Below are 42068 nucleotides of genomic sequence, written 5' to 3' on the forward strand. Positions count from 1 at the left end.
TCGAGGGGCGCGGCTTCCGCAACGCGCTCGATGTCGGCTGCGGGGAGGGGCGCTTCTGCCGCATCATGCAGCATGCCGGCATCCGCACGACCGGCATTGATCCGACCGAAGCGTTGCTCGGGCGTGCCAGGGAGCTCGACCCGCATGGCGACTACCGGCTTGGCCGTGCCGAGACGATGGAGGTCGAAGCGGAGTTCGACCTGGTCGTCAGCTATCTCAGTCTGATCGACATACCCGATCTCGCCGCGGCGATCGCGAAGATGGTGGCTGCGCTGCGGCCGGGCGGTACGCTTCTGATCGCCAACCTGACCAGCTTCAACACCGCCGGTCCGCCCGAAGGCTGGACACGTGACGGCGAGGGCGCCTTGCGCTTCATTATCGACCACTACATGGACGAGCGGTCGACCTGGGTGACCCGGCGCGGCATCCGAATCCAGAACTGGCATCGCCCGCTCAGCACCTACATGACGCTGCTGCTCGACCACGGCCTCCAATTGCGCCTGTTCGTCGAGCCGGAGCCCAAAGGCGGCGATCCCGACAGGAATGCCTTTCATCGCCGGGTGCCCTTCTTTCATATTATGGAGTGGCAGAAGCCGGCTTGAGCAGGTGCGGTCAGGCGGCGAGCTTCGCCTTGAAGAATTGTGTGACGCGATCGATCGCATCTGATGTCATCGGGTCGGTATCCGAGAAATCAAAGCCGTGGGCTTTGCCCGGATAGGGCACGAATTCGGTCTATACTGCGCTTGCGACGGAATCTTGGCGCGAGTCCTATCCGATGATCTCCCATCGTCCCTCCGTGCTTGCCCATGAGCGGTTCGTTGCCGACCGCGAGAATTTTGCCGGCCTCGATCTCGCCACGCGGTTCGAGCGGATTCAGCGGACCAACCTCTGGGGGGCTCCGACCTCGGTCTCGGGCCTCGGCTCGGAGGATCGCACCACCGCGGGAATGCGCGAGACGCTGCCCGGCCTGTTGCAGCGGCTTGGCGCGCGTTCGCTGCTCGATGCGCCCTGTGGCGATGCGGGCTGGATTGGCAGCACCAATCTCGAGGTCGATTATACCGGCATCGACATCGTGCCGTCGCTGATCGCGACCAACATGGCGCGGGTGGCGCGAGGGGATGTGCGCGGCCGCTTTCTCGTCGCCGACATCACGCGCGATCCGCTGCCAGGTTGCGACGTCATCCTGTGCCGCGACTGTCTTGTGCATCTGAGCTTCCTGAATATCGCGCGCGCCATCGCTCGCTTTCGCGCAAGCGGCGCGCAATTCCTGCTGGTTACGACGTTTCCGGAGTGGGAAAACAATGGCGATTGCGAGGACGGCGACTGGCGCGCGCTCAACATGATCAAGGCGCCGTTCCACTGGCCGCCCCCGCGCGAACTGATCGACGAGCGCTGCGAGGAAGGCAATGGCGGCTGGCGCGACAAGAGCCTTGGGCTCTGGCGGCTCGATGAGTTGCCCGAAGGCGGCGCAGAGCCCGTCTGACAGGCCGCTTGGCCGTCATCGTCGCGACGCGCGATGCTGCAGGACCAGCACGCCCGTCACGCGTTGTCCGACAAAGGGCATGCCAAATCCGCCGTTTCATGAGGCCATGCGAACTTCGCCGGACTCAAACCTCCGGACATCGAAGCAATAAATGCAGGGAGTGTGGTCGATGATCGATGCGAGATGCAGTTGTGGCGCAGTTGTAGTTTCGCTCCCGGGGCCGACCAGTCGGGTCGCGGCCTGTCACTGTATCGAATGCCAGCGGCGGACCGGCGCGCCATTTGGCGTCGGCGCGTTTTATCCGGCCGATGCCGTCACGGTCTCAGGGGCGCCGAAGGAATATGCTCGTCCCGGCGAGAGCGGCGGCACAGTCCGTTCCTATTTTTGTCCTGACTGCGGCTCGACCGTTTACTGGAAGGCCGAAAGTCTGCCGGCGATGATCGGCGTCGCCGTCGGCGTGATTGCGGATCCGAATTTCCCGGCGCCGATCAAATCGGTGTTCGAGCGGTCGAAGCATGTGTGGGTGGAGATCACCGGCGCAGGCGTCGAGCATCTCCAACAAGGCAGTCTGCGGAAGACGTCGGGCTGACGGGTGCGCATCGAGGGTGGTGCCGGCTGAGGGGATTGAACCCCCGACCTTCGGTTTACAAAACCGCTGCTCTACCGCTGAGCTAAGCCGGCCACTCGCAAGGAACCCATGCGGGTTGCCGGCTGGCGCCAGCGCGTCCGCTTGTGCGCGGTCGCAATACCAGACTTGTCCGGGAAGTGCCAGAACCTGCAGTGGCGTCCGCCGGCATGAAACAGGCGGCCCCTTTTTGGTGCCGCCTGAGCCATTTCGATTGAGTTTTTGGGCCTACTGGCAGAGGTGCTGCCGACCGTCTTCACCCTTGAACCACGTGCCGGGCCTGCACACGATGCCGTTGCGGGCCGCATAGGCATCCCAATTGCCATACCAGCCGGGTCCGCTGCGGTCGTAGCTCGCGTAGGAATTGCTCCAGCCCTGGAACGGCGCGGTGGCGACCGTTGCTGCGGTGCCGACGGCGGCGCCCGCCACCGCTCCCGCCGCGTCGACCGGCCAGAAGCCCGATTGTCCCTGATTGTTCGGGTTCACTTGCCGCTGGGCCGTGTGCCGGCGGCGATAGGCGCGATCGGTGGCGGGATTGGCGGGGCCGAGATTTTGGCAAGCGGGATCCTGGAACAACCCCGTGCAGCGGGCCGAATTGTCGGCCGCGGTCTGCGCGAAGGCTGGTGTGGCCAGCGTGGACGCAACGATTGCGGCCAAGCCAAGAAGCTTCAGGCTTGTCATGGCATTTTCTCCATGTTGTTGAGACCTGTGCTAAGTGCGATCTGACGCTGTCGTTCCGCGTTTTCTGGCCTGCGGGGTCACATCGACGTGAACCCGCTCAGGATGTGAGATCTGTGCCAGGCAACCTTGTCTACGTGAGCGATGCAACGGCTGTCTCTCCCGTTAACGCTTCACTAGCGTGCTTCGCAGCATTTGAGCGCCGCGCGATCCTTACGCGTTAGGCTTACCGGAATTTGGTCAGCCGTCCTTAACCCTCTCTATGCTGCAATCCGTTAGGTTGTGCTCCGCATAACCGGGATCCTTCCATGCGCGCATTCGCGCTCGCAGCCTTTCTGATCGGACTGCCCGCAACGGCTCTTGCCGGCGGCGGCTTCGATATCGTCGTGCCCGGCCGTCCCGGCGTGCCCATCATCATCAACAATATCGATGCGTCCTACAGCGTCGTCGAAGGTGTCTGGGGCCTGGGCAAGAGCCTCCAGGTGCAGCCCACGATCTATGGCGGGCGCTACGTGGCCGAGCGGCAGCCCTCCGATGTCGGCCATTATTATCCGAGCATGGGCTTGCAGCCCGGCTATGGCCGCCTCGAGATCGAGCCGCCCGCGAACCGCAGATTGCCGCAGCCGGCAGAGAGCTATCACCAGAGCTGGGGCGCGTCATCCGCGCCGCTGCCGCCGCAAATGGATGTGCCGGTCAACCCGCCGCCGGTGATCCTCGCGCCTGAGATCAACGACCATCCGCGGCGCCCTCGACCGCGACCGCATGCAGAGATGCCCGGCAAGCCGCCGGGTTAAGAAGCGTCAAAATCCAAAAAAACGGAAATCAACAGGAGAGAGTAATGCGTCAGATGATTTCAGGACTGGTCGCGGCGGCTGCCGTGATGTTCGTGGGCAGCGCGCCGGCGATGGCCTGCGGCTTCAATCCGTGCCAGCCGGTTGCGCCGGTCTATTCCGGCTGCAACACCGGCTGCGGCGGTTACGGCTACGGCGCCGGCTACGGTTATGAGCGCCTCGCCGAGCCGAGCTCGCAATACTACTACGTCAACCAAGGCCCGACCTACACTGGCCCGGGTGCCTTCGCGCCGACTCCGACCTACCAGGAAGACGCGGTCGTCGCGCCCGCCAATTATGGCTACGGCTATGGCTATCGCGCGGCTGCTGTCGCGCCGCCGGTCGCCTATCCCTATCGCCGCCCGTACTACCGTCCGTATCACTATGGCTACGGCCCGCGCTACGGCTACTTGCCGCGCACGCATTACGGCTATGGTCCGCGCTATGGCTACGCCCATCGTTACGCGCCTGCGCCGTATTACGGCGGCCACCGCGTCCTGCGCCGCTATTACTGATCTCTGATCGGTTGAGCCCAATGAAGCGCCCGTCCGCGTGATGCGGACGGGCGTTTTGCTTTTGTCTCCAAAACAACCCCATGCACAGTAGCCGCGGATAGCGAAATCAAGGACTTGAAGCGCAACGGGATCGAGATGAGGGATCATCGCGCATTGGCTCGTTGTTCGAGCCTGTCATTTCCGAAAAATAGAAATTCGCTTGACCCGTCGGGCAAAACAGGCGCACGATGGCATCGTCGGGATGTGCGCGGCGACGCCTAGCGCTTCATCAGTCCGAGCCGGCTCGCGCCGACATAGAGCGAGAGCGCGGCGGCATTCGAGACGTTGAGGCTCTTGATCTCGCCGGGCATGTCGAGCCGCGCCACGACGCTGCAGGTCTCGCGAGTCAATTGCCGCAAGCCTTTGCCTTCGGCACCCAGCACCAGAGCGAGCGGCTCGCGTAGCGTGACGTCCGAGAGGTCCTCGCTGCCTTCGCTGTCCAGACCGACAGTCAGGAAGCCGCTGTCGTTCAACTCGTTCAGCGCGCGGGCGAGGTTCTGCACGGTGATGACAGGCACCAGCTCCAGCGCGCCGGAGGCGGCCTTGGCGAGCACGCCGGTCGCTTCCGGGCTGTGGCGCGCGGTGGTGACGATCGCTTTCACCGCGAACGCGGCGGCGGAACGCAGGATGGCGCCGACATTGTGCGGATCGGTGATCTGGTCGAGCACCAGCACCATGCCCTCCAGCGCCAAATCCTCGATGTCGGGCGAGGGCAGGGGATCGGCCTCCGCGAGCAGGCCCTGATGCACGGCGTCGGGCGACAGCAGCCGGTCGATCTCCTGGGGCCGAACGATCTCGGGCGCGATCCGGGTCTCGATGTTCTCGTCCGCCAGGCGCCGGGCGGCGTTCTCGGTCAGCGTCAGCTTGCGGATCCGTCGCTGCGGGTTCGCGAGCGCCATCGTGACGGTGTGCCAGCCATAGAGGATGACGGGTCCGTCGGCATGCGAATCGCGGTCGCGCCAGGCCGGCCGGCCGGCCGATTTTCCCGGTTTGTTGAAGGGCTTAGCCCCGCCGCGGGGGCCCCTTGGGGTGAATTTTCGATCCTTCATGCGCTCGCTTGTGTCACGGGTCCCGGAATATGGCAATTTGGGTGGCTTCGAGGGCGATTTTAGCTGTTCGCCTCGGTTGACTTTGCCCCACCGCATCGCCCATAAACGCGCCCGGTCGCGCCCCCATCCGGGCTGTCGCGGCCTTCACGTTCCATGGCCGTCTTCGGTCGCCGGCAAGGTCCGGCCCGATTGTGCTGCCGTCGAGCGGGGGAGTGTCCCGAGTGGCAAAGGGAGCTGACTGTAAATCAGCCGCCTTATGGCTTCGCAGGTTCGAGTCCTGCCTCCCCCACCAGCCTCGCTCACTTCGCGAGCTTCGGCTGGGCAGGCCAGCCAAGATGACTATTGCGCGAAGCTAGCGAAGGCTGCCACGCCGTAGCCCGATGGGCGCAGGCGGGCTGTCTCCAAATGCTACCCCAGCATCTCCTTCACCATCGGCACCACCTTGCGCCCGTAGAGCTCGATGCTCTTCATCAGCTTCTCGTGCGGCAACGGCCCTGCCGAATATTTCAGCTGAAACCGCGCAATGCCAAGCGCCTTGGCCGTCCTGGCGATCTTGCGCGCGACCGTTTCCGGCGAGCCGACATAGAGCGAGCCGTGCTCGGCTTCGCTGACGAATTCGTCGCGGCCCATCGCCGGCCAGCCGCGCTCACGGCCGATGCGGTCGCGCATGGCCCTGTAGTCCGGCCAGAGCTCTTCGCGGGCCTGCTCGTCGGTCTCGGCGACGTAGCCGGGTGAGTGCACGCCGATCGGCTGCGCGGGGCGGCCGAACTCCTTGAACGCGCGGTGATAGAGATCGACGTAAGGCGCGAAGCGTTCGGGATCGCCGCCGATGATGGCGAGCATCAGGGGCAGGTCGTAATGCGCGGCGCGCACCACCGATTGCGGGCTGCCGCCGACCCCGATCCAGGTTTTGAGCGTTCTGTTCTCGACCGGCGGATAGACCAGCTGATCCCTCAGCGGCGGACGCAGCTTGCCTTCCCAGCTCACCGGCTTCTGCGACAGCAATGCGGCGAACAGATCGAGCTTCTCCTCGAACAGGTCCTCGTATTTGCGCAGGTCGAAGCCGAACAGCGGAAAGGATTCCGTGAACGAGCCGCGGCCGAGGATCACTTCGGCGCGTCCATTGGAGAGCGCATCCAGCGTGGCAAAGCGCTGGAATACGCGGATCGGATCGTCCGAGCTCAGCACCGTCACGGCCGAGCCGAGACGAATGCGCTTGGTGCGCGATGCGATCGCGGCGAGCACGGTTTCGGGCGAGGAGATTGCGAAATCGGCACGGTGATGCTCGCCGAGCCCGATGAAGTCGAGTCCGAGCTCGTCGGCCAGCACCGCCTCGTCGAGGACGTTGCGGATCACCTGCGCATGCGGAAGCATGCTGCCGGTTGCGTCCCTGGTGACGTCGCCAAAGGTATCAAGTCCGAATTCGAGCGGTGCGGTCATCGATCAGGTCTCTGTGGGGAGGATCGTCGAGACTTAATGGATGGCCACCGAGCCACAAGGGCATTCGCGGAAATGCTCGGTTTCCGTTTTACCGCCACATCCCTCGCATCCGCGCGCCGATGTCGATCTTCGGGCCTTGCGATGCAGCGCGCTCGAACAGATCGACGAGCGATTCCGAGATGAACAAATGCGCGCGGCTAGACGTGGACGGTCGCCCTTGGCATTTAGGCTGCGGGGAGTGACAAATCGTCTTATCTACGGTAGGTTGCGTTTCGGCATGTTAACCGACGCACTATTTTGGTGTGGATTGGAGTGATTTTTAACTCGCATTTCTAATCGATCGCGAAGGCACGGGAGTATTTGCAATGTCTTCGAAATTTGCAGCGCTAGTGTTGTTGGTGGTCGTCAGCATCGTTGGCATCGAACCCGCGCAGGCGGAGACCATCCGCGTTCCGTGGCCCATTTGGATACTGATTGAAGGATGGTATTTGCTAGCTTGGGGCGTCGGCGAACTGTGGGCCTTAATTCTCGCAAGTTTCAACGCCTTCTGGGCCTTTCTATTATTCGTCGTCTTCGTCCCTCTGCCAAGACTTACGCTTGGCATAGTAGTCACCCTCGGCGGAGCCTTTCTTCCAGACAACATTTTTTCAAAAGCAAGAGCTGCCGGCAAAGAGGGAGGAAAAAAAGCAGGAGGTAAGGTGTCTCAAGCTGGCACCGGAGCGATTGAAGTGAGCGCCCACAAGGTCTCCATGAAAGGTGCGCCGCGATATGCAGTCTGCTTAATAGGAATAATGATCGTTGCCTCTTCGCTTTGGCAATTCTCAGCGAAATAGGCGCGACAGGTGTCGCCAAGTCTACCGCCACATCCCCCGCATCCGCGCGCCGATGTCGATCTTCGGGCCTTGCGATGCGGCGCGCGCGCCCGCCGCGGCGGCCATCGGCCAGGCGGCGCGCTCGAACAGATAGACCAGCTGCTCCGGGATGAAGCGTGTGCGTGAGGCGTAGACGTGGCGGTCGCCCTTGGCTTGCTGGCCGTGGACGAAGAAGCGTTGCGGCACCAGGAGATGCAGATCGTCCTTGGCGCGCGTCATCGCGACGTAAAGCAGGCGGCGCTCCTCCTCGAGCTCGGCGCTGGTGCCGGCGCCGAGGTCGGACGGCATGCAGCCGTCGACGACGTTGAGCACGAACACCGACTTCCATTCCTGGCCCTTGGCGGAATGGATGGTGGAGAGGATCAGATAGTCCTCGTCGCGCAAAGGAGGCCCGGATTTGTCGCTGGTCGCGTTCGGCGGATCGAGCGTGAGTTCGGTCAGGAATTTTTCGCGCGATGAATAGCCGCTCGCGATCTGCTCGAGCTGCATCAGATCGGCGCGGCGCGTCTCGGAATCCTCGTGGATGCGGTCGAGGTGCGGCTCGTACCAGAGACGCACGCGCTCGAGATCGGCCGGCCATTCCGAGTAGCGCAAGTTTTCGACCGTGCGGACGAAGCCCGTCCAGTCAGCGCCAGTGCGCGGCGGCACCGGAACCTGGCCGAGCGCATGCAGCGGGTCCATGCTCTCGGCCATCTGGTCCAGCACGCGCTGCGCGGTCGCGGGCCCAATGCCCGGTAGCAGATGCAGGATGCGAAAACCGGCGACGCGATCGCGCGGGTTCTCGGCAAAGCGCAGCAGCGCCAGCACGTCCTTGACATGCGCAGCGTCGAGGAATTTCAGTCCGCCGAATTTCACGAAGGGGACGTTGCGGCGGGTCAGCTCGATTTCGAGCGGGCCGGAATGCGATGAGGTGCGGAACAGTACCGCCTGGTGCTTGAGAAGCGCGCCTTGCTCGCGATTGGCCAGCACCTGCTCGACGATGTAGCGGGCCTGGTCGGCCTCGTCATGCACGGTGACGAGCTGCGGCTTGTGCGCGGAGATGCGGTCGGTCCAGAGATTCTTGGTGAAGCGCTCGCGCGCGAGGCCAATGACGCCGTTGGCCGCCGCCAGCACCGGCTGCGTCGAGCGGTAATTGCGGTCGAGCGTGATCATTTCCGCGCGCGGCGAGAAGCTTTGCGGAAAATCCAGGATGTTGCGAACCGTCGCGGCGCGGAACGAATAGATCGACTGCGCATCGTCGCCGACCACGGTGAGCCCGCGTCCATCAGGCTTCAGCGCCAGCAGGATCGAGGATTGCAGGCGGTTGGTGTCCTGATATTCGTCGACCAGCACGTGATCGAAGCGGCCGCCGATCTCGTCGGCGATCAGCGTGTCGCTCATCATCTGCGACCAGTAGAGCAGGAGATCGTCGTAATCGAGCACGTGCTGGGCCTGCTTGGCCTCCACGTAAGCGGCAAACAGCCCCTTCAGTTCGGCGGCCCAGCCCGCGCACCAGGGATAATGCTGGCCGAGCACCTTCTCGATCTCCATCTCGGCATTGACGCAGCGCGAGTAGATGGACAGGCACGTGCCCTTGGCCGGAAAGCGGCTCTCCGTCTTCGACAACCCGCGTTCGTGCCGGACCAGATTCATCAGGTCGGCGGAATCCTCGCGATCGTGGATGGTGAAGGCGGGATCGACGCCGATGCGCTCGGCATATTCGCGCAGGAGCCGCGCGCCGATGCCGTGGAAAGTGCCAGCCCAGGTGAGCGCATCGCGCATGATCGCGGCGTTGTTCTCGCCCAGCACTTTTCGGGCGATGCGCTCGACGCGGCCGGACATCTCGGCGGCCGCGCGGCGGGAAAACGTCATCAGCAGGATGCGGCGCGGATCGGCACCGGCGACGATCAGATGCGCGACGCGGTGGGCGAGCGTATTGGTCTTGCCGGAGCCGGCGCCGGCAATGACGAGCAGGGGGGCGCCCACGGTCGCGCCATCGGCCACGCCATGCTCTACGGCGCGGCGCTGCTCCGCATTGAGCGTGTCCAGATAGGTTGTCACGAATCGCCCCGATGAAGTCTGCAGAATCAACGATCCTCAGGCGAATCGCAATGTGGCTGGACGCAAGTCACCCAAGGATTTAGGGGAGAGGGCGTTTGCCCCGCAATATGCGTCCTACTTCTGGTTCCTGGCCTTTGGCGGACGTCTGATCCGCCGCCGCATGGATGCGGCGACGGACGGCAAGACCTGATGGCGCCGCTGCCCGTCATCCCTTGGTCGCTGTCGCGCCGAACCCATCGGCCGGCACGTAAAGCTTGACCGGTCGGATTTCGTAGACCGCACTGGGATTGACCTGGCGCAGCAACCGCGCCGCCGCGATCGCCTCGTCATCCGTGTCGTATTCGACGAGGTGGAAGCCCAGAAGCTGCTCCTTGGTCTCGGCGAACGGGCCGTCCAGCACCATGCCCGCGCCGGGGCCGCGCAAGGTGCGGGCCTTTTGGGTGTCATCCAGACGGGCGGCCGGCCCAAGGTGCCCGCTTGCCCTCAAGGGCGCCTGAACCTCGATGACTTTGGCGACGACCGCGGCGTCCTCCGCCGGCGACCACGACAAAATCTCGTCTTCCACATGGTAAGCCAGGATCGCGTAAAGCATCTTCACCTCGTTTGTTTTTGGGCGCGCATCCCGAAGGACGTATGGCCGGCGCCGATACCGACAACGGCCGACCTCAAGATATCGCGTCGCGGCGTGTGCGACGAAACGTTTCTGAAACCCGATTGCCGCCCGGCGTGCTGATTGCTTCCGTCGCCCTAGGCGAGCGACTTCGCACGCTCTGAGCCGGCGTTGTCAGGGGGCGCTTAGAACCTGCTTGACGAGGGCCTCGCGCAGCGCCGCCAGCTCGCCGCTCGTCTCCATCTGCTCGATCACCTGTCCAACTTTCGGCACCAGGTCGCGGTGGCGTTCGTGCAGGTAATGGTAGATGCGGATGCGCTCGAGCGGCGGCGAGAGCGGGTAGATCCTGGCCTGTAGATTGAGCTTGCGAACAGCGACCAGCCCGCTGAAGAGGTCGGTGACCATCACGTCGAAACGATCGGCATCGAGCATCCTGATCATGTTCTCGAGGCTCATGGTCGCCGTGACGTGGTCCATGCCGCGCGTGCCGGCTTCCGACGAGCCGACGCCGCGGACGATGCCGATGCTGTAGTCCCGGATGGAATTCCAGCCATTCACGTCGAAATGGAGTTTGGTCGCGAACACCGCGGGTTCGATGTAGTTGATCGCCGGCGTGACCTTCAGCAGCGTCGGGTAATCGCGCGACAGCGTTCCGATCCGCTGGATTTCACCATCGACCTCGCCGGCGCTCGACAGGGCCAGCGCCCGCTTGCCGGGGACGTCCTCGAATTCGAGCTTGATGTTCAGCTTGGCGTAGACAGCCCGCAGCATCTCGCCGCCGACATACTGATCGGGAATGTCGGCGATCCGCGCCAGCCGGATCACTGACTGCGCGGAGGACGAGCCGGCTGCGAACAGCGACAGGCAGACGACAACTATCCGCCACATTGGGCGCCTCTTTGACCGTTGCTTGCTACCACCGGGTTCGGAGGCCCGCGTGATCTACCGGAGATGGGGGCTCGCGCAGGGCCACAACACTCATCGTTCGCCCGGCGACACCTGATTTTCACCGATGTCATTCTAGCATGCGAAGTGGTACCTTGCGCGAGGATCCTGCTGCTGGGCGCAAGGATATGACCCCACCGACCTCAGATCGCCCAAGGGCCGACAGGATTGCTGCGCGCATCGCGTGCTGAGGAAGAATCAAAACCGTTGAATTGCGCGAGGCTGCGACCGGCAGGCCGGAGAGGTGTCGCCATTTTCGGGGACGGGGTGCATGGGCAACGCAGGTGACAAGAATCCCGATCGCAGCCGCGCTGTTTCGCCGGCGGCCGCGAAGCAGGATTTGAGCGGCATCGGAATCGCGTTCACGTCCCCGATGCTCGCGGCGCTGCTATCGCGGATCTTCAACTGGTCGCGAAGCGGCATCGGGCCCCGCCTGCTTGCTGCCGTGCTGCTGTTCTCCTCGATCGTGACGCTGACACTGACCGCGCTCCAGCTCTATCTGGACTATGATCGCGAAGTCGGCGTGATCGAGACGCGGCTCGAGGAGGTCGGCCGCAGCACCACGGGCAGCCTCGGCGAGAGCCTGTGGAATCTCGACCAGAACCAGCTCAAGCTCCAGCTCGACGGTATCCTGCGGCTGCCCAGCATGCGCGCCGCCGAGGTCCGTGAGATTGCCGATCGCCCTAATCCCATCCGTGTCGCCGTCGGTGAGCCGAGCAGCCGCTCGGTCGTGACGCGCGACTATCCCCTGACCTATGCTGTGCAGGGGACCGCGCGCGCCATCGGCGTGCTCCATGTCGAGGCGACGCTGAGTGATGTCTATCAGCAATTGCTGAACCGGGCTCTCGTCATCCTGGCAAGCCAGGCGGCAAAGACGTTCCTCGTCTCGCTGTTCATCATCTACATGGTCCACATTCTGGTGACGCGGCATCTGGTTGCGATCGCCGAGTTTGTCAGCAAGTACAGCCTGGCGCGGCCGCCGCCGCCGTTGCATCTGGAGCGACGGCCTCCTCACGATCCCGACGAGCTGGACAAGGTGATCGACGCATTCAACGCCATGTGCGCCAACCTCGGTCGTGCCTATGGCGAGTTGCGCGAGGCCAATGCGAATCTCGAACGTGATCTGAAGATCCGCCGGCGCGCCGAAGAGGATGCGCGCGCGAGCGAGCAGCGCTTTCGCGACTATGCCGAGACCGCATCCGACTGGTTCTGGGAAACCGGGCCGGATCATGTGTTCACCTATATATCGGACCGGGCCGGCGCCTTCGGCATGGATCGTGAGGCCCTGATCGGCAAGCGACGTCCGGATGCCGCCTTCGACCACGATGCCGAGGCGCAGAAATGGCATGACCACATGGCGACGCTGGATCGTCACGAGCCGTTCCGGATGTTCGAGTATCGCGGCCGCGATCGGGCCGGGCGTTTGCACTACTTCAGTGTCAACGGTCAGCCGGTGTTCGCCGAGGACGGCCGTTTCATGGGCTATCGCGGCTCCGCCACCGATCTCACGTCGCAGCACGAGACCGAGGAGCGGCTTCGCCAGTCCCAGAAGATGGATGCGATCGGCCAGCTCACCGGCGGCGTCGCGCACGACTTCAACAACGTTCTCACCGTCATCACCGGCACCATCGAGATCATTCAGGAGGGGCTTGCCGAGAAGCCAGAACTCGCCGCGATCGCCCAGCTCATCGACGATGCGGCCTCGCGCGGTGCCGAGATCACGTCTCAGCTCCTGACGTTTGCGCGGCGCCAGCCGCTGGAGCCGCGCGAGATCGACGTCAATGGTCTCGTGCTCGAGACGGCGAAGCTGTTGCGGCCGATCCTCGGCGAGCATGTCGAGATCGTGACACGGCTCGCGGACGATGCGTGGCTGGCGATGGCAGATCCGTCGCAGCTTTCGTCGGCGATCGTCAATCTCGCCGTCAATGCGCGCGATGCCATGCCGGATGGCGGTAGGCTCACGCTCGAGACGGCAAACCGGGAGCTCGACAGCACCGGCAATGGCGACGGCGATGCCGGCTCCTACGTCATGGTCGCCGTGGCCGACACCGGTCACGGCATCCCCGCCGACATCCGCGACCGCGTGTTCGAGCCGTTCTTCACCACCAAGGGGGTCGGCCGCGGCACCGGACTTGGTCTGAGCATGGTCTACGGCTTCGCCAAGCAGACCGGCGGCACCGTCGCGATCGAGAGCGAGGAGGGCCGCGGCACGGTGATGCGGCTGTTCCTGCCACGATCGGCGGGCGAGGCCGCGGCGAGGACCGAGCCGGTGGCGGCGCCCGCGCCGGCGCGCGGGCGCGAGACCATCCTCGTGGTCGAGGACGATCCGCTCGTGCAGGGTTATGTCATCGCCCAGCTCGGCAGCCTCGGCTATCGCACGCTGACTGCCAGCGATGGCGCAAGTGCGCTTGCGCTGGTCGACCAGGGGGTGAGCTTCGATCTCCTGTTCACGGACATCATCATGCCCGGCGGCATGAACGGGCGGGAATTGGCCGAAGCGGTCCGGCTCCGCCGGCCGCGCGTGCGGGTGCTCTACACCTCCGGCTATACCGACAACACCATCGTCCACGAGGGACATCTCGATCCCGGCGTGGCGCTGCTCCAGAAGCCGTATCGGAAGACTGACCTGTCTCAGAAGATTCGAGAGGTGCTCGCGGGCGAGGGACCGCTCTGAGCGCACGCGCGAGGCCAGCGAAAACGGCCCCGACCAAAGAACCGGCCTGACCAAAGAAAAGGCGCGGCGGAGAGACCCCGTCGCGCCCGATTTCTTGCTCGCTGGTCCAGGGCTGAGAGCGCCCCGATGCCAAGCCCTTATTGAGAACTTAGCGGGCGATCCCAGCGAGGTGACAGCGCTTGGTAAAAGACACTGGATCACCTCCTTTCGTTGATTGCGGGAGACCTCAATATAGGCCGGCAGGCCGCCGCTGTTAAGGGGCCGCGGGCCGGGGCGGAACCAAGCTTGTGCGCAAGGGCCGGAAAGCCGGCGAAAGCCGTCGTAGGGGCAGTTGAGACCGCCGCCCGGCCGTGTTAGGGAGCCGGTGTCGCGGGTGTAGCTCAATGGTAGAGCAGCAGCCTTCCAAGCTGAATACGAGGGTTCGATTCCCTTCACCCGCTCCAGAGCTTTCAATCGCTTATGTTTAGCGCGAGGGACGGCTCTTTTTTGATGATCTCATTCTGACAAAGGCTGCTTTACAGTTTCTGTTGCTCGCTTTTGACCGACTGTTTCTCGTATCTCGCATATTCCCACGTTCACGCCGTCACGGCCTTCTGGGCCGCCGTGAAGACGTCGCGTGCGGACGTCGTACCCGCTACGTGCTCCGTACCCTCGACTCCGAGGTCCATCCATCCTGCATTAACGGCATCAAACATTTCTTCGGCAGGTCCGGTGTAGCCCTTCGGGATGCCGAATTGCTCGAACGCTTCCGCCCACCCTTCACGCGGGACTGCAAAGGCTTTCACGTCGAGTTTCAGGACTTCACCCAATTGCTCGGCGACTTCATCCGGGCTGACCATCGAACCAAGCTCGACGACGCGCTGCCCTGACCACGCTGGCCCGGTCAAAAGGGTTGCTGCCGCCGCGCCGATGTCGTTCGTCGCGACCATGGTCGATTTCCGGTTTGTCGGATTGTAGTAGACCGGTAGCGTTCCGCCCTGGGCGACCTGCAAGCCGTAAAGGAAATTTTCGAAGAATCCACCTGCGCGCACAAATGCGATCGGCGATATCAGGTCGCGAAAACCTTGCTCCAGAAGCGACAAGGCCGTGACCATCCCAAGCCCGCTGGTCCTGTTCGCACCCATCGACGAAAGCGCTACCACTCGCGGCGGCGCTGCCTTGGTGAGCGCCTCGACATAGTTCGCAATCACGCCCTTGGCTTCTTTGTAATCGGGCGAGGGGGCCCAAACAGCCGGCAACATGACAAACGCGCCTTCGACGCCTTTGAGCGCCTGCTCGATGGCTGCCGAATCATTCCAATCACCGTCAACCAGCTCCACGCCCCGGTTCGCCCAGCTTGACGCCTTCTCGCGATTGCGGACCAGCGCGCGTACTTCCATGCCATGCGCCAACAGATGTTCTGCCGTTGCGCCGCCCACTTTTCCCGTGATTCCCATGACTAAGAACATGCGTTTTCTCCCGATCTTGAGGGACAGAGCACTGCCCCGGTTGGTTCAACGGATGAGCGGCAGAACGGCCCGGATACGGGGATCGCGCGCGTAGAGGCCGCCCCATGTCATCGCGCCCAGAAGCAGCGAAATGATTTCCGGCGGCGACCCCAACTCACCAATGCGGACATGGGCACAGATGGCACCTCCCAAAAAGCCGGTCACCAGGATCGCGCCGAGGGCGGCGGTGGCCGGGATGGCGTAAAGGATGGCGCAGGCGAGTATGATCGGAGCGACGACGTGGGTCAGGTCGATCGCGAACCCGGTTTCGTGCAACATGCTCGCGATCTGTGCCGGCGCGAACAGCTGAATAGTCCCGTCTGCAACCAGAGCGATAACGACAAACGCGCTCATTATCCGGCCGACCCACTGGGCGCGATGCAAGTTCATGGCATCAGGCGCCTGACGAAGGTTCATGGTTTCAGACATTTTGTGGTTCTCCGAGGGGGCCACCAATCTTCGAGGCCTACTGCCTACTGTGTCTCTAGGGTATGATAAATGCCGCGGAAATGAACTCACTGTTCTCTCTGCGGTGAACAATACCGAGGCACGAAAATGCAGAATCTCGAACCCATCCTCATTTTCATAACGGTAGCGGAAATGGGGAGCTTCACCCGCGCAGCCGATAGCCTCGGCATTCAGAAGGGAAGGGCGTCAACGGCGGTCCGGAAGCTGGAAGAAGATGTCGGTGTCAGGCTTTTGCACCGGACGACGCGTAGCGTGCAGTTGACGGAGGACGGACGCGCATTTCATGCCCGTGCCCGCGATCTCCTTGCTGAAGTCGATGACCTACATTCAATGTTCGCAAGCGATCGCGTGGCACTTCGCGGGCGTTTACGGGTCGATCTTCCGACCGAGGTGGCGCGTACGACGATCGTGCCGGCCTTGCCGGATTTCATGGCGACTCATCCCGAGTTGGAGCTGGAGGTGTCGAGTACGGATCGCCAAGTCGATCTGGTTCAAGAGGGGTTCGACTGCGTATTGCGACTTGGTCCCATCGGGGATGAGACGCTGATCGCCCGCCCGCTGGGCAAGTTGCGCATGGTCAACGCCGCCAGTCCTGCCTATCTGGCGCACTATGGCGTCCCTCGATCGCTGGAAGATCTCCGGCGTCAGGGTCATCGGACAATTCATTTTTCGACGATGTTGGGCGCAAGGCCCTATGGATGGGAATATCCGGACGGCGACAGCTACGCGACGCTTCAGTTGCCTGGTGCGCTGCACGTCAACAGCGCGCAGACCTACGAAGCCGCTGCCCTCGCCGGCCTTGGCCTGATTCAGGCGCCATTCTTGGGGATTGGCCGATACTTGGAGGGTGGCGCGCTTGTGGAGATTATACCCGATTTTCGTCGCCGGGCGCTCGACGTGTCCCTCGTCGTAGCACATCGGCGCAATCTGTCGCGCCGAGTCCGCGCATTCATGAAATGGATCGAAAATGTGCTCGCGCCCTACCTGGAATAGCGAATCGAGCGCTTCGTCCTGCCCTCGAAATCAATGTTTTGAGTTATGTCTGAATAGAGATCGTCGGCCGATCCCCGATCATGCGGCTATCCGGAGCTGCTGGGCCCGAGCATGCGGCCGTGTGGTTCGACCTCGACGTGTCGGTTCTCCCGACCGGGTGACGCGGCTGTTGACGTGATGCCATCATGGCGACGCTCCCGCGTTCAATCCTTCAATGCGTAGGCGATGACGTAATCGCCGCGCTTGGTGCCGAACGAGCCGTGGCCGCCGGCTGCGGTGACGACATATTGCTTGCCGTCGACCTCGTAGCTCATCGGCGTCGATTGTGCGCCGGCCGGCAAGCGGTCTTGCCAGAGCACCTTGCCGTCGCGCACGTCGTAAGCCCGGATCGTGTACTCGTAGGTCCCGGTGTAGAACGCGACGCCGCCGGCTGTCGTGATCGGCCCGCCCAGCATCGGTACGCCCATCCTGAAAGGCAGCGGCAGCGGCGTGGTGTCCCGGATCGTACCGTTGGGATGCTGCCAGACGATCCTCATCGTCTTGAGATCGATCGCGGCCATCGAGCCCCATGGCGGCCGGTAGCACGGCACGGAGAGCGGCGAGAGAAAGCTCTGGATATCGACGCCGAATGGCGTGCCATACATCGGCTGCACCCCGGCCTCGCTGCCGACCGGCTTCTCGGCCGTCGGCGCTGGAGGATTCTGCGGGCCGCGCGGAATGAGCCTTGAGGCAAAAGGCAACGACATCGGGTTGGCGATGGCGATCTGCCTGACAGGATCGACCGCGATGCCGCCCCATTCGAACATGCCGAGATTGCCCGGGAAGACGAGCGTGCCCTGCAACGACGGCGGCGTGAACGTGCCATCGTATCGCAATCGATGGAACATGATCCGGCACAACAGTTGGTCGAAGATCGTGCCGCCCCACATGTCCGCGCCGGTGAGTTTTGCCTCGGGGCGAAATGTCAGCGCGGAGAACGGCTGCGTCGGCGCGGTGCGGTCGCCGGGGGCGGCGCCCTGCGGGACCGGACGTTCCGGCGCCGGAACGATCAGCTCGCCGGTCCTGCGATCGAGCACAAAGATGTTGCCCACCTTGGTTGGCTGGATGATCGCGGGAACGACGCCCTTGGCTGTGGTCACATCGATCAGGCTCGGTTGAGAGGGCACGTCCATGTCCCAGAGGTCGTGATGCACCGTCTGGTACGACCAGGCGCGCTTGCCGGTGTTGACGTCGAGTGCAACGATCGAGCTGGAATAGCGCTCGACCAGCGCATTGCGATTGCCGCCCCAGATGTCGGGCCCGTTATTGCCGGTGGGGATGTAGACCAGGTTCAATTTCGGATCGAACGAGGCTGTGATCCACGAGTTCGGCGAACCGTTGGTGTAGTGACGCGTCGGCGACGGCAGCTCGTTCTCGTCTGCCGCGCCGGAGTCCCAGGCCCAAACCAGCTTGCCGGTGTAGACGTCGAAGCCGCGGATCACGCCCGAAGGCACCTCGACCGCGTAATTGTCGATCACCGCGGCAGCGACGACCAGGATCTTGTCGCTGACAACCGGCGGTGACGTCGGCTCGAAGAAGCCTGCCGTCTTGATCCCCATGCCTTGCTGGAGGTCGAGGCTGCCGTGATCGCCAAAGCTCTCACAGAGCTTGCCGGTGTCGGCATCGAGCGCGATCATGCGGCCGTCATTGACGGGCAGGAAGATCCGCCGGGGGCATTCGGCGGGCGCGGGGCTGCCGCTGCTGTCGACGGCACCCGCGGCAGTTTCGTGGTAGGAGACCCCGCGGCAGGTCATGTGCTGGAACGTCTTGTTGAACACCAGCTTGGGATCGTATCGCCAACGTTCCTTGCCGGTCCTGGCGTCGAGCGCAAACAGCACCTGGTGCTGGGAGCAGAGATAGAGTGTGTCGCGCACCTTGATCGGTGTGACCTCGAAGGTCGTCTCACCGGAATCGTTCGGCGTCGGCATGTCGCCGGTGCGGAAGGTCCAGGCGACCTGAAGCTTGCCGACATTGTCGGGCGTGATCTGCTTCAGCGGCGAATAGCGCTGTCCGAATTGCGTGCGTCCATACGCGCGCCAATCGGCATCAGGCTGAGGATCGGCTTCGCTCTGCTGCACGGCAGAGCCGGATTCGGCGATCGTGCCGTTGATGTCGTGATAGCTGGACAGAAGGGCAATGATAAGTACGGCTGACGCCGCGACAACGCCAATCCACAGCGGCAGCGTCGCGTTGCGGTAAGACACCGGCTCGTCTCGGAGCAGCCCGCGAACGATCACCGGCGTGAGCAGCCAGAGCGCCATGGGGAAAACGATGTCGCCGCGCGATGCAAGCGGCCACCAGTCGAATTGCACCTCGGAGACGGCCCATGCCAGTGTGCCGACCAGCACGATCGCAAACAGCCACAGCGCCGAACGGCGCTGCGCCAGCAATAACGCACCAGTGGCGAGAATGCCGACACCGAGGACGATGTAGAAGATCGACCCACCCAATGCGGCGAGCCAAAGGCCGCCGCCTGCGAGGACCAGGCCGATCAAGGCGTAGACGAGACCGGTGATAAAGACTGCCCTGGATCGCTGCATGGCTGCTCCGGCGCGGAAAAGGAACTACGTCTGTGCAGCGCAAGCGCAACAGAGGACGCCCACTTTCGAGGAATGTGGTTCAATCAACCAGGGCTGGCAACCGTCAACTGCTGCATTCATGTAACATCTGCGCGCAAAGCCGCGGCGCACTTGGCTGCGGGAGCAAAGTTCTTCTAAATATGCACGTCATGTTTGGCGTCGCGTCCGCACCGACGCCAAATCTCGGGAGCCACGTCCGTCATGTATCTCGGCATCGATCTCGGCACCTCGGCGGTCAAGACCGTTCTCGTTGACGGCGCCCAGCGCGTGATTGCGAGCGAGAGCCGCGCTTTGACGATCACCTCGCCGCTATCAGGCTATTTCGAGCAGGATCCCGCTCAGTGGCTCGCGGTGACCTTTGCCACGCTGGACGCCTTGAAGGCATCGCATGGGAAAGAGCTGGCAGCGGTCGAAGGCATCGGGCTGTCCGGCCAGATGCACGGTGCCACGCTGCTTGATGCGAACGAAAAGCCATTGCGGCCTTGCATTCTCTGGAACGACGGACGCTCTGCTGCGGAGTGCCGCATCCTGGAGCAGCGCTGGCCCGCCCTGCGTGCGGTCACCGGCAATAAGGCAATGCCCGGATTCACCGCGCCAAAACTGCTCTGGATCGCCGCGCACGAGCCCGAGATTTTTGCGGCGACGACACGCGTCCTGATGCCGAAGGCCTATCTGCGGCTGGTGCTATCAGGCGAGGCGATCGAGGACGTCTCGGACGCGTCGGGATCGCTATGGCTCGACGCGGCACGCCGGGACTGGTCCGATGCGGCGCTGGCTGCGACCGGCCTGTCGCGCGCGCACATGCCGCGCCTGGTCGAGGGCTGCGCGCCCGCAGCCACATTGCGCAGCGAACTGGCGCAGCGCTGGGGCATGGCGAGGTGCCCGATGATCGCGGGCGGTGCTGGCGACAATCCGGCGGGTGCCGTCGGCATCGGCGCGATCAGGCCCGGAACCGCGTTCATCTCGCTGGGAACCTCAGGCGCCTTGCTGGCGCCGACCAGCCACGTTGCCGCCAATCCGGACCGCGTGGTTCACACGTTCTGCCATGCGATCCCCGGAATGTGGATTCAGGCCGGCGCGATCCTCTCGGCGGCCTCGTGTCTGGCCTGGGCCGCGCGGCTGTTCGGCGTCACTGAAACCGAGCTGCTGGCGCCGCTGGGGGCGCGCCCGCAGGCGCCGTCTCCCGTGAGCTTCCTGCCTTATCTCGCCGGCGAGCGGACACCGCATGACGACCCCGTCGTGCGTGGCATGCTCGATGGCTTGAGCCACGGCACCGACCGCGCGGCGATCGTGCAGGCCGTGCTCGAGGGCGTCGCCTTTGCGCTGGCGGATTGCCGGGACGTGCTTGGCGATGCCGGCATTGCGGTTACGGAAGCTGACGTCATCGGCGGCGGCTCGCGGTCGCGGTTCTGGCTGTCGGTGCTGGCCAATGTTCTCAATGTTCCGATCCATCGCTTTGCCGACGGTGAAACCGGAGCGGCGTTCGGTGCGGCGAGATTGGGGCGGCTTGCTGTCACGGGCGAGGCAGTCGCCGCCGTCTGCACGCCCCCGCAACGCGTCGAAACCTTCGAACCCGGTCGCGCGCTGGTCGAATCCTATGCCGAGCGGCTTTCCGCCTGGCACGAACTGTATCGGCGGCGCCACTAACATCGCTTTGGTTGCCCATTTCTGCCTGTTCGCTGTTGCCCTGTGCGACGGCCTTTTGTTTAATGGGTGAACCGCGCTTAAGAACGAGATGCGGACAGGAAACGCCTTGTGTGCCGGGAGGCACGATGAACGATCCGATCCTCGAGATGCGGGGAGTTTCAAAATCCTTCTTCGGCATCAAGGCGCTGCGCGCGGTCGACCTGACCGTCTATGCGGGCGAGATCCATGCCTTGATGGGCGAGAACGGTGCCGGCAAATCGACCCTGATGAAAATCCTGTCGGGTGCTTACCGGCCCGATCCCGGCGGCGAGATCCGCATCGAGGGCAAGCCGGCGCGCATCGAAGGGCCGCTTGGCGGCCGGGCCGCGGGCATCTCGATCATCTATCAGGAACTGTCTTTGGCCCCCAATCTGAGCGTTGCGGAGAATATTTATCTCGGCCGCGAGCTCTCGCGTTCGGGTTTGCTGGCGCGTGGCGCCATGCGCGAGGGCGTCGGCCCGATCCTGGAGCGGCTGGGGGCGGACTTTCTGCCGTCGACACTGGTCGCGCATCTCTCCATGGGTCAGCGCCAGCTCGTCGAGATAGCGCGTGCGCTGCACGCGCGCTCGAAAATCCTGATCATGGACGAGCCGACCACCGCGCTGTCAGCCGGCGAAAGCGAGCGACTGTTCGCGCTGATCCGTCAGCTCCGTGCCGAGGGGCTTGCCATCATCTACATCTCGCACCGCATGGACGAGGTCTATGCGCTCGGTGACCGCGTCACCGTGCTGCGCGACGGCCGCCTGGTCGGCTCGCTCGACAAGCAGGACATCCGCGCCGACGCCATCGTTCGCATGATGGTTGGGCGCGACGTCTCTTCGTTCTACAAGAAAGATCATGATCCCGAGGCCGGGAAGGGGCATCCCGTGCTCAGCGCCATCGACATGGCCGACGGGCTGCGCGTCAAGGGCTGCTCGCTCACCGTGCATGCGGGCGAGGTGGTGGGGCTTGCCGGCCTGATCGGCGCCGGCCGCACCGAGCTTGCGCATCTCATCATCGGCGCGGCGCCGAGAATTTCAGGCCGTCTCGAGCTTGAAGGCCAGCCAATCGACATCCGTACGCCCGGCGAAGCGCTCGAGGCCGGCATCGCCTATCTGACGGAAGACAGGAAGGCGCTTGGCCTGTTTCTGGACATGTCGTGTCAGGACAACATCAATCTTGCCGTGCTCGGGCGCGATGCCAAGCTCGGTTGTTTCCTGGATCGCGACAAGGCGCGCGAGCGTGCCGACAGGGCCTTCACCGGGCTCAGCATCCGCGCAGCCAATGTCGGCGTGCCCGCCGGGGGCCTCTCCGGCGGCAACCAGCAGAAGGTGCTGTTGTCGCGGCTTCTCGCCATCGCGCCAAAGGTCCTGATCCTCGACGAGCCGACGCGCGGCGTCGACGTCGGCGCCAAGTCCGAGATTTATTCGATCATCGACAATCTTGCCAAGGCCGGTACCGCGATCCTCGTCATCTCGTCCGATCTCCCTGAAATCATCGGCATCTGCGACCGGGTCATCGTGATGCGGTCGGGACTTGTCGCGGGCGAGGTCAGGCGAACCGAGACGGCGCCATTAACTCAGGAAGACATCATGGCCCTCGCCACGTGGACGGAGCATCTGGATGCCTGACAACGGATCGACGCAGGCGAAGGCCGCCACGGCGAACGACCTTGCTGTCGCCCAGGCGACCAAGCGCCAGCGCATCAGGCTTCTGATCCGCGCGGCCGGCATGCTGCCAGTGCTGCTGCTGCTATGCGCCGGCTTTCATTATCTCTCCGACGGCCGTTTCTTCACCGGGCAGAATCTCGGCATCGTCCTGCAGCAGGCTGCCGTCAACACCGTGCTCGCCGCGGGCATGACCTTCGTCATCCTCACCGGCGGCATCGATCTCTCGGTCGGCTCGATCCTGGCGGCGTCGGCAATGGCCGGCCTGACGATGTCGAAACTGCCCGAGTTAGGTGCGCTGTGGCTGCCGGCCGCGGTTCTCACCGGTCTCGGCTTCGGCGTCGTCAACGGTGCGCTTATTGCGCTGTTGCGCCTGCCGCCCTTCATCGTCACGCTGGGCTCGCTCACCGCCGTGCGTGGCCTGGCGCGGCTGCTTGGCGCCGACACCACGGTGTTCAATCCATCCATTCCCTACGCCTTCATCGGCAACGGATCGCTGACGCTTGTGCCCGGCGTGGCGTCGATCCCGTGGCTCTCGGTGATCGCTCTGCTCGTCATCCTGGTCTCGTGGCTGGTGCTGCGCCGGACCGTGCTCGGCGTGCATATCTATGCGGTGGGCGGCAATGAGAGCGCGGCGCGGCTTGCCGGCATCAAGGTCTGGGCCGTCGTGATCTTCGTGTATGGCGTGTCGGGATTGCTGGCCGGGTTGGGCGGCGCCATGCAGGCGGCGCGGCTCTACGCGGCCAACGGTCTTCAGCTCGGCCAAAGCTACGAGCTCGACGCCATCACCGCGGTCATTCTCGGCGGCACGTCGTTCGTCGGTGGCATCGGCTCGATATGGGGGACGCTGGTCGGCGCGCTGATCATCGCCGTGCTCTCGAACGGCCTGATCCTCACGGGCGTCTCCGACATCTGGCAATATGTGATCAAGGGTCTGGTGATCATCGGCGCCGTGGCGCTGGATCGCTATCGGCTGCAAGGCTCTGCCAGAACCTGAAAAGGCTCCGCCCGAACCTGAAAAGGCTCCGCCAGAACCTGAAGGCTCCGCCAGAACGTAAGGGATCGGGGCGCGATACGAGATTCCGCTACGGCAACTGGTCTGCCGTGCCGGATTAAGGACAGACCAGGGAGGAAGCCAATGTTGAAGATGACCATGCTCGCCGGCGCCGCAATGGCGCTTGCCCTGACCACCGCGCCGTCCTCGGCCAAGGAGCTGAAGTCGATCGGCGTTTCGCTTGGTTCGATGGGTAATCCGTTCTTCGTCGCGCTGTCGAAGGGTGCCGAGTTCGAGGCCAAGAAGACCAATCCCAATGTGAAGATCACCACCGTCGGGTTCGAATACGACCTCGGCAAGCAGGTCACCCAGATCGACAATTTCATCGCCGCCGGCGTCGACCTGATCCTGTTGAACCCCGGCGATCCCAAGGCGATCGGGCCGGCGATCAAGAAGGCGCAGGCGGCGGGCATCGTTGTCGTCGCCGTCGACACCGCGGCCGAAGGTGCCGATGCCACGGTGACCACGAACAACGTCCAGGCCGGCGAGATTTCGTGCCAGTACATCGTCGATAAGCTCGGTGCCAAAGGCGATGTCATCATCGAGAATGGGCCGCAGGTCTCCGCCGTCATCGACCGCGTCACCGGCTGCAAGAACGTGTTCGGTAAGAATCCCGGCATCAAGGTGCTGTCCAGCGACCAGGACGGCAAGGGCTCGCGCGAGGGCGGCCTCACGGTCGCGCAGGGTTATCTGACGCGCTTCCCCAAGATCGACGCCATCTTCGCCATCAACGACCCGCAGGCGATCGGCACTGACCTTGCGGCGCGCCAGCAGAACCGCAGCGGCATCGTCATCACCGCGGTTGACGGCGCGCCGGATATCGAGGCCTCGCTGAAGGATCCCGCGTCGCCGCAGATCCAGGCGTCAGCGTCGCAGGATCCGTTCTTCATGGCGCGGCGCGCCGTGCAGATCGGCGTCGGCATTCTCAGTGGGCAGAAGCCGGCCTCGACCGTCGAACTGCTGCCGTCGAAGCTCGTGACCCGAGACAATATCGCGGAGTATAAGGGCTGGACCTCGGACCGGTCGCAGTAACATCCCGCAATTTTGCTGATTGCGGCCCAATTCGAGAGGGGCGTCCCGGGAAACCGGCCCGGGCGCGCCTCTCGAGGTTGACCTCAGCGACCGATCTGTCAAAGAAGGGGGAGTTTTGACGGTGGGGCGGCCGAATGGTAGCGCCCGCGGGCGCTATTGGGAGCAGTTAGGGATATGGCTGAGCGGGTCGCTCTCATCACCGGTGTGACCGGCCAGGACGGCGCCTATCTTGCCGAACATCTGCTGTCGCTCGGTTATGTCGTGCACGGCATCAAGCGGCGCTCGTCCTCGTTCAATACTGCACGCGTCGACCATCTCTATCAGGATCCGCATGTCGGCAACGTGCCGTTCCTGATGCATTACGGCGACATGACGGATTCGACCAATCTGATCCGCCTGGTGCAGCAGATCCGGCCGACCGAGATCTACAATCTCGCTGCCCAAAGCCATGTCGCCGTCAGCTTCGAGAGCCCCGAATACACCGCCAACGCCGACGCCATCGGCGTGCTGCGCCTGCTGGAGGCGATCCGCATCCTCGGCATGGAGAAGCAGACGCGGTTCTACCAGGCCTCGACCTCCGAGCTCTACGGCCTGGTGCAGGAGATTCCGCAGAAGGAGACCACGCCGTTCTATCCGCGCTCGCCTTACGGCGTCGCCAAGCTCTATGGCTACTGGATCACGGTGAACTACCGTGAAGCCTACGGCATGTTTGCCTCGAACGGCATCCTGTTCAACCATGAGAGCCCGATCCGCGGCGAGACCTTCGTGACCCGCAAGATCACCCGCGGCGTCGCCCGCATCGAGGTCGGGCTCGAGGAGACGCTCTATCTCGGCAATCTCTCGGCCAAGCGCGACTGGGGTCATGCCAGGGACTATGTCGAAGGCATGCACAAGATCCTGCAAGCCGACAAGCCCGACGACTTCGTGCTCGCCACCGGCGAGGCGCACTCGGTGCGCGAGCTGGTCGAGCTGTCCTTCGCGCAGGTCGGCCGTCGCCTCGAGTGGCGCGGCGCAGGCGCCGACGAGACCGGCGTCGATGCCGGGAGCGGCAAGACGGTTGTGAAGATCGATCCGACCTATTTCCGTCCGACCGAGGTCGATCTGCTGATCGGTGATGCCAGCAAGGCGCGAAAAGTGCTCGGCTGGAAGCCGAAGCGGACCTTTGCGCAGCTCGTCGAGGAGATGATGACGAGCGATCTGGCCGAGGCCAAACGGGAAATCGCAAATGGCAAGCGCACCGTTTGAGCTGAAGGGCAAGAGCGTCTACGTCGCCGGCCATCGCGGTATGGTCGGTGCGGCGCTGGCGCGCCGGCTGGCGCGGGAGGACGTGAAGCTTGTCACGGTGGAGCGGCGCGAGGTCGATCTCTGCAACCAGGCTGCCGTGTTCGACTGGTTCGCGCGGGTGCGGCCGCAGGTGGTCTTCCTCGCCGCGGCAAAAGTCGGCGGCATCTTCGCCAACAACACGCTGCGCGCCGAGTTCATCTACGACAACATTGCGATCGCCGCGAACGTGATCCATGCCGCGCATCTGAACCGCGCCGAGAAGCTGATGTTCCTCGGCTCGTCCTGCATCTATCCAAAGCTCGCACCGCAGCCCTTGCGCGAGGACACCGTGCTGACCGGCCCGCTGGAGCCGACCAACGAGCCTTACGCCATTGCCAAGATCGCCGGGATCAAGATGGCCGAGGCCTATCGCGGCCAGTATGGCAGCGACTTCATCAGCGTGATGCCGACCAATCTCTACGGTCCCGGCGACAATTATCACCCCGAGCTGAGCCACGTCGTTGCCGCGCTGATCCGCCGCTTTCACGAGGCGAAACTGTCGGGCGCGAAGAACGTGGTTGTCTGGGGCACCGGCACGCCGCGTCGCGAGTTCCTCTATGTCGACGATATGGCGGATGCTTGCGTGCATCTGATGAAGACCTATTCCGGGGCGGACCTGATCAACATCGGCACCGGCGAGGACATCGCCATCGCCGAATTCGCGCATGTCGTCGCCGAGATCGTCGGCTATCGCGGCGAAATCAGCTTCGACAGCTCCCGCCCTGATGGCACCCCGCGCAAGCTGCTCGACGTCAGCCGCCTCGACAAGCTCGGCTGGCGCGCGACGACGTCGCTTCACGATGGCTTGAAGAAAGCCTATGCGGCGTACCAAGCCGCCACGGTCGTCCCCGCACAATAGTAGGAACCATCGCTCTCAGCACGAGTTGGCCGGTCGGGTGGAAAACACACGAGGTCAACCGTGCAAGAAGCTGTGCGCGTGCGCTCGACCGCGCAGATCGCAGGCCATCCCATTCATCCGATGCTGGTGCCGATCCCCATCGCGTGCTTCATCGGCGCGCTGCTGACCGACATCGCCTATCTCGTCTCGGCCGAGATCATGTGGGCGGATTTTTCCGCCTGGCTTCTGCTGGTCGGCGTCATCTTCGGCGTGCTGGCCGCGATCGCGGGCCTGACCGATTTCCTCGGCAATCGCCTGGTGCGGACGCAGGCGCCGGCCTGGCCGCATCTGATCGGCAACGCCGTGGCGATGATCCTCGCGATCTTCAATGCGCTCATTCACACGCGCGACGCCTGGACCTCGGTCTGGCCGCTCGGTCTCATTCTTTCGGTGCTTACCGTGCTGATCCTGCCGGTGACCGGCTGGCTCGGCTGGTCGATGGTGTACCGTCACGGTGTGGGAGTTGCGCGATGAAGTCTCTCCTTACGCGGGCGCTGCTATGCGCTTCGCTTCTTGGTCTCCTCGCCGGCTGTGATGACGGCAGCGGCGATCCCAAGGCGCAGATCGGCGCCAATCCGAAGCTGCCCGACATCCAGCAATATTTGCTGCCGCCGGTGCACATCGCCCGCATTGTCGGCTGGAAGAAGGACGAGACGCCGACGGTCGCGCAGGGTCTGCAGGCCAAGGCGTTCGCCACCGGCCTGCAGCATCCACGCTCGCTCTATGTTCTCCCCAATGGCGACGTGCTGGTGGTGGAATCCAAGGCGCCGAAGGCCGCCGCGATCAAGCGGCCCAAGGAGATCGTGATGGGCTTCATCGAGTCCTGGGCGACCTCGGGCGGCGATACCGGCGAGAGCAACCGCATCACGCTGTTGCGCGACACCAACGGCGACGGCGTCCCCGACACGCAGAGCGTCTTCCTCGACCATCTCAACTCGCCGTTCGGCGTCGCGCTGGTCGGCAACGATCTGTATGTCGCCAACACCGACGCGATCGTGAAATATCCCTACACCGAAGGCGATACCAGGATCACTGCGCCGGGCACGGTGCTGACGCCGCTGCCGGGCGGGCCGATCGACCATCACTGGACCAAGAGCCTCGTCGCAAGTCCCGATGGTTCAAAGCTCTATGCCGGCGTCGGCTCCAACAGCAACATCACCGAGAACGGGATGGAGGCCGAGCACAATCGCGCCGACATTCTCGAGGTCGATCGCGCCAGCGGTCGCTGGCGTATCTTTGCCAGCGGCTTGCGCAATCCGAATGGCCTCAGCTTCGAGCCGCAGACCGGTGCGCTGTGGACGGTGGTGAACGAGCGCGACGAGCTCGGCCCCGATCTCGTGCCCGACTACATGACCTCGGTGAAGGACGGAGCATTCTATGGCTGGCCCTACAGCTATTATGGTCAGCACGTCGATCCCCGGGTCAAGCCGCAGCGGCCGGACCTCGTTGCCAAGGCGATTGTGCCTGACTATGCGCTAAGCTCGCACGTCGCGCCGCTCGGGCTCGCGTTCTCGACCGGCAGCAGCCTGCCGAGTGATTATCGCAATGGCGCCTTCGTCGGCGAGCACGGCAGCTGGAACCGGCAGGTGCTCAACGGCTACAAGGTCGTGTACGTGCCGTTCGCGGACGGCAAGCCGAGCGGGCCCGCACAGGACGTCGTCACGGGATTCCTCAACAGCGACAACCAGGCACGCGGCCGTCCCGTCGGCGTCGCCATCGACAAGACCGGCGCGCTGCTGGTCGTCGATGACAGCGGCAACACGGTGTGGCGGGTGACGGCCGCGCATCCGCAGGTCACGCAGCGATAGGAGTTGGACGATGGGCCTTGCTCAATACGCGATCGTGCCAGTGCAGGACGAGTGGGGCGTGCTGCATGATGGCGACGTGAAGAGCAGATACGCCACCAAGGAAGCCGCGTTCGAGTCAGCGGTCGCCGCAGCATCCCTGGCGCTGCGCGAGGGGCACGAGGTTCACGTCAGCGTCCCTGGCCGCGAGGCGGGAGAGACCGCGCTGGGAAGCTAGCTTCTTCACGACCAGCCGCCCGCGCCGCGGTCAGCGTCCGCGCGAAATAACATCAGGTTAGGTTTATCGCATAACTGGGTAATTGTGTTAGCCCGGCGAAAGCCTATTGTCGTGCCAATCAAACACCGATCGGCAGTGACAAACGCTTGCGGAGATCCGCACAGCGCGCGGAGAGTGCTGCCCAATTTCTCCAAGAAGCCCGCCAAGGGACCCAGAAACCAATGTGGAGGAATTTTGAGATGACCGCGATCCATCAGATGAGTCAGTCCAGGAAGGCCGCTGCCAGCGGCTGGATCGGGTCGGCTCTCGAATATTATGACTTCTTCATCTACGCGACCGCCGCGTCGCTGATCTTCCCGCAAATCTTCTTCCCGTCGGAAAATCCCACGGTCGCCATCGTCGCGTCGCTTGCGACCTATGGCGTCGGCTATGTGGCCCGGCCGATCGGCGCCTTCGTGCTCGGACATTGGGGCGACACCCACGGCCGCAAGACCGTTCTCATCGTTTGCATGTTTCTGATGGGCATCTCGACCATGGCGGTCGGGATCCTGCCGACCTATCAGCAGGTCGGCATCCTCGCGCCGGTCCTGCTCGTCATCCTGCGTCTCATCCAGGGATTTGCCGTTGCCGGCGAAATCTCCGGCGCGAGCTCGATGATCCTGGAGCACGCGCCGTTCGGTCGGCGCGGCTTCTATGCAAGCTTCGCCCTTCAGGGCGTGCAGGCTGGACAGATTCTCGCAGCCGCGGTCTTCCTGCCGCTGGCGGCCTACATGCCGAACGAGGCCTTCAACAGCTGGGGCTGGCGGATTCCCTTCCTGCTCAGCTTCTTCGTCATCGTTGCCGGCTATATCATCCGTCGCGAAGTCGACGAGACCCCCGCCTTTGCCCGCGAGGGCGAGCGGGGAGAAACGCCGCGGGCGCCCATTGTCCAAGCCATCAAGCTGAGCTGGCGCGACATGCTCAGGGTCATCTGCATGGCGCTGATGAACGTCATTCCGGTCGTTGCGACCATTTTCGGTGCAGCCTACGCGGTGCAGCCGGCCTACGGCATCGGCTTTGCCAAGGACGTCTATCTCTGGATCCCGGTGCTCGGAAACATGCTGGCCGTGTTCGTCATTCCCTTCGTCGGCAATCTCTCCGACAAGATCGGCCGCAAGCCTCCGATCGTCGTCGGCGCGCTGCTCTCCGGTCTGCTCGCGTTCGGCTATCTCTATGCCATCAGCATCAGGAACGTGCCGCTGGCGATCCTGCTGTCGCTGTTGATGTGGGGCGTGGTCTATCAGGGCTACAACGCGATCTTTCCGAGCTTTTACCCGGAGCTGTTTCCGACGCGCACCCGTGTTTCGGCCATGGCGATCTCGCAGAACATCGGAACCACCATCACGGCGTTGCTTCCGGCCCTGTTTGCGACCGTGGCGCCTCCCGGCTCGGCCAACATTCCCTTGACGGTCGGCGCGATCGCCTTCGGCATCACGGTCATCGCGGCGCTGGCGGCCATCACGGCCCGTGAGACCTATCGGGTCAGTATCGACGATCTCGGCAATCCCGAGGCCGTTCCGATGGCACGGGCTGACTATGAGCGACAGCGCGCGGAGGCGGCGAGCGGTGCGGCCGCAATTCCGACCTGATAGGAACGAGTGAACGCAATGCCGCTGCAATCGATCGTGCTTGCAGCGGCAGGGCTTCACGCTTTATGTGGCTCCTTATTCGAACTTTGTGCGCGCGAGCGCGATCATCATGAGGTCAAGGGATGAACCCCGTCGTCGTTGCTGTCGCTATCACCGGCTCCGTTCCGCGCAAGAAGGACAATCCGGCGGTGCCCATCCTGCCTTCCGAACAGATTGAATCGACGCAACAAGCCTTCGAAGCCGGCGCCACGCTTGCCCATATCCATGTGCGCAACGATGACGAGACGCCGTCCTCTGATCCCCAGCGCTTTGCCCTGGTGCAGGAAGGGATCAGGAAGCATTGTCCGGGGATGATCGTGCAGTTCTCGACCGGCGGGCGGGGCCGCGATCCCTCGGCGCGTGGATCATCGCTCTATCTGAAGCCGGACATGGCCTCGCTCTCCACGGGGTCGGTGAACTTTCCGACGATTGTCTACGAGAACAGCGCCGCCCTGGTCGAGACGCTCGCGACCGGCATGAAGGCAGCTGGCGTCCGCCCGGAAATCGAGATCTTCGATCTGTCGCATCTGCATGGCGCCCGACGCCTGATCGAGGCAGGGTTGATCGACCCGCGTCCGCACGTGCAATTCGTCATGGGCGTCAAGAACGCGATGCCCGCCGACGAGCATGTCCTCGACATCCTGCTGGCAGAGCTCAGGCGGCTGATCCCGAAAGCCACATGGACCGCGGCCGGGATCGGGCGCCATCAAGCCGAGGTCATGGACTGGGCGCTGGCGCGCGGCGCCGACGCGGTTCGCACCGGGCTCGAGGACAATATCAGGATCGACAAGACGCGGCTGGCCGCCAGCAACGCGGAGCTCGTGACTATCGCGGCCGAGGCTGTCACGCGCCACGGCCGGCGCATCGCGACGGCAGCCGAGGCGCGATCCCTGCTCGGGATCGCGGGGTAGGGAGGACCGTTCTCCACCTGACATGCTTCCGGGTGCCTTCTGCCATTCGGCGGCCAGCGTTTCCGTGCGCTGAGTCTCCGGGTAAGACAGACTGACAGGCGTGATCGGCGCCTGCCGGGCAGGCGACGGGTGGAATGCGGTTCTTGAAATCTGACGGCAGGCTCATCGGGGTCCTGCTGGTGCTTGCAATCACCCAGCTCATCGGATGGGGCACGATCGGCCTTCCGGCCGTGGTCGGCCGCGACCTCGGGGCCGATCTCGGCCTGAGCCTGCCGGCGGTGTTTGCGGGCAGCTCGGTCCTTTACGTCACCATGGGCCTGTGCGCGCCCTGGCTCGCCAAGGCCTTTGCGCGGCACGGTGCCCGCAAGGTCATGATGGTGGGCACTGTTGTCGCCGTGCCGGGCTACATCGTCCTCTTCTTCGCGCGTGAGCCAATACTCTATTTCGCCGGCTGGGTCGTTCTCGGCATGGGCGGCAGCGCCACGTTGTCGACCGGCGCGTATATCATGCTGAACGAGGTCGCCGGACGGGGCGCCAAGAATGCCATCGGCGGGCTGATGCTGGTGACGGGTCTCTCCAGCAGCATCTTCTGGCCGACCACGTCGTTTCTTAGTGCCTGGCTCGGCTGGCGCGGGACCTGTCTCGTCTATGCGGCGATGATGCTCGCCATCAACCTTCCGCTCTATGCGTTTCTCGCGCCGCGCCGGAAAATCGCGACGGACCATGGTGGCGAGGCCGTCAAGGCCGCGCCGCCGCCTGCGATTTCAAGAAGCACCTTCGGTCTCGTCGTCTGCGTGATCACGATGAATGCCTTCGTCAATTTCGGCATCGGCGCCATCCTGATCGAGCTGTTGCGGGCGGAAGGCCTTGAGCCGGCGCAGGCGCTCGCATTCGGCTCCATGCTGGGCGTGATCCAGGTCAGCGCCCGCGGCCTCGACTTCCTCGGCGGTGGCCGGTGGGATGGCATCACCACCGGATTGGTCGCCGGCACCGCGCTTCCCGTCGCCATGGTGCTGCTGATGCTGAGCGAGGGTGCGACCTGGGCGGTCGCGAGCTTCATCCTGCTTTACGGTGCCGGCAGCGGCGCAATGGCGGTGGCGCGGGCGACGATCCCGCTCGTGTTCTATGACCAGGCCGAGTTCGCCAAGGCGATGTCGATGATCGCGCTGCCGCTCAATCTGGCCTCCGCGATCTCGCCGCCGCTTCTGGCTGGCCTGCTTACCCAGTTCGGCAGCCGCGGCGCGCTTGGGCTCACCTTGGCCTTTTCCTGCGCAACCGTGCTGATCCTGATTCTACTGGGCCGGCGTCGTCCGCAGTTGGCTGCGGTAGCCGCGACCTGAGGTCGACCGGATAATATTCGCAACGCGGAATTGGGCGTCGCAGGCTACTTCTGCTGCGGGGCGGGGGATGGCCGTATGCCCAGCGCGCAGTGCTCGGGGCCGCAAAAATGGTGTATCCGCAGGGAGCACGGACCGCGATCTCGCCGCCGCGCCAAAATCCAGTTCCCCGGAGGAAATCGACATGTCGGCCCTGCCGCTCTCAGGCATCAAGATCCTTGACCTCACGCGTGTGCTTGCAGGGCCCTTGTCGGCCCAGATGCTGGGCGATCTCGGCGCGGAGGTGATCAAGATCGAGCGGCCCGGCACCGGCGACGACGCGCGCGCCTTCGGCCCGCCTTATCTGACCGATCCCGAGGGCAAGGCGAACAACAACAATTCATTCTATCTCTGCGCCAACCGCAACAAGAAATCGGTCACCGTCAACATCGCCAAGCCCGAGGGGCAGGCGATCATCCGCGAGCTCGCCAGGGACGCCGACGTCTTCATGGAGAACTACAAGGTTGGCGATCTCAAGCGCTACGGCCTCGACTACGAGACCATCAAGGCGATCAACCCCAGGATCATCTATTGCTCGGTGACCGGCTTCGGCCAGACCGGACCCTATGCGCCACGCGCCGGCTACGACGCGATCCTCCAGGCGATGGGCGGCCTGATGAGCGTCACCGGCCATATCGACGGCGAGCCGGGCGAGGGCCCGATGAAGGTCGGCCCGTCGATCGTCGACTACATGACCGGCATGAACACATCGATCGGGCTTTTGTCGGCGCTCTACCATCGCGACGCCAATGGCGGGCAGGGGCAGCACATCGACGTCTGCCTGTTCGACACCGTCATCGCCTCACTGTCGCACTGGCTGCAGATCTACCTCGTCAACGGCAAGACGCCGCCGCGCCGCGGCACCTGGGGCAATGGCGGCATGCCCGCCGGCGTGTTCCGCTGCACCGACGGCGAGCTGATGCTGGTGGTCGGCAATGACGGCCAGTTCCAGCGCACCTGCGCCGTGCTGGGCCAGCCCGAGCTCGCCAACGACAAGCGCTTCATCAAGAACAACGACCGCGTCGTGCACGGCAAGGAGATCATGGCGATCTTCGCCGGCCTGTTCCTGACCAAGCCCGTGGCCTATTGGCTGGACAAGCTCGAGGAGGCCGGCGTGCCGTCGGGGCCGATCAACAATTTCGAGCAGGTGTTTTCCGATCCGCACGTCCAGTCGCGCGGCATGCGGGTGAAGGTCGACCATCCCTTCGATCCCGATCTGTCGCTGATCCGCAATGCGCTGACCTTCTCGGGGACGCCGATCGAGACTTACCGCGCCCCGCCGCTGCTCGGGGAGCACACCCAGGAAGTGCTCGGTGGCAAGCTCGGCTATGACGCGGGGAAGATCGAGGAGCTGAAGAAGCAGGGGATCATCTGATTTCATGACCGGCAAAAGCAAGGCGCGACGTCCGCGCTGAAAGCGTGCGCGCGATGCTCGGGCTCGCGTAGAGCCGGGAATGGCGCCGATCAATTCGTGACGGAAGCATGACGATCTCGTGGCCTTACCCGAGGCTTGCGCGCAATCCCCAGACAAACCCGGTCCGTAGTACATCCGGCTTCCGCTTCGCCCGCGACTCAGATTCGATCTCTCCCACTGAGTTCGGGAGGGAAGCGCATGTCCTACACCATCGGGTTCCAAGCAAAGAACCAGAACGCCATTCTGGCGACTGAGGCGGCCACGGCCAACCAGGCTGTCGCGATCATTGCGGCGCTGCGGCAAAGTGCCGAAGAGATCAAGTTCATCCGCTCGCCACAGGAAGGCGAGATGGGCATCGAGATGCTGCTGCTGCTCGCCAAGGAAGAGGCCGAGGAGATGCCGCAGCGGGCGTAACCCGCTACGACCACACTTCGATCAAAAGCGAAGCATGCCGGCTGCAATATAATGTAGCAAGGCCTCAGTCTCGCTTGAACCGAAGGTGGCCGCCATGAAACGCGAAGCGCTCCGCGTCGAACCGATCTCGTCCTTTCTCGACCGCGTGAAGGCGCCGACCTCGCCGGTGACGCGCGCCGGCAACATGATCTTCGTCGCCGGCCTGCCGCCATTCGACCCCGAGACGGGCGAGATTGGAGGGATGCCGATCGAGCGACAGAGCGAGATCATCATGGAGCAGATGAAGCTCTGCCTTCAGACGGCCGGCGCCTCGCTGGATAACGTCATGAAGTGCAATGTCTACTGCACCTCGACAAAGCACTTCGCTGTGTTCAACGCAGTCTATGCGCGCTATTTCCCGGTCGATCCGCCGGCGCGGATCTTTGTCTGCACGCCGGAATGGTTCGGCCCCTTCGACGTCGAGATCGACTGCATCGCGATGATGTAAGGGCTACCGCGCGGCGATCCGTGATGGCACCTTGGCTTCGGCCTTGCCCGCCGTCAGCGCCATCGTCGCGACGCTGACGACGCGCGCGACCACGTCCTCGACGTCGTCGAGATCGCATTTGCCGTCCGACAGCTTTGTCAGGCGCTCGCTCTCGCGGATGGTGTGATGCGCCATCGCGAGCGCAAAATTCAGGCCCCAATAGATATCGACGTCGCTGCGGTCGGGCAGGGACCTTCGCATCGCGCCGGCGAATTTCCGCAAGTGGTCGATCTCACGGTTCTTGATGCGACGGATCGGTGGCACGGATTCGATCGAGGCGCGGATCATGAACCGGGCCGCGGTGGAGCGTTGGTTCTCCGGGCCTAAGCAGCCGCGCAGGGTCGGCCCGACCAGCGCGCGCAAGATCACCTCGATCGGCGCGCGGCCGCCGCCTTGCTCTTCCGCCGCCTTCAACTCGCGCAGGCGCTCGCGGTTGGTCGCGATCGAGCGGGTGACAAATAATTCCGCGATCAGCTCGTCCTTCGAGCCGAAATGGTAGTTCACCGCGGCCAGATTGACATTGGCCTCCGCGACGATGTCGCGCAGCGTGACGTCGCCAAAACCGCGATCGGCATAGAGCCGTTCGGCGGCGGCGAGAATGGCAGACCTCGTATGATCGCTGGCCATGGATGCGCTCAGGGGAGGGAGTTGCAATTCAAACACTTGTATGAAACTATCGTTTGAAGGCCGGAGAAAGTCAATCCGCACGATGGAAATTGCGCCGCCGTTGAAAGCGGTGCGGGTTCCTCGACCCGCGAACCGCCGAATGGCGCTTGCGGGCCGCGCGCGGCGGGAGGACAGTCCGGCGCAAAACAGGCTTTCCAAAACAGGCTTTCAAAGAGAGACCGAGGAGCGTCCCATGGATTTCGATCTGTCGCCCAAGCAGAAGGAATGGCTCGACCGCGTGCAGTCCTTCATGACCAAGCACGTGCGGCCGGCGGTGCCGATCTATAACGAGCAGGACAAGAGCGGCGATCGCTGGAAGGTCATCCCGGTCCTGGAAGACCTCAAGAAGAAGGCGAAGGCCGAAGGCCTCTGGAACATGTTCATGCCGCCGAACGAGCATGAAGACGACGAATTCCGCGGCGCCGGATTGACCAACCTGGAATACGCGCTGCTGTCGGAGCAGATGGGTCACATCTCCTGGGCCTCGGAAGTGTTCAACTGCTCCGCGCCCGACACCGGCAACATGGAAGTGTTCATGCGCTACGGCTCCAGGGAGCAGAAGCGCAAATGGCTGCGTCCGCTGATGGACGGCGAGATCCGCTCCGCCTTCCTGATGACGGAGCCGGCGGTTGCCTCGTCGGACGCCACCAACATCGAGACCAGCATCGCGCGCGACGGCGATCACTACGTCATCAACGGCCGCAAATGGTGGTCGTCCGGCGTCGGCGATCCCCGCTGCAAGATCGCGATCCTGATGGGCAAGACTGATTTCAACGCCGCGAAACATCAGCAGCAGTCGCAGATCCTGGTTCCGCTCGACACCCCCGGCATCAAGGTCGAGAAGATGCTGCCGGTGTTCGGCTTCGACGACGCGCCGCACGGCCACGCCCAGGTGCTGCTCGAGAACGTGCGCGTGCCGAGGGAGAACATCCTGCTCGGCGAAGGCCGCGGCTTCGAGATCGCGCAGGGCCGCCTCGGTCCCGGCCGCATCCATCACTGCATGCGCACCATCGGCAAGGCCGAGGAGGCCTTGGAGAAGATGGTGAAGCGGCTGATGTCGCGCACCGCCTTCGGCAAGAAGATCGTCGAGCACAGTGTGTGGGAGCAGCGCATCGGCGAGGCCCGCACCAACATCGAGATGACGCGCCTACTGTGTCTCAAGGCCGCCGATATGATGGACAAGGTCGGCAACAAGACCGCGCAGGCCGAGATCGCCATGATCAAGGTCGCAGCGCCCAACATGGCGCTGAAGATCATCGACGAGGCGATTCAGGCCTTCGGCGGTGCTGGCGTCTCCGACGAAGCCGGGCTTGCCAAGGACTATGCGGGGATCCGCACGTTGCGGCTCGCCGACGGTCCGGACGAGGTGCACAATCGCGCCATTGCAAGGTTAGAGGTTCGGAAGTATGCCAACTCTCCCAAGCATTGACAGGGAGAGCTGATGGCGCTCCCTTCACTGTCATTTCGGTCTGGTCCTTCGGACCATCCCGGAATGACGGAAAACAAAAACAGGGAGCGTCACCGTGGCTGACGGCGTCAGGAAAGACGAAGAGTTCTCGGGCACCAAGCCGGTCGAGGAGCGTCATCGCTTCGACGAGCTCGGGCTCGAGGCCTGGATGCGTGACAACGTCGAAGGCTATGAGGGCCCGCTGGTCGTCCTGCAGTTCAAGGGCGGCCAATCCAATCCGACCTACCGGCTGAACACGCCGAGGCGCTCCTACGTGATGCGCAGAAAGCCCTTCGGCAAACTGCTGCCGTCGGCGCATGCGGTCGATCGCGAATATCGCGTCATCGCGGCCCTTGGAAAGCAGGGCTTTCCGGTCGCGCACGCCTATGCGCTGTGCCAGGACGACAGCATCATCGGCGCCGCCTTCTACATCATGTCGATGGAGGAGGGGCGGGTGTTCTGGGATCCGACGCTGCCGAGCCAGGATGGCGATGCGCGCCGAAAGATCTTCACCAGCAAGATCGAGACGCTGGCAAAGCTCCACATGTACGATCCCGTCGCGATTGGCCTCGGCGAGTTCGGCAAGCCCGGCAATTATTTCGCGCGCCAGATCGACCGCTGGACCAAGCAGTATCGGGCGTCCGAGACCCAGCACATTCCCGAGTTCGAGAAGGTCGCGGAATGGCTGCCCAAGACCGTGCCGGTGCAGGCGCGCGTCTCGATCGTCCACGGCGACTACCGCCTCGACAATATGATTTTCCACGCGACGGAACCGCGCGTGCAGGCCGTGCTGGATTGGGAGCTGTCGACGCTCGGCGATCCCATGGCCGACTTCACCTACCTGTTGATGCAGTGGATCATGCCGGGCTTGCAAGGCGCAGACCTCAAGGCGCTCAACATCCCGAGCGTGGAGGAAGCCGCGCAGATCTATTGTAACGTCACCAAGATGACGGTGCCGGATCTTAACTGGTACTTTGCCTACAATCTGTTCCGCCTCGCCGGCATCACCCAAGGTATCGCCGGCCGCGTCCGCGACGGCACCGCCGCCAACGCCAAGGCGCTGGAGTCAGCCAAGCGCACCGTGCCGCTGTCAAAGGCATCATGGGAGTATGCGCAGAAGGCGGGCGCGGTGTAGAAATAACGAGGGCGCGGCCGGTGGCCGCGCCCTTTTGCTTGGTGCGTCGCTGTCACCACATGTTCTGTCATTGCGAGCGAAGCGAAGCAATCCAGACTATCTCTGCGGCGGCAGTCTGGATTGCTTCGTCGCAAGAGTTCCTCGCAATGACGGGGATGCGTGCCGCGGGTGGGGTGCGTAGGGTGGGCAAAGGCGCGTAGCGCTGTGCCCACCATCTGTCAGCGATCGCAGTGAAAATGGTGGGCACGCTTCGCTTTGCCCACCCTACGAAGGCCGGCTGACTTCTCGGTTTGACGGCGCGCCGTTCGACCCTATCTCTCCCCGCAAGGAGACGGTCATGATCCAGCAATTGCGCATCTACGAGATCTTCGAGACAAACAAAGCTGCCTTTCACGCCCGTTTCCGCGACCATGCCGCGCGTATCATGCGAAGCCGATATGGCTTTCAGATGGTGGCGATGTGGGAAACCAAATTCGGCGATCGTACCGAGTTCGCCTATCTCCTGGAGTGGCCGGACGAGGCAGCGAAGATTTCGGCGTGGGCGGCCTTCATGGCGGATACCGAGTGGGCCGAGATCAAGCGCGTGACCCACGCCGAGCATGGCCTGATGGTCGGCCAGATCGAGGACCGGCTGCTCGTGCCGGTGGACTATTCGCCGTCGCTCAGCCTGTCATACTAATTCGCCCTCGGGACCGCGCGCATGATCGACCACGCCACCCTCGTCACCTACATCCTGATCGTTCTCGGCTTCGTCTTCATTCCTGGCCCGGCCACGCTGCTCACCATGGCGCGAGCTGCAAGCTCGGGAACGAGGGTCGGCATCGCCACCGGCGCTGGCATTGCTGCGGGTGACGTGATCCACACCAGCATGGCGATCGTCGGCCTTTCGGCCGTCATCGCCACGTCGGCGCTCCTGTTCAGCATCGTCAAATATGCGGGCGCGGGATTCCTGATCTATCTTGGCATCCGCGCGATGCTCGACAAAGCACCGATCAAGCTGGACGACGGCGCGCCCGCGATCAGCGCGGGGCGCGCCCTTCGGCAGGCCGTGCTGACCGAAGTGCTCAATCCCAAGACCGCACTGTTCTTCCTCGCCTTCCTGCCGCAGTTCGTCCGGCCTGAGAACGGTTCGACCGCGCTTCAGCTGGCGATCCTCGGCATCGTCTTCGTGCTGCTCGGCCTTGTCAGCACCGTCGTATTCGCCGTCGGCGCCGGCCGTCTCGGCAATCTCCTGCGCCGCCACCCTGCGGTCGTGCGGTGGCAGGGCAAGGTGGTCGGGATCATCTACTGCGCCGTCGGCGTCCGGCTGGCCTTGCAGGAGCGCTGAGGCGCGGCGCTCCCGTAGCCCTACGCATCGGAGCTTGTAGCAAGGGTGGGCAAAAGCGCGTAGCGCTGTGCCCACCATCTGTCAGCGATCGCGGTGAAAAATGGTGGGCACGCGTCGCTTTGCCCACCTTACGGCAGCGTCGTTTATGACCCCGCCTTCGCGCAATGCGCGATCAGCTTCTCCACGAACCCCGCGCACTTCTCCAGCTCGGCCATCGCTACAAACTCGTCCGGCGTATGCGCCTGCGCGATCGAGCCCGGGCCGATCACCACTGAGGGGATATCGGCCATGCCGGCGAACAGGCTGGCTTCGGTGCCGAAGGCGACCTTGGCGTGGTCGTTGCGTCCCGCAAGCTGCTTCGCCAGCGTGACGATCGCGGCGTCCGCCTTGGTGTCGAGGGCGGGATAGTCGAGGATCTCCTCGAAATCGATGCCGCATTCCGGATGCTGCTTCTTCATCGCGGGCTCGAGCTCGGCCTTGGCCCAGGAGACGATCGCATCCGTCACCTCCCTGGACTCGGTGATGCCGATGCCGCGGCATTCGAAATCCACGGTGCAGGTGTCAGGCACGATGTTCAGCGCGGCGCCGCCATGCACGATGCTGGTCAGCAGCGTCGAGTGCGGGACATCGTAGAGACTGCTGCGCTCGACCTCGCTTGCAAGCTTCACTGCGCGGCGGCGGATCTCGCTGATCATCTCGGCCGCGTATTCGATGGCATTGACGCCGTCGGGCGCAATCGAGGAGTGGCGGGCGAGGCCGTGGAACGTCGCGCGCACGCCATGCTTGCCCTTGTGGCCGATGATGACCTTCATCTCGGTCGGCTCGCCGATGAAGGCGCCGAGCGGTCGGACCTTCTTCTTCGCGACCTCGGCAAGCATCGGCCGCACGCCGACGCAGCCGATCTCCTCGTCATAGGAGATGGCAAGATGAATCGGCGTTGTCAGCTTCGCCTCCAGCATCTCCGGCACCATGGCGAGGCACACTGCGACAAATCCCTTCATGTCGGTGGTGCCGCGGCCGTAGAGCTTGCCGTCGCGCTCGATGAGCTTGAACGGATCGTGGCTCCAGTCCTGGCCGACGACGGGCACGACGTCGGTATGCCCTGATAGCACGAGACCGGGTCGATCTTCCGGGCCGATCGTGACCCAGAGCGAGGCCTTCTCGCCGGTCTCGTCGGTGATGCGTTCGCCCTTGACGCCGAGGAAGGCGAGATAGCTCTCGATATGCGCGATCAAAGGCAAATTGGTGCGGTCGCTGATCGTGTCGAAGCCGACGAGGTCGGCAAGAAGTTTGCGGATACGGTCGGGTCTGGAGTCCGGCATTTTCACGTTCTTGTTAGAGAATTGCGGAGGCTGATGCCGCTTGCATGAACCATACCAATGTTGCGGCCGGTCGGGCAAATGAAGCCGCAGCTGTCATTCCGGGGCAATGCGCAGCATTGAGCCCGGAATCCATCAGGCGGCATCGCGCGCGGTGAAATGGATTCCGGGTTCGCGACTTCGTCGCGCCCCGGAATGACGCGGTAGGGCTACGAGACCTTGCGTTGCCCGACGGGCAAAACACCCAAACCCTCGGTCAATCCGTATCGGCACAAATATGCCACTTTGCCGAAATTCGGAAACGGCGTATGTGTGGTCCCACTCCGGCCCAAGGAAGAGGGGCGTATCGCGATCGTCACGAACGCGGGCCGGGCGGCGGTGGGCGAGGGTCACATCGGCGCGAAGGGTTTTGCAGGGCGGGCAACCGTGAGCGAAGACCTCGCGCACACGACCGGTGCGATCTGCGTACGGCCAAATCGTGTGGTCCTGGCGCCCGGAGCCTGTGCGTCAAGGCTTGCGGTGATACGTTGTGTCCAACCGGACATGCGTATCAATCATCCGCAAGGCAACGGGGGCAATAGTGCATCGCTCCCCGGGGAGAGCACGACATAAGCCGTTCCAACCATCCGCGCAGGGAAGGCCGGGATGCCTCCGGCTGCCCTGTTACCCGCTGTGCAGTGTAGCGCAATCTACTCATGGCATGGCGGTCAATGGGAGCCAGCCGGCTCCCGGCCTTCCCTGCGCCCTCTTTCAAATGAGGGTGAGGCGACGGAGCAAAGCTCGGGCGAAACAAGCCGCGAGGATGCGAACTCATGTTGATATTTCAAAGACGGTCTCGT

At 63.8% G+C, this 42068-nt stretch carries 39 protein-coding genes and 3 tRNA genes (1 of these 42 cut by a window edge); 30 read left to right on the top strand and 12 right to left on the bottom strand.

Features of this window, described 5'->3' with window-relative positions:
• The 3 genes from ABIC09_RS09560 to ABIC09_RS09570 form a co-directional block, all read left to right on the top strand.
• On the top strand, positions 1-602 hold the 3' portion of the coding sequence (locus ABIC09_RS09560; RefSeq protein WP_354109099.1) for a class I SAM-dependent methyltransferase. 118 nt of this gene lie to the left of the window's left edge; only the last 602 of its 720 coding nucleotides appear in the window; its start codon lies beyond the left edge, outside the window; it ends in the stop codon at positions 600-602.
• 173 nt (positions 603-775) lie between these two features.
• Entirely contained in the window at positions 776-1483 is a 708-nt protein-coding gene (locus tag ABIC09_RS09565; protein WP_354109100.1) for a class I SAM-dependent methyltransferase, read from the top strand.
• Between the two features lie 169 nt (positions 1484-1652).
• Complete coding sequence (locus tag ABIC09_RS09570; RefSeq protein ID WP_354109101.1) at positions 1653-2072, top strand: GFA family protein; 420 nt, start codon at positions 1653-1655, stop codon at positions 2070-2072.
• Positions 2073-2089: 17 nt separating this feature from the next.
• Here the strand turns inward: ABIC09_RS09570 and ABIC09_RS09575 are convergent.
• Positions 2090-2164: transfer RNA gene (locus ABIC09_RS09575), tRNA-Thr, on the bottom strand.
• Between the two features lie 172 nt (positions 2165-2336).
• On the bottom strand, positions 2337-2789 hold the full coding sequence (locus tag ABIC09_RS09580; protein ID WP_354083784.1) for a hypothetical protein: 453 nt from the start codon (positions 2787-2789) through the stop codon (positions 2337-2339).
• 305 nt (positions 2790-3094) lie between these two features.
• Here ABIC09_RS09580 and ABIC09_RS09585 point away from each other — a divergent pair, with 305 nt between their 5' ends.
• Together ABIC09_RS09585 and ABIC09_RS09590 are read left to right on the top strand one after the other, a co-directional pair.
• A complete protein-coding gene (locus ABIC09_RS09585; RefSeq protein WP_148750264.1) occupies positions 3095-3580 on the top strand; it encodes a hypothetical protein in 486 nt (161 codons plus the stop codon).
• A 44-nt stretch (positions 3581-3624) separates the two neighbouring features.
• Complete coding sequence (locus ABIC09_RS09590; RefSeq protein ID WP_148750266.1) at positions 3625-4131, top strand: hypothetical protein; 507 nt, start codon at positions 3625-3627, stop codon at positions 4129-4131.
• Positions 4132-4388: 257 nt separating this feature from the next.
• Here ABIC09_RS09590 and rlmB read toward each other — a convergent pair whose 3' ends face one another.
• A complete protein-coding gene (gene rlmB / locus ABIC09_RS09595) occupies positions 4389-5219 on the bottom strand; it encodes a 23S rRNA (guanosine(2251)-2'-O)-methyltransferase RlmB (RefSeq protein ID WP_354083782.1) in 831 nt (276 codons plus the stop codon).
• 206 nt (positions 5220-5425) lie between these two features.
• Between rlmB and ABIC09_RS09600 the strand changes: the two genes are divergently transcribed.
• Positions 5426-5511: transfer RNA gene (locus ABIC09_RS09600), tRNA-Tyr, on the top strand.
• Positions 5512-5627: 116 nt separating this feature from the next.
• On the opposite strand, the gene ABIC09_RS09605 is transcribed toward ABIC09_RS09600, so the two are convergent.
• Positions 5628-6659 carry an LLM class flavin-dependent oxidoreductase gene (locus ABIC09_RS09605; RefSeq protein ID WP_354109102.1) on the bottom strand — a complete coding sequence of 344 codons (1032 nt, stop codon included), beginning with the start codon at positions 6657-6659 and terminating at the stop codon, positions 5628-5630.
• 365 nt (positions 6660-7024) lie between these two features.
• Here ABIC09_RS09605 and ABIC09_RS09610 point away from each other — a divergent pair, with 365 nt between their 5' ends.
• Complete coding sequence (locus tag ABIC09_RS09610; protein ID WP_354109103.1) at positions 7025-7492, top strand: hypothetical protein; 468 nt, start codon at positions 7025-7027, stop codon at positions 7490-7492.
• A gap of 21 nt (positions 7493-7513) precedes the next feature.
• On the opposite strand, the gene ABIC09_RS09615 is transcribed toward ABIC09_RS09610, so the two are convergent.
• Complete coding sequence (locus ABIC09_RS09615; protein ID WP_354109104.1) at positions 7514-9571, bottom strand: ATP-dependent helicase; 2058 nt, start codon at positions 9569-9571, stop codon at positions 7514-7516.
• A 52-nt stretch (positions 9572-9623) separates the two neighbouring features.
• Between ABIC09_RS09615 and ABIC09_RS09620 the strand changes: the two genes are divergently transcribed.
• Positions 9624-9761: a hypothetical protein gene (locus ABIC09_RS09620; RefSeq protein ID WP_354109105.1), complete on the top strand. Its 138-nt coding sequence runs from the start codon at positions 9624-9626 to the stop codon at positions 9759-9761.
• Between the two features lie 15 nt (positions 9762-9776).
• On the opposite strand, the gene ABIC09_RS09625 is transcribed toward ABIC09_RS09620, so the two are convergent.
• Entirely contained in the window at positions 9777-10163 is a 387-nt protein-coding gene (locus ABIC09_RS09625) for a YciI family protein (protein WP_354109106.1), read from the bottom strand.
• 192 nt (positions 10164-10355) lie between these two features.
• Entirely contained in the window at positions 10356-11069 is a 714-nt protein-coding gene (locus ABIC09_RS09630) for a substrate-binding periplasmic protein (RefSeq protein ID WP_354109107.1), read from the bottom strand.
• 328 nt (positions 11070-11397) lie between these two features.
• Here ABIC09_RS09630 and ABIC09_RS09635 point away from each other — a divergent pair, with 328 nt between their 5' ends.
• On the top strand, positions 11398-13800 hold the full coding sequence (locus tag ABIC09_RS09635) for an ATP-binding protein (RefSeq protein WP_354109108.1): 2403 nt from the start codon (positions 11398-11400) through the stop codon (positions 13798-13800).
• A gap of 369 nt (positions 13801-14169) precedes the next feature.
• A tRNA-Gly gene (locus tag ABIC09_RS09640) sits at positions 14170-14243 on the top strand.
• A 132-nt stretch (positions 14244-14375) separates the two neighbouring features.
• Here ABIC09_RS09640 and ABIC09_RS09645 read toward each other — a convergent pair.
• The gene (locus ABIC09_RS09645) at positions 14376-15248 is read right to left on the bottom strand and encodes an NmrA family NAD(P)-binding protein (RefSeq protein ID WP_148750296.1); all 873 of its coding nucleotides are present in this window, start codon (positions 15246-15248) and stop codon (positions 14376-14378) included.
• 45 nt (positions 15249-15293) lie between these two features.
• Positions 15294-15716, bottom strand: coding sequence for a DoxX family protein (locus tag ABIC09_RS09650; RefSeq protein WP_148750297.1), 423 nt, complete (start codon positions 15714-15716; stop codon positions 15294-15296).
• 126 nt (positions 15717-15842) lie between these two features.
• Between ABIC09_RS09650 and ABIC09_RS09655 the strand changes: the two genes are divergently transcribed.
• The gene (locus ABIC09_RS09655) at positions 15843-16748 is read left to right on the top strand and encodes a LysR family transcriptional regulator (protein WP_354109109.1); all 906 of its coding nucleotides are present in this window, start codon (positions 15843-15845) and stop codon (positions 16746-16748) included.
• Between the two features lie 203 nt (positions 16749-16951).
• On the opposite strand, the gene ABIC09_RS09660 is transcribed toward ABIC09_RS09655, so the two are convergent.
• On the bottom strand, positions 16952-19327 hold the full coding sequence (locus ABIC09_RS09660; protein WP_354109110.1) for a glucose/quinate/shikimate family membrane-bound PQQ-dependent dehydrogenase: 2376 nt from the start codon (positions 19325-19327) through the stop codon (positions 16952-16954).
• Between the two features lie 240 nt (positions 19328-19567).
• Here ABIC09_RS09660 and xylB point away from each other — a divergent pair, with 240 nt between their 5' ends.
• The 15 genes from xylB to ABIC09_RS09735 all read left to right on the top strand — a co-directional run bounded on the left by xylB (position 19568) and on the right by ABIC09_RS09735 (position 35296).
• A complete protein-coding gene (xylB, locus tag ABIC09_RS09665; protein WP_354109111.1) occupies positions 19568-21013 on the top strand; it encodes a xylulokinase in 1446 nt (481 codons plus the stop codon).
• 125 nt (positions 21014-21138) lie between these two features.
• Positions 21139-22662 (top strand): sugar ABC transporter ATP-binding protein, encoded by a 1524-nt coding sequence (locus ABIC09_RS09670; RefSeq protein ID WP_354037226.1) that lies wholly within the window; start codon positions 21139-21141, stop codon positions 22660-22662.
• Positions 22655-23695: an ABC transporter permease subunit gene (locus ABIC09_RS09675; protein ID WP_148750302.1), complete on the top strand. Its 1041-nt coding sequence runs from the start codon at positions 22655-22657 to the stop codon at positions 23693-23695. Before ABIC09_RS09670 ends, ABIC09_RS09675 begins: the two co-directional genes overlap by 8 nt.
• Positions 23696-23836: 141 nt before the next feature.
• Positions 23837-24784, top strand: coding sequence for an ABC transporter substrate-binding protein (locus tag ABIC09_RS09680; RefSeq protein WP_148750303.1), 948 nt, complete (start codon positions 23837-23839; stop codon positions 24782-24784).
• A gap of 174 nt (positions 24785-24958) precedes the next feature.
• Positions 24959-26029: a GDP-mannose 4,6-dehydratase gene (gene gmd / locus ABIC09_RS09685; RefSeq protein ID WP_354109112.1), complete on the top strand. Its 1071-nt coding sequence runs from the start codon at positions 24959-24961 to the stop codon at positions 26027-26029.
• Positions 26010-26966, top strand: a complete 957-nt coding sequence (fcl, locus tag ABIC09_RS09690) for a GDP-L-fucose synthase (RefSeq protein ID WP_354109113.1) — start codon at positions 26010-26012, stop codon at positions 26964-26966. Before gmd ends, fcl begins: the two co-directional genes overlap by 20 nt.
• Positions 26967-27026: 60 nt before the next feature.
• The gene (locus ABIC09_RS09695; RefSeq protein ID WP_354109114.1) at positions 27027-27479 is read left to right on the top strand and encodes a DUF2231 domain-containing protein; all 453 of its coding nucleotides are present in this window, start codon (positions 27027-27029) and stop codon (positions 27477-27479) included.
• A complete protein-coding gene (locus ABIC09_RS09700) occupies positions 27476-28813 on the top strand; it encodes a PQQ-dependent sugar dehydrogenase (RefSeq protein WP_354109115.1) in 1338 nt (445 codons plus the stop codon). Before ABIC09_RS09695 ends, ABIC09_RS09700 begins: the two co-directional genes overlap by 4 nt.
• A 10-nt stretch (positions 28814-28823) precedes the next feature.
• The gene (locus tag ABIC09_RS09705) at positions 28824-29027 is read left to right on the top strand and encodes a hypothetical protein (RefSeq protein ID WP_148750308.1); all 204 of its coding nucleotides are present in this window, start codon (positions 28824-28826) and stop codon (positions 29025-29027) included.
• A 239-nt stretch (positions 29028-29266) separates the two neighbouring features.
• Entirely contained in the window at positions 29267-30655 is a 1389-nt protein-coding gene (locus tag ABIC09_RS09710; RefSeq protein WP_354083766.1) for an MFS transporter, read from the top strand.
• 122 nt (positions 30656-30777) lie between these two features.
• A complete protein-coding gene (locus ABIC09_RS09715) occupies positions 30778-31605 on the top strand; it encodes a 3-oxoadipate:acetyl-CoA acetyltransferase (RefSeq protein WP_354037221.1) in 828 nt (275 codons plus the stop codon).
• A 134-nt stretch (positions 31606-31739) separates the two neighbouring features.
• A complete protein-coding gene (locus tag ABIC09_RS09720) occupies positions 31740-32945 on the top strand; it encodes an MFS transporter (protein ID WP_354109116.1) in 1206 nt (401 codons plus the stop codon).
• Between the two features lie 181 nt (positions 32946-33126).
• Complete coding sequence (locus ABIC09_RS09725; RefSeq protein ID WP_354109117.1) at positions 33127-34356, top strand: CaiB/BaiF CoA transferase family protein; 1230 nt, start codon at positions 33127-33129, stop codon at positions 34354-34356.
• A 237-nt stretch (positions 34357-34593) separates the two neighbouring features.
• Positions 34594-34809, top strand: a complete 216-nt coding sequence (locus ABIC09_RS09730) for a hypothetical protein (RefSeq protein WP_354109118.1) — start codon at positions 34594-34596, stop codon at positions 34807-34809.
• A 94-nt stretch (positions 34810-34903) separates the two neighbouring features.
• Positions 34904-35296 (top strand): RidA family protein, encoded by a 393-nt coding sequence (locus tag ABIC09_RS09735; protein ID WP_354109119.1) that lies wholly within the window; start codon positions 34904-34906, stop codon positions 35294-35296.
• A 3-nt stretch (positions 35297-35299) separates the two neighbouring features.
• On the opposite strand, the gene ABIC09_RS09740 is transcribed toward ABIC09_RS09735, so the two are convergent.
• Positions 35300-35962: a TetR/AcrR family transcriptional regulator gene (locus ABIC09_RS09740; RefSeq protein ID WP_354109120.1), complete on the bottom strand. Its 663-nt coding sequence runs from the start codon at positions 35960-35962 to the stop codon at positions 35300-35302.
• 232 nt (positions 35963-36194) lie between these two features.
• Between ABIC09_RS09740 and ABIC09_RS09745 the strand changes: the two genes are divergently transcribed.
• The 4 genes from ABIC09_RS09745 (at position 36195) to ABIC09_RS09760 (ending at position 39910) form a co-directional block, all read left to right on the top strand.
• Entirely contained in the window at positions 36195-37430 is a 1236-nt protein-coding gene (locus tag ABIC09_RS09745) for an acyl-CoA dehydrogenase family protein (RefSeq protein WP_354109121.1), read from the top strand.
• A 94-nt stretch (positions 37431-37524) separates the two neighbouring features.
• On the top strand, positions 37525-38583 hold the full coding sequence (locus tag ABIC09_RS09750) for a phosphotransferase family protein (protein ID WP_354109122.1): 1059 nt from the start codon (positions 37525-37527) through the stop codon (positions 38581-38583).
• Positions 38584-38920: 337 nt separating this feature from the next.
• A complete protein-coding gene (locus tag ABIC09_RS09755; RefSeq protein ID WP_354037211.1) occupies positions 38921-39262 on the top strand; it encodes an NIPSNAP family protein in 342 nt (113 codons plus the stop codon).
• A 21-nt stretch (positions 39263-39283) separates the two neighbouring features.
• Entirely contained in the window at positions 39284-39910 is a 627-nt protein-coding gene (locus ABIC09_RS09760) for a LysE family translocator (protein ID WP_354037209.1), read from the top strand.
• A 143-nt stretch (positions 39911-40053) separates the two neighbouring features.
• Here ABIC09_RS09760 and argE read toward each other — a convergent pair whose 3' ends face one another.
• Positions 40054-41232, bottom strand: a complete 1179-nt coding sequence (gene argE / locus ABIC09_RS09765) for an acetylornithine deacetylase (RefSeq protein WP_354109123.1) — start codon at positions 41230-41232, stop codon at positions 40054-40056.
• Positions 41233-42068: the final 836 nt, after the last annotated feature.

The sequence above is a fragment of the Bradyrhizobium sp. S3.12.5 genome, assembly GCF_040548225.1.
GTDB lineage: Bacteria > Pseudomonadota > Alphaproteobacteria > Rhizobiales > Xanthobacteraceae > Bradyrhizobium > Bradyrhizobium cytisi.

Excerpts from the sequence above, each read along its gene's own strand:
- xylB (WP_354109111.1), top strand. The coding sequence starts at position 19,568 with ATGTATCTCGGCATCGATCTCGGCACCTCGGCGGTCAAGACCGTTCTC.
- ABIC09_RS09675 (WP_148750302.1), top strand. The coding sequence starts at position 22,655 with ATGCCTGACAACGGATCGACGCAGGCGAAGGCCGCCACGGCGAACGAC.
- rlmB (WP_354083782.1), bottom strand. The coding sequence starts at position 5,219 with ATGAAGGATCGAAAATTCACCCCAAGGGGCCCCCGCGGCGGGGCTAAG.
- ABIC09_RS09680 (WP_148750303.1), top strand. The coding sequence starts at position 23,837 with ATGTTGAAGATGACCATGCTCGCCGGCGCCGCAATGGCGCTTGCCCTG.
- ABIC09_RS09655 (WP_354109109.1), top strand. The coding sequence starts at position 15,843 with ATGCAGAATCTCGAACCCATCCTCATTTTCATAACGGTAGCGGAAATG.
- fcl (WP_354109113.1), top strand. The coding sequence starts at position 26,010 with ATGGCAAGCGCACCGTTTGAGCTGAAGGGCAAGAGCGTCTACGTCGCC.
- ABIC09_RS09715 (WP_354037221.1), top strand. The coding sequence starts at position 30,778 with ATGAACCCCGTCGTCGTTGCTGTCGCTATCACCGGCTCCGTTCCGCGC.
- ABIC09_RS09705 (WP_148750308.1), top strand. The coding sequence starts at position 28,824 with ATGGGCCTTGCTCAATACGCGATCGTGCCAGTGCAGGACGAGTGGGGC.
- ABIC09_RS09625 (WP_354109106.1), bottom strand. The coding sequence starts at position 10,163 with ATGCTTTACGCGATCCTGGCTTACCATGTGGAAGACGAGATTTTGTCG.
- ABIC09_RS09590 (WP_148750266.1), top strand. The coding sequence starts at position 3,625 with ATGCGTCAGATGATTTCAGGACTGGTCGCGGCGGCTGCCGTGATGTTC.
- argE (WP_354109123.1), bottom strand. The coding sequence starts at position 41,232 with ATGCCGGACTCCAGACCCGACCGTATCCGCAAACTTCTTGCCGACCTC.
- ABIC09_RS09735 (WP_354109119.1), top strand. The coding sequence starts at position 34,904 with ATGAAACGCGAAGCGCTCCGCGTCGAACCGATCTCGTCCTTTCTCGAC.
- ABIC09_RS09605 (WP_354109102.1), bottom strand. The coding sequence starts at position 6,659 with ATGACCGCACCGCTCGAATTCGGACTTGATACCTTTGGCGACGTCACC.
- ABIC09_RS09660 (WP_354109110.1), bottom strand. The coding sequence starts at position 19,327 with ATGCAGCGATCCAGGGCAGTCTTTATCACCGGTCTCGTCTACGCCTTG.
- ABIC09_RS09650 (WP_148750297.1), bottom strand. The coding sequence starts at position 15,716 with ATGTCTGAAACCATGAACCTTCGTCAGGCGCCTGATGCCATGAACTTG.
- ABIC09_RS09700 (WP_354109115.1), top strand. The coding sequence starts at position 27,476 with ATGAAGTCTCTCCTTACGCGGGCGCTGCTATGCGCTTCGCTTCTTGGT.
- ABIC09_RS09565 (WP_354109100.1), top strand. The coding sequence starts at position 776 with ATGATCTCCCATCGTCCCTCCGTGCTTGCCCATGAGCGGTTCGTTGCC.
- ABIC09_RS09760 (WP_354037209.1), top strand. The coding sequence starts at position 39,284 with ATGATCGACCACGCCACCCTCGTCACCTACATCCTGATCGTTCTCGGC.
- ABIC09_RS09635 (WP_354109108.1), top strand. The coding sequence starts at position 11,398 with ATGGGCAACGCAGGTGACAAGAATCCCGATCGCAGCCGCGCTGTTTCG.
- ABIC09_RS09585 (WP_148750264.1), top strand. The coding sequence starts at position 3,095 with ATGCGCGCATTCGCGCTCGCAGCCTTTCTGATCGGACTGCCCGCAACG.
- ABIC09_RS09630 (WP_354109107.1), bottom strand. The coding sequence starts at position 11,069 with ATGTGGCGGATAGTTGTCGTCTGCCTGTCGCTGTTCGCAGCCGGCTCG.
- ABIC09_RS09570 (WP_354109101.1), top strand. The coding sequence starts at position 1,653 with ATGATCGATGCGAGATGCAGTTGTGGCGCAGTTGTAGTTTCGCTCCCG.
- ABIC09_RS09755 (WP_354037211.1), top strand. The coding sequence starts at position 38,921 with ATGATCCAGCAATTGCGCATCTACGAGATCTTCGAGACAAACAAAGCT.
- gmd (WP_354109112.1), top strand. The coding sequence starts at position 24,959 with ATGGCTGAGCGGGTCGCTCTCATCACCGGTGTGACCGGCCAGGACGGC.
- ABIC09_RS09710 (WP_354083766.1), top strand. The coding sequence starts at position 29,267 with ATGACCGCGATCCATCAGATGAGTCAGTCCAGGAAGGCCGCTGCCAGC.
- ABIC09_RS09645 (WP_148750296.1), bottom strand. The coding sequence starts at position 15,248 with ATGTTCTTAGTCATGGGAATCACGGGAAAAGTGGGCGGCGCAACGGCA.
- ABIC09_RS09740 (WP_354109120.1), bottom strand. The coding sequence starts at position 35,962 with ATGGCCAGCGATCATACGAGGTCTGCCATTCTCGCCGCCGCCGAACGG.
- ABIC09_RS09610 (WP_354109103.1), top strand. The coding sequence starts at position 7,025 with ATGTCTTCGAAATTTGCAGCGCTAGTGTTGTTGGTGGTCGTCAGCATC.
- ABIC09_RS09670 (WP_354037226.1), top strand. The coding sequence starts at position 21,139 with ATGAACGATCCGATCCTCGAGATGCGGGGAGTTTCAAAATCCTTCTTC.
- ABIC09_RS09720 (WP_354109116.1), top strand. The coding sequence starts at position 31,740 with ATGCGGTTCTTGAAATCTGACGGCAGGCTCATCGGGGTCCTGCTGGTG.
- ABIC09_RS09745 (WP_354109121.1), top strand. The coding sequence starts at position 36,195 with ATGGATTTCGATCTGTCGCCCAAGCAGAAGGAATGGCTCGACCGCGTG.
- ABIC09_RS09580 (WP_354083784.1), bottom strand. The coding sequence starts at position 2,789 with ATGACAAGCCTGAAGCTTCTTGGCTTGGCCGCAATCGTTGCGTCCACG.
- ABIC09_RS09730 (WP_354109118.1), top strand. The coding sequence starts at position 34,594 with ATGTCCTACACCATCGGGTTCCAAGCAAAGAACCAGAACGCCATTCTG.
- ABIC09_RS09725 (WP_354109117.1), top strand. The coding sequence starts at position 33,127 with ATGTCGGCCCTGCCGCTCTCAGGCATCAAGATCCTTGACCTCACGCGT.